Here is a 57671-nt window from a genome sequence, read left to right on the forward strand (position 1 = left end):
TAACGTTCAATATGCTCCAGCCCGTGGCCGCTTCAAAGTGTACTTAATTGATGAAGTGCATATGCTGTCGCGCCACAGTTTCAATGCGCTACTAAAAACACTTGAAGAGCCGCCAGCCCATGTGAAATTCTTGCTGGCGACTACGGACCCTCAGAAACTGCCGGTGACCATCCTTTCCCGCTGTTTGCAATTCCATCTCAAAGTGATTGATGTTGAGGTTATCCGTGGGCAGCTTGAAAAAATATTACTGGCAGAGCAAATCAGTAGTGATGCGCGTGCATTACAATTATTGGCACGGGCGGCCGATGGCAGTATGCGAGATGCGCTTAGTCTGACAGATCAGGCCGTTGCGATGGGCGATGGGCATGTGACGACAGCTACAGTCAGTCAAATGCTGGGAACGCTGGATGACGAGCAACCCTTGGCGATTATCGAGGCGCTGGTCAGTGCCGATGGTGCGCGGGTGATGGCTCAGGTAGAACAAGCGGCATCACGTGGTGTCGATTGGGAAAACTTATTGGTCGAAACCCTAAGTTTGCTGCACCGCATTGCGATGGTGCAACTGCTGCCATCAATGTTGGATAATCACTATGCGACGGTTGAGCCTCGGTTACGCGAACTGGCCCGCACATTGCCACCTGCTGATATTCAGTTATATTATCAAATTCTGTTAGTGGGCCGCAAAGAGCTGGCTTATGCGCCGGATCGCCGCATGGGGGTTGAAATGACCTTATTGCGAGCGTTAGCTTTTCATCCTAAAGCGATAATTGCCGAACCGCAGAGTGTATCTGTCAGTGCGCCAGCAGCGATTGGGGGTAACAATGCACCGCAGCACTCCCCAAATACGCAACAGCCCGCATCTACTCACTCAGGGCCACCGCTAGGGCTTGCCGCTGAAGTGAGTACTCAGCTCCCAGATTCTACTGCGCAGCTCCTTCAGGCACGGACCCAGTTGTTGCGACAATCCGGGACAACCACACCAAAAAAGAATGAGCCGGCAGCGCCAGGAAAAGCGCGGCCGGCAACCTCGGCACTGGAGCGTCTAGCTTCGGTGACTGAGCGCAGCCAGCAGCGTCTGGCCGCTAAATCAACCGAAGAAAAGAAACCGGCGAAGAAAGAAGCTTATCGTTGGACCGCGCAGAATCAGTCTGAGGTCGTAGCTGAGCCAGTTACCACGCCTAAGGCGTTGCGCTCTGCGTTAGAGCATGAAAAAACACCGGAGCTTTCTGCCAAATTGGCTGAAGACGCCATGGTGCGGGATCCTTGGGCGGCAGAGATAGATAAGCTACATGTTCCGAAATTGGTACAGCAGCTTGCGTTGAATGCATTTAAAGAAGAAATAGAACCGGGTAATATTTGTCTTCACCTGCGTTCTAGCCAGCGGCATTTAAATTCGCCCACGGCACAAAAGGCGCTGGCTGATGCATTGAGTGAATTACACGGTAATGCTGTCACACTTAGCGTTATCGAAGATGACAACCCGGCGGAGCGTACTCCGCTGGAATGGCGGCAGGCCATTTATGAAGAAAAGCTGGCACAAGCACGCCAGTCGATTATTGCGGATAATAATATTCAGACACTGCGTCGTTTCTTCGATGCAGAATTGGATGAAGAGAGTATCCGGCCGGTTTAACCGCTGCGGTAAGTGCATGGTGTACTGACGCGGCCCCTTGCTATGAGAGATGACTATGTTTGGTAAAGGCGGTATTGGCAATTTAATGAAACAAGCCCAGCAGATGCAGGAAAAAATGCAGCAGATGCAGGAAGAAGTCGCCAAATTGGAAGTTACCGGTGAATCTGGCGCGGGCTTGGTAAAAGTAACCATCAATGGGGCGCATAACTGCCGCCGGGTTGAAATTGACCCAAGCCTATTGGTTGAAGAAGATAAAGAAATGCTGGAAGATTTGATTGCTGCGGCATTGAACGATGCAGCGCGTCGTATCGATGAAACGCAAAAAGAGAAAATGGCTTCGGTCTCCAGTGGTATGCAATTACCACCAGGCTTTAAGATGCCGTTCTGATGCAAACCAGTCCACTCCTTGAGTCATTAATGGAGGCGTTGCGCTGCCTGCCGGGCGTTGGCCCGAAATCAGCGCAACGTATGGCATTCCAACTGCTACAGCGTGATCGTAGTGGTGGAATGCGGCTGGCGCAGTCATTGACCCGTGCGATGTCCGAAATCGGTCACTGTGCTGATTGCCGGACATTTACCGAGCAAGACCGTTGCACTATCTGCTCCAACCCACGCCGGCAGCAGAATGGCCAACTCTGTGTGGTCGAAAGCCCGGCAGATATCCATGCTATTGAACAAACCGGCCAGTTTGGTGGGCGTTACTTTGTGTTGATGGGGCATTTATCTCCCATGGATGGCATTGGCCCTGGCGATATTGGTTTGGATTTGCTGGAAAAACGGCTTGAAACTGAAACTATCACTGAAGTCATTTTGGCAACTAATCCGACCGTAGAAGGGGATGCCACTGCCAACTATATCGGCCAGATGTGTGGTCAGTATGGCGTATTAGCCAGCCGTATCGCTCATGGCGTACCAGTAGGCGGCGAACTGGAAATGGTTGATGGTACGACATTATCGCACTCACTGGCTGGGCGTAATCCTATTAAGTATTGATCCCATTATTTATTGTGGGCGATAGTCTTGTTATTGATTATCTTACGAATAAATTCGTTAGGGATAATAAGTCAATCGCCCTCGATTCTCTATTTTTTTCTATCCTCATACTTGAAACTTTCACCTATTGGCCCCATCTGATACTCATTGTTCGATTTTATGTACCTGTCGGTAATTTGGATTGAGGTAATTAATGAGTATGAAAGGTCAAGAAACCCGTGGATTCCAGTCTGAAGTAAAACAACTCCTCCATTTGATGATTCACTCGCTTTATTCCAATAAAGAAATTTTCTTGCGCGAGTTGATCTCTAATGCCTCTGATGCGGCAGACAAACTGCGTTTCCGCGCGCTGTCTAATCCTGAATTATTTGAGGGCGACGGTGAGCTGAGAGTGCGTTTATCTTTTGATAAAGAAAAGCGTACTTTGACTCTAAGTGATAACGGCATCGGTATGAGCCGTGACGAAGTTATTGATAATCTTGGTACCATCGCGAAGTCAGGGACCAAAGCATTCCTTGAGTCTATTGGTTCAGATCAAGCCAAAGATAGCCAATTAATCGGCCAGTTTGGTGTCGGTTTCTACTCCGCATTTATTGTGGCAGATAAAGTCACCGTCCGTACCCGTGCAGCCGGTGCGCCTGCTGATGCTGGCGTATTCTGGGAATCGGCAGGCGAGGGTGACTACACCATCGCGGATATCACCAAAGAAGAGCGTGGTACAGAGATAACCCTGCATCTGCGTGAAGGTGAAGACGAGTATTTGGATGATTGGCGCTTGCGCTCAGTCATCAGTAAATATTCAGACCATATTGCTTTGCCAGTTGAAATTCAAAGCAAAAATGAAGAAGACGGCACGGTCACCTGGGAGAAAATCAATAAAGCTCAGGCATTATGGACGCGCGGCAAAGCAGAGATTACTGACGACGAATATAAAGCATTCTATAAACATATCGCGCATGATTTCACCGACCCGATGAGTTGGAGCCATAACCGCGTCGAAGGTAAGCAGGAGTATACCAGCTTGCTGTATATCCCAGCTCAGGCCCCGTGGGATATGTGGAATCGCGACCATAAGCATGGTTTGAAACTTTACGTGCAGCGCGTGTTCATTATGGATGATGCTGAGCAGTTCATGCCGAATTACCTGCGTTTTGTTCGTGGTTTAATAGATTCTAATGATCTACCGCTGAACGTCTCGCGTGAGATTCTGCAAGACAGCCGCATTACTCAGAATCTACGTAGTGCGCTGACTAAACGTGTGCTGCAAATGCTGGAAAAACTGGCTAAAGATGATGCTGAGAAATATCAGCAGTTCTGGCAGCAGTTCGGTATGGCGCTTAAGGAAGGCCCAGCGGAAGACGGTAGCAATAAAGAAACTATTGCCAAGTTACTACGCTTTGCTTCAACCCATACCGACAGCTCAGCGCAGACAGTGTCTTTGGAAGATTATGTCAGCCGTATGACTGAAGGGCAGGAGAAGATTTATTACATCACTGCTGACAGCTATGCTGCGGCGAAGAACAGCCCTCATCTGGAACTGTTCCGCAAAAAAGGCATTGAAGTCTTGCTGTTATCTGATCGCATCGATGAATGGATGATGAGCTACCTGACCGAGTTTGACGGTAAAGTTTTCCAGTCAGTCAGCAAAGCAGATGACTCACTGAATAAGCTGGCAGATGAAGAGCGTCCAGATCAGCAAGAGGCCGACAAAGCGCTGGAGCCATTCGTTGAGCGGGTTAAAACCCTGCTGGGCGAACGCGTGAAAGATGTCCGCCTGACGCATCGTTTGACGGATACGCCAGCGATAGTGACGACTGATGCCGATGAAATGAGTACGCAGATGGCGAAATTGTTTGCTGCTGCGGGCCAACAGGCACCAGAAGTGAAGTATATCTTTGAATTAAATCCTGAACATAGCTTGGTTAAACGCGCTGCTGATGTGACTGACGATGCTCAGTTTGCTGAATGGGTAGAGTTATTACTGGATCAATCGCTGTTAGCTGAACGGGGAACATTAGATGATCCTAACCAGTTTATCCGCAGAATGAATCAGTTATTAACGGCTTAATTGAGTAATAGAACGCCTCAGATAGATGTGTTATCTGAGGCGTTTTTTTATTTATTTTCAATGGGTTGTTTTTTTATTTCTCCTGGATGTCATTGATTCTCTCCTGCTAACCGGCCTCGCGCGCCTTGAGCCAACCCCCCTGAAAATGGTATGGTTGCTTGTTTTCCGCAATTTCGATTTTTTTAAGAGCTTATCCCCGTTGGCGTCATTGTTGCAGCCAGTTTTAACATGGACAGCGCGGAAGAGCCGGAGCGTACACATCGTACGTGAGGATCCTGAGCACTGCCTTGGTTCAAAATGGCAAATAAAATAGCCCTAATGGGATAGGCTCTAAGTAAAAACACATAGAAAAACTACATAGCAAGGGGATTTACGCAATGCGTATCATTCTGCTGGGCGCTCCGGGCGCTGGTAAGGGTACTCAGGCTCAATTCATCATGGAGAAATACGGTATTCCGCAAATCTCTACTGGTGATATGTTGCGCGCCGCTGTAAAAGCAGGTTCTGAGTTAGGTCTGAAAGCGAAAGAAATAATGGATGCCGGCAAACTGGTTACTGATGAGCTGGTTATCGCATTGGTTAAAGAGCGTATCACCCAGGACGATTGCCGTGATGGTTTCCTGTTAGACGGGTTCCCACGTACTATTCCTCAGGCTGATGCCATGAAAGAAGCCGGTATCAAGGTTGATTATGTGCTGGAGTTTGCTGTACCAGACGAGTTGATTGTTGAACGCATCGTCGGGCGTCGAGTACATGCTGCTTCAGGCCGTGTTTACCACATTAAATTCAACCCACCTAAAGTTGAAGATAAAGATGATGTGACAGGTGATGAACTTACTATTCGTAAAGACGATCAGGAAGCCACTGTTCGCAAACGTCTGATCGAATATCATCAACAAACCGCACCACTCGTTTCTTACTATCGTAAAGAAGCTGATGCAGGCAATACGCAATATTTTAAGCTGGACGGAACCCGTAAAGTAGCAGAAGTCAGTGCAGAACTGGCGACTATTCTCGGTTAATTCTGGATGGTAAGATAGCTAAGGCGGCCTAAGGTCGCCTTTCTCGTTTTACGGATCTCGTTGAAGACTTATTCGTAAGCTCGAATAATAAGCGTAATATCCCCCACAAGGATTTTGCATCATGCAAAGTAAGCTCGGCGTATTAATGGTCAACTTGGGGACACCGGACGCCCCAACACCGCAAGCAGTAAAACGCTATCTGACTGAGTTCCTGAGTGACCGCCGGGTGGTTGATACTTCCCCGTGGCTGTGGTGGCCTCTGTTACGCGGTGTCATTTTGCCTATTCGATCTCCCCGCGTGGCTAAATTATACCAATCAGTCTGGATGGACGAAGGGTCACCGTTATTGGTCTATAGTCGGCGGCAACAGAAAGCATTGGCGGCACGTATGCCAGAGATCCCGGTTGAGTTAGGTATGAGTTATGGCTCACCAAATCTGCCAGATGCTATCGATAAGTTATTAGCCCAAGGTGTGACTAAGCTGGTGGTTTTGCCGCTTTATCCGCAATATTCCTGTTCGACCAGTGCCGCTGTGTGGGACGCTGTTGCCCGTATTCTGAAAGGATATCGTCGGTTACCATCGGTTTCTTTTATCCGTGATTATGCCGAACATCCCACCTATATTTCGGCATTACAGCAAAGTGTTGAACGTGCTTTTGCGCAGCATGGCAAACCTGACAGACTAATACTTTCCTTCCATGGTATTCCTAAGCGCTATGCTCAACTGGGGGATGATTATCCACAACGTTGTGAAGATACTAGCCGCGCGTTACGTGGCAAATTGGTGTTGCCAGCCGAAAATATCATGATGACATATCAGTCTCGCTTTGGTCGTGAACCTTGGTTGACGCCTTATACCGACGAGACATTAAAAAGTCTCCCCGCCCAAGGTATTAAGCATATTCAGCTGATCTGCCCTGGTTTCTCTGCTGATTGTCTTGAAACACTGGAGGAGATCAAGGAGCAGAACCGGGAGATTTTCATGCACGCCGGTGGCGAGAAATTTGAATATATTCCTGCGTTGAACGACGATGAGGGGCATATAGACCTTTTAGAACAGTTGATAAAACAAGAAATTGCTCAACTATCTCTTAATTCGTAATTTTTATGTATCGATTGGTATATTAATGATATGTGATTACATATTTACCTACTCCTTTCTCTTGTAATGCCTGTTTAGATGTATGAGAATTAGGCTTTTATAAACAACAGGTATGTAAGTATGTGACTTAACTGTTTGTTTTTATTTGATTTTTAAGTTAAGCAAAAGACTGAAGTTTTAGAGTAGTGCATTGGTAGCTGTTAAGCCAAGGGCGGTAGCGTGATTTTATTTTTCACGATTTGAATTTATATATTTTTGAGAGATATACTCTGTATTATGAGAGATAAAAATAATTGAGTATCTTTAGCAATCATGAACAATATAGTCTAATCCAATAACTGGAAATGAAAATGTCAGTTTTACGAAGAAATATATTTTCTTTACTTCTATTACAAGGCAGTAACTATATTATTCCACTCCTTACATTGCCATATTTAACTCGAGTTTTGGGCGTGGAAGGTTTCGGTATCTATAGCCTTACTCTTTCTTTAGCACAGTATTTTGTTATTTTAATAGATTTTGGATTTAATTTATCGGCCTCGAAGAAAATTGCTGAACATCAAGATAATCCAGAATATATATCTAAAGTTTTTTTTGAAACACTTTATTCCAAATCAATATTATGCGTCATTTCAATTCTTATAATTATTTTACTTACGATTACAAGTACGCATGCTGTTATCCAAAGTGAGTTGATTTATACTGTATTAATGTTAATTGGTACCACGTTAATGCCTGCGTGGTTTTTCCAAGGCATAGAAAAACTATCTGTTGTGACAAATTTAATGATAGTAGCAAAGCTATCAATGCTACCTTTATTTTTTATTTTTGTTCACAGTGATGCGGATATAAAATATGCAGTAATAATTCAATCGTCAATGAATTTATTGGCTGGTATCATAGCAATAATATATATATATCGGAAAAAACTTGTAAGAGTAGTTAACTTCTCTAGTCTAAAGATAGCGCATACATTAAAAGATTCTTTCCCGATATTTTTTGCAACATTATCTATTAGTCTTTATACCATGAGTACGACAATTATAATTGGTATATTCAGTAATGTTTATGAAGTCAGTATATTTACGGCAGCTGATAGAGTTAAAGGGGCTATTTTAGGTGTATTTTTAGTTCTAGGAAATGCATTTTACCCCAGAATAAATTCGTTATTGGTTAATAAAAAAGAAGAGGCCTACTCTTTAATCAGAAAGATTTTCTATTGGCAGGGTGGCTTGTGCATTGCTATAACAATTTGTGTCATAGTTTTCTCTAAATTGATTACTAAAATAATGTTTGGCTCTGAATATTCGGAGGTATCAACACTTTTAATTTTATTTTCTCCTGTTTATATTCTGGTTATACAATCGACTGTACTAGCTAACTACATTTTATTACCTCATGGGTATAAGAAATCTTATACGATTTTACCAATGATTTCGGCAGTAATTCATATCCCTCTTTGTGCATATCTTGCCTCTAAATATGGAGCTTGGGGCGGTATTATTTCAATTATTACTATTGAGGCTTTATCATTTATATGTTTGATTATTATTCTTAAGAGAAAAAATCTCTTATTTGAAATACTTTCGAGAAACAAACATGGATAATAAAAAAATACTTTCGTTGATTATACCTGTCTATAATGCTGGTAAGTATCTTGAGTCATGCCTAATTTCTGTATTTTCACAATGGGATAACATGCTTGAAGTTATCATTATCAATGATGGTTCAACTGATAACTCTGCTGATATAATCAGTAAATATAGTAAAATATATGACTTTAAATATTTGTCACAAGATAATTCAGGTGTATCCGTAGTGCGAAATAAAGGTGTAGAGATCGCCACAGGAGATTATATAGTCTTTGTCGATGCTGATGATATCTGGTGCGATAAAATATATTCTAGTATCAAAAAAATAATTATAAAAAATGCACCTGATTGTATATTATTTAACTACATTGAATTAACTGAAGGTAAAGAAAATAAATTCGATTTAATAAATAAGAATGAATTCACTAAAAGTAATCTAGAATCAGTTAAGATTGGTATAGCCAATAGTGAAATGTTTTATCTCTGGCGGTGTGTTTTTAATAAAAATATCTTTGACAATATAATTTTTGATGTTGGACGTAGATTTGAAGATCAATTGATTTTTCCTATTTTAATTAGTAAATGTGAATCCATCTATGAAAGTAAGGATTACATTGTTAAATATAGACAAAATCCAGATAGTATTACTAAAAACCTGAATGTTTCAGATCTTGATGATAGCGAGGTCGGGCTGTTAAGATTTAAAGATCAGTATATAAAATATCATAGTAGATATTGGACTGCGATTATCGCAAGTGTATTTGTATCTCATATATCTAAATGTGCCAGAATATACCATATTGATAAAAAAACAGCACTGAGGAGTTATAGGAAATCTTTCGAAATAATATCATTAAGGCCAATTATTTCTTCAGGTAACATAAAGTCTATTTTATATTATATATTTAGCGATATAATGTTTTATCGATTGGTTTCGGCTGTTAAAAATGAGGTGAAAAAATAGTATGGTTACTGTTACTATATTTACTCCTACTTTTAATAGAGCTAAAGTGCTAAAGCGCTGCTATCTTTCCATATTAGAGCAAAATAGAAATGATATTGAGTGGTTAATAATTGATGATGGTTCGATAGATAACACAATTGATGTTGTAAATAATTTTCAAAATGAAAATAGAATAAAAATAAGGTATATCTATCAAGATAATAGTGGGAAGCAAGCTGCTTGGAATAAGGCGGTAGAGAATGCGAGTGGTGAGTATTTTATCGGGTTGGATTCCGATGATGCTCTTATTAGTGGTTCAATAAGCAAATTACTTTCAATAACAAAAGTACTGGATGATAAAGACATTATTGGTATAAGAGCTTTGTCTGTTAGCTCAGAAACAATGAAACCTAATAATTATTACTTATCCAATGAAGATAAGAAAAGCTCATGGTTAGATGAGTTTCGTTCAGGTATCCGTGGTGAGAGAATTGATTTGTTTAAAACAGAGTACTTACAAAAATATTATTATCCAGTTAAGCCAGGAATTAATTTTATTCCTGAAATTTGGTTTTATAGTACGATATCTAAAGAGTATTCATTTTTTTATAGTTCAATTCCAGTTCGCATCTTTTTTGATGATGAGAAAACGAACCGGCTCAGTCAGTCCTCAATAAAAAAGCATGCAATAGGCCATTATATCTCGCGTAAGGCATTACTGGGTAATACTCCAAAGGTTGTATGGTTATATAGGCCATTGGATTTTATAAAAACTATCATACGTATTAATCAGGCTATCGCTATGATGGATGAGAAGTATGTAATTGAAGAAAAAAATTCACTCTTACTTAAAATTGTTACACTGCCTGGTGTAATAATTCGTAAAATTAAGTCACAACAAGGGATTTCATGAAAGTAATTGCTTTCTTTGGTGGCGATATTAGTCTCACCGGTGGTACTGAGAGAGTCAGTTTAGCTCTTGCTAACTATCTGGTTAAAGATGGCTATCGGGTTATTATTATCAGTTTAAGTGGTAATGCTTCGCCTTTTTTTCATGCAGATGAAAGAATAAAAATCGTATCACTTTTTGATAAAAAAAAACGCTTCTCACTTGCTTATTTGTCTGTCGTTTTTAGATTACGCCGTATCTTAATAGATGAATCAATCGATGTTTTGATTGATGTTGATACAATGTTAGCATTATTTAGTACTACAGCTTTATTAGGAACCAAAAAAAAACATATCTCGTGGGAACATTTTAATTATAAAAATGATCTAAATATAAAGTCACGAAAACTAGCCAGGAAAGTAGCAGCCAAATATGCTGACGCAGTAGTCACGTTAACAGAAAAAGATCGCCAGTATTGGCTAGAAGAAAATAAATATCCAGAAAGAATAATATCGATACCTAATCCATTACCCTTTGATGTAAAAGATAAACTAATTAAAAAAAACTCAAAAAATGTTTTGGCTCTAGGACGATTTACTTACCAGAAGGGTTTTGATCTCTTAATCGATATTTGGGCTAAAGTACAAGAGGAAAATCGTGACTGGAAACTTATAATCGCAGGTGATGGTGAGGATAAGCAATTTTTATTAGATAAAATAAAGAGATTAAATCTTAAGAATATAGAGTTACTACCCACCACTCCTTATGTGAGAGAGTTATATAATCAGTCTAATATCTATGTAATGACTTCTCGGTTCGAAGGATTCCCTATGGTTTTGCTTGAAGCTAAAGCAAGTGGACTACCGATAATAGCTTATGATTGCGATACTGGCCCTTCAGAACTCATCACTGACTATGAGGATGGATTTATTATACCCTTTGATGATAGTGATAAATTCGTAAAACAACTTCTTATACTGATTAATAATGAAGAATTAAGAGAAACCATGTCAATTAAATCATTAGAGAATGCAGAACAGTATAGAATAGAGTCTACGATCGGAAATAAATGGAAAAACCTGATCGAAACGTTAATGAGTGAAAATAGAGTTTAGAATTTAACTCCAATTGGATAAGAAGATACCAGTGAATTTATTATACATTATTACAGGGTTAGGTATGGGGGGGGCTGAAAAACAGACGCTCTTGCTCGCGAATAAGATGCTTTCGGCTGGACATAATGTCATGATCATATCGCTGACAGGTGAGACGGTAGTAAGGCCTGAACAGGGTATCCACCTGAGAGAGTTAAATTTAGATAAGAGCATTTTTAATCTATGTAATGGATTCTTCAAAGCTAGACAAATAATAAAGAAATTTAAACCTGATGTCATTCATAGTCATATGTTTCATGCCAACATATTCTCCCGGATACTTCGACTATTCACCAAAATTCCAGTTTTAATATGTACTGCGCATAATACTAATGAAGGTAGTACGCTGAGAATGTTAGCGTATAGATATACTGACCGTCTCGCTTCGCTATCCACTAATGTTAGCCAGGATGCTGTTGATTCTTTTGTTAGCAAACGGGCTTCTACTGCCAATAGAATGATTGTGGTAACAAATGGAATTGATACCTCTCAATTTGATTTTTCGGTAAGTGATAGACAAACGAAAAGAGCTGAGTTAGCTATATCAGATGAGACACCAATGCTATTGAGTGTTGGAAGGTTAATGGAAGCAAAAGATTATCCAAACTTACTGAATGCATACTCTTTACTTCTCAAAAATTATAGCTATAAAATTATTCCACGACTATTCATTGTGGGAACGGGTCATCTTGATAGTTATCTTAAAAACATGGCCAGTGAACTTGCTATTGAGCAGTACGTTACCTTTCTTGGACGCAGGGATGACATCCAGCAACTAATGTGTGCTACCGATATTTTCGTGTTGTCTTCCGAATGGGAAGGGTTTCCGCTGGTTATTACTGAAGCGATGGCATGTAAAAAGTTAATTGTTGCTACAGACTCTGGTGGTATTAAGGAGGCTTTAGGTGAATGTGGCGCTGTTGTCCCAGTTAAAGATCCTGACGCTTTGTCTAATGCTATATATAAAATGATAAATTTATCTGATGACGATAAAGTATCGTTAGGCGAAAAAGTTAGAGCGCGTATCGTAAAAACAAATTCTATTGATAAAATAGTTGACCACTGGATATCTATATATACTTCTTGCAGAAAATAAGAGTTTAATTTATTTTTTTTGTAAGGAAACTAAAAAATATCAGTGTTTATTGTTTTAATTATCACGTCTATGCGGTTTTTCTGGGGGGTATATGCCAACTGTAATGTTATTACTACTTTTTTTTCTGATTGTGTCATTTGTACTAACGTATTTATTACGAATTTACGCCTTTAAAAATAATATTATTGATACTCCTAACTCACGTAGTTCACATGTAATTCCAACGCCAAGAGGTGGTGGTGTTGCTATTGTTATAAGTTTTTTAATCGGCTTAGCGATTTTTTATTTTCAAGGTTATTTAACGACTCTTACGACAGTCGGGTTAATTGCCTCTGGTGGGGTAATTGCTATAGTCGGATTTTGGGATGACCACGGGCATATTGCTGCTCGTTGGCGTCTCATGGCACATTTTTCTTCAGCAGCATTTTTATTGTTTTGTCTAGGCGGTTTCCCGCCATTAACTATTTTTGGGACAATAATCTATTTGGGTATTGTCGGTAACATTTTGGGCCTGCTATTTTTGGTATGGATGCTTAATCTCTATAATTTCATGGATGGTATTGATGGTTTGGCGAGTGCTCAAGCCGTAATGGTCAGTCTCGGTGCGATCGTGATCTATATAATTAGTGGTGATAAAGTTGGCTTAGATAACTATCTGGTTCTTTGGTTGCTGGCGGTGACTGTCTTAGGGTTTTTATTATGGAATTTCCCTCCTGCAAAGATATTTATGGGAGACGCAGGTAGTGGTTTTCTGGGATTAATCATAGGCTCTCTAGCGATAAGTGCCGGTTGGATAGAATCAAAATTTTTCTTCTGTTGGTTGATCCTATTGGGTCTATTTATTGTCGATGCAACATGGACTCTCATTCGTAGAATTTTGGGTGGTTTTAAAGTTTATGAAGCTCATCGAAGTCATGGTTACCAGATTGCATCCAGAAGATTTAAAAGACATTTACCAGTTACATTATCTGCTATCGTTATAAATATTGTTTGGTTATTCCCTATTGCATTGCTCGTCGGACTAAATACCATTAATCCAATGGTTGCTTTGATTATTGCCTATGCTCCAATTATATATTTGGATTATAAGCTTGATGCGGGTGTGAAAAACAATTAAGTCAGTTGCGTTTTATTTTAATTCTGACTAAATTTTCTTAAATAGTCATTAGTTTGAATTGCGTTTTCTGGCTTGGGATTAGGTATTATATGTTTCTCGTATTTCTATTATCTTTACCAAGAACTGTTAAAAGAATTATTATGTTGTTATTAGATGCTACTCTCATCGGGTTAGCATATTGGGGCGCTTTTTGGGTTCGCCTGGATGTTGATAGTCCATTTAGCAGCACTGAACAATGGGCTGCATTGGCCGTAATTATACCGCCAACGCTTTTAGTCTTTATCCGACTCGGGTTGTACCGTACTGTACTTCGCTATGTCAGTGCGAAAATTGTCACTACCGTGTTCGTCGGTGTAATACTTTCTACGGGTTTACTTGTTTTTGGTTCCTACTTCTTAGGTGTCTACTTGCCAAGAACAGTATCAGTCATGTTCTTTGTATTCTCGTTAGTCCTTATTTGTGGTTCTCGGTTGTTCTTCCGCATGTTACTGAACTATGGTGTTAGAGGACAAATTCCTGTTGTTATTTATGGCGCAGGTGCTTCTGGTCGACAATTGTTGCCTGCTTTAATGCAAGCTAGCGAATATTTTCCTATTGCGTTTGTTGATGATAATCCTAAGTTACACAAAGCAGTTATTCATGGATTTACTGTTTATCCTTCAGAGAAACTTGAGTATTTGATAGGTCGTTACGGTATTAAAAAAGTCTTACTTGCAATGCCAAGTGTTAGCCAAAGCCAGCGTAAAGCTGTGGTTGGTAAGCTAGAAAATCTTTCTTGTGAAGTCTTATCTATCCCTGGTATGTCGGACTTAGTTGAAGGCCGAGCACAAATCAGCAGTTTAAAGAAAGTCTCAATTGAGGAATTATTGGGGCGTGATCCAGTTGTACCTGATGAAAAGTTATTAGCCAAAAATATCACTGGCAAGGTCGTTATGGTAACCGGTGCTGGCGGTTCAATTGGCTCTGAATTGTGTCGCCAAATAATTATTGAAAAACCACAATTATTGGTTCTTTTTGATGTCTCTGAATTCTCTCTTTATTCTATTGAAAATGATATAGCGGCAATATGCAGGAGCCATAAAATTGATTCGGAATTTGTCGCATTACTCGGTTCAGTTCAAAATGAAAGTAGACTAGTGCAAGTAATGACTAACTTTCAAGTGAATACTGTCTACCATGCTGCCGCTTATAAGCATGTTCCACTGGTTGAGAATAATGTTATTGAAGGTGTGAGAAATAACATATTTGGCACTCTATTTTGTGCAAAGGCAGCCATTAAGTCGGGAGTCGAAAAGTTTGTTTTGATATCGACTGATAAAGCGGTGCGGCCAACCAATACCATGGGGGCCACCAAGAGAATGGCTGAACTTGTATTGCAGGCATTATCTAATGAGCAATGTCATACAAAATTCTGCATGGTACGTTTTGGCAATGTTCTAGGTTCCTCAGGTTCTGTTGTTCCGCTATTTAAGAAACAAATCGCTGAAGGGGGGCCAATCACGCTCACCCATAAAGATATTATCCGCTACTTTATGACTATCCCCGAAGCGGCACAACTGGTTATTCAAGCTGGGGCAATGGGGCAAGGAGGCGATGTGTTTGTATTAGATATGGGAGATCCTGTTAAGATTATCGACTTGGCTAAGCGCATGGTCAACCTTTCTGGGCTTTCAGTTAAGAGTGATGAAAACCCTGATGGTGATATTGCGATAGAAATTTCAGGTTTGCGCCCAGGTGAAAAATTATACGAAGAGCTATTGATTGGAGAGTCGGTACAAAATACCTATCATCCCCGAATTATGACTGCTACTGAGGTGATGCTTGAATGGGATAAACTAAATGTATTGCTCAGTACAATTGAAAGTGCTTGTAATGACTTTGATTATGAATATATTCGCTCTTTATTATTAGAGGCTCCTGTTGGTTTTCAACCAACAGATGGTATTTGTGATTTGGCTTGGCAAAATAGCCATCACGAAAAAAATATGTCTATTAATATTAATTGATGGGTTAGGGTTTTTTATAAATAGATTGGTATTTTATAGTTTATGGAAACAATATGAAAAACATTGCATTCGTAATCACTAAATCAATAATTGGTGGTGCGCAAGGTTGGGTTTTAGAACAAGTCAAATTGCTTAAGGATGATTGTAATATAATATTGATAACCTCTGAATCAGGCTGGTTAACAGAAACTATAGTTTGCGATAAAATTATTATCATCCCTGAGATTAGAAAAATGGCCAGTATTAAAGCTATTTATTGTTTATATAAGGTGCTCAAGGATAATAAAATTGATGTAGTGGTTTCAAGTTCAGCTAATGCAGGTCTTTACAGTCGTCTGGCTCGTTTATTTTTACGTTTTCGCGGCGTGTATGTTTCACATGGCTGGTCATGTATATACAATGGCAATGTGTTAAAGTTTATATTTTGTTATGTTGAAAAACTGCTTTCAAATATTACTGATGTGATTTGGTGTGTGTCTCAAAGTGATGCTGATAAGGCGGTTAATATTATTGGTATTAAACCTGAAAAGATTACGGTCCAGCTTAATGCTATAACACCATTGATTGAACGTTCTGATCGACCGTGTAAAAATAAAATAATTTATGTATGTCGACTTGCTTATCCTAAACGACCTGACTTGATGTTGAAAGTTGCTGCCGTTAATCCTCATTTTAATCTCGATATGGTTGGAGATGGTGAGTATTATAAAGAACTTGAGAAAGAATATAGCAGTTATAAAAACATTCATTTCTATGGGGAAATTAAAGGATTTAACAGGTTTAATGACTATGATGTGTTTGTGCTAACATCTGAAAGTGAAGGTTTGCCAATGGCTGCGATTGAGGCGGTCAGTGCTAGTCTACCTATCATCATAAGTAATGTGGGGGGTTGTGCTGAAATAGTCGACCAAAATGGTATTCTGATAAATAACACGACAGAAAACCTAGAAAGTGCTCTCAATACCATATTTTCAAATTATGACTTCTTTTACAAATCTGCACAGATGCAAAAGAGTAAATTCGATATAAAGAATGTTAAAGATAAGTGCAGAGAGATAATATTTGGGCCGTAATATGAAACTCTAAATCATTACATTTTAAAGGTAGATTATGACTGTTTTAGTTACTGGTGGTGCAGGTTATATTGGCTCGCATACGGTATTAGTATTATTGGAGCAAGGGGAAGATATTGTTGTATTAGACAATTTATCTAACGCTTCTGCTGAGTCATTATTACGTGTTTCCGAAATTGCTGGCTGCTCGGCTACATTTTACCAAGGTGATGTATTAGACAAAAGTTGCCTAAGAAAAATATTCTTAGAGCACAGTATTGATTCTGTTATTCACTTTGCTGGCCTAAAGTCGGTAGGTGAGTCAGTGATTAAACCTATAGAATATTATCAAAATAACGTTACAGGTTCTATCACCCTACTTGAAGAAATGTTAATTGCAGGTGTAACGAAGCTGATATTCAGCTCATCAGCCACAGTATACGGTGATCCTGAGTTTATCCCACTGACCGAGGATGCGCGTATTGGAGGCACGACCAATCCATATGGTTCATCGAAAGTCATGGTTGAACAGATATTGAAGGATTTCTCTTTTGCTCACCCCGAGTTTGCGATAAGAGCATTGCGTTATTTTAATCCTGTTGGCGCCCATCCTTCAGGTTTGATTGGCGAGGATCCAAATGGAAAGCCAAACAATCTGTTGCCGTTTATTACTCAAGTTGCGGGTGGTAAACTGCCAAAATTAGCCGTATATGGTAATGACTATCCGACTAACGATGGGTCAGGCGTACGTGATTATATTCATGTTATGGATCTTGCTGATGGGCATGTTTGTGCACTTAATCGGCTGACTGCTGGGTACAAAGTTTATAATCTGGGGTCAGGTGTAGGATATTCAGTACTTCAGATGGTGAGTGAATTTGAACGCATTTCGGGCAAAAAAATCCCCTATGAAATAACGGCGCGTCGGGCTGGTGATATCGCGGAGTGCTGGGCAAGTACTGAACTCGCGCTCAAAGAATTAGATTGGAAAGCTAAGAGGAACCTAACGGAAATGATAAAGGATGCATGGAACTGGCAACAATCAAATCCTAATGGTTATGCCCGCTAAATTCATGCTTACATATGCTAAAATTCCTTATCTTCCCATTTCAATTTGTAACTCAAAACAATGAAATTTCCTGGTAAACGCAAATCTAAGCACTACTTTCCGGTGAATGCCCGTGACCCTTTATTGCAACCGGCGCAGACTGAAAATGAAGTGAGTACCTCTTATATCGTTGGCATTGACCAGACGTTGGTTGATATTGAAGCCAAGGTTGATGAGAGCTTTATTGCCCGTTATGGTCTGAGCCAAGGGCACTCTTTAGTGATTGAAGATGATATCGCTGAAAACCTTTATCAGGAACTAACTGCTAATGGGTTGATTACTCATGAGTTTGCTGGCGGTACCATTGGTAATACCTTACACAACTATTCTGTCCTTGCTGATGATCGTTCCATCCTGTTGGGCACCATGTGTAGCAATATTAAGATCGGTAGTTATGCCTATCGCTATCTGTGTAATACCTCAAGTCGCACTGACCTGAATTATTTGCAGGCAGTTGATGGTGCTATTGGCCGCTGCTTTACTTTGATTAGTGATAATGGTGAGCGGACTTTTGCTATCAGTCCCGGGCAAATGAATCAGCTACGTCCTGAAAGTATTCCTGAAGATGTGATTGCAGGAGCTTCTGCTCTGGTGCTGACTGCTTATCTGGTGCGTTGTAAGCCGGATGAGCCGATGCCTGCTGCCACAATGCAAGCCATCAGCTATGCGAAGAAGCATGATGTTCCGGTCGTGATGACCCTGGGGACGAAATATGTTATTGCAGATAATCCGCAGTGGTGGCGTGATTTTCTCAACGAGCATGTTTCTATATTAGCGATGAATGAAGATGAGGCTTATGAACTGACGGGCCTGAATGATCCGTTGATGGCTTCTAACATGGCATTGAATTGGGTGGATTTAGTGCTTTGTACTGCCGGCCCGAATGGGCTTTATATGGCAGGATATACCGAAGAGGCGAATAAGCGCCAAACACAGCATCCATTATTACCTGGCGCTATCGCAGAATTTAACTTGTATGAATTTAGCCGGGCAATGCGCCAAGCGCATTGTGATCATCCATTACGTATCTATTCTCACATTGCCCCTTATATGGGCGGGCCTGAGAAAATAATGAATACCAACGGGGCAGGGGATGGTGCATTATCCGCTGTGCTGCATGATATTGCGGCGAATGGCTATCATCGTAATAATGTTCCGAACTCTAGCAAACATGTGCATAGTTACCTTAGCTACTCCTCCCTGGCACAAGTGTGTAAATACGCCAATCGGGTCAGTTATCAGGTATTAAACCAGCATTCGCCGCGTTTAACACGTGGCTTGCCTGAACGGGAAGATAGTTTAGAAGAGTCTTACTGGGAGCGGTAAGATACCCGTCATACTTTAAGTTGCAGGTGTGTTGGCTGCTCTCATTACTCAGCCCATCCTTGGGCCTCGCAAGGCGAGGCCGCTGCAAGCAGCGTTCAAATCTGCTCCCGGCAGATTTGTCACCCCAGTCACTTACTCGTGTAAGCTTCTGGGGATTTGCTTAGTTGCTGCCTTCCCGCAACTCGAATTATTTAGGGTATAGAACTTCAATTATAAACACAGATATAATTTTAAATTGGGCAAACTGGCATTTTATCTTCTTCAGTCAGCGTTTCTATTTTCAGCATATTAAGCATGCTGTTGGCGATTTCGCGCTCCCCCATAACAACCTGGTTAGCGCCACGGTCTGAGATATAAACCACTTCATCGTCATAATGGGCGCGGGCGATTATCTCAAGGTCTGGCCGCTTAATTCTGGCTGATGCGACTATTTCACCGGCTTCGTAGCCATTTGGTATGGTCAGCAATAACCAACGGGCGCAATCCAGACGCGCCAGTGACATAATATCTGCGCTTGCAGCATTACCTAATACCGCATTAATACCTTGTTCACGGAGTGCTTCCACTCGCGGGCGCGAATTTTCTACGACGACCAGCGGGATGCCTTCCGCATGAAGTTTTGCCCCTAATAAGCTGCCAACCCGGCCATATCCCACCAATAATGCATGATTGCATAAATCTACAGGTATCTGTTTTTCCTCTTCTACCGCCTCTTCCAGAATAAGATCTTCCATCGTCTCATTTTTGGCTAAATAGCGATCTAGCAAGGTGAAAAGTAACGGGTTGAGCATAATAGACAGAATCGCTCCCGCCAGTACCAGATTACGGCCATGTTCAGACATTAAACCAAGAGAAATACCCAGCCCCGCCAGAATAAAGGCGAACTCCCCAATTTGGGCCAGGCTAACGGAAATAGTGAGTGCTGTGCGTTTTGAGTGGCCAAACAGCCGCACCAGAATGAAAGCTGCCACCGATTTACCGAAGATAATGATGGTCAATGACGCTAACACTGCTAATGGTTCTCGTAGCAAAATCATCGGATCGAATAACATGCCGACTGAAACAAAGAACAGCACGGCAAAGGCATCACGCAGCGGCAAGGTATCTTGTGCGGCACGGTGGCTCAGCTCAGATTCGTTTAATACCATTCCTGCGAAGAATGCGCCGAGAGCAAATGATACGTCAAACAACCCTACAGCGCCGTAGGCTATCCCAAGCGCCAAGACTAAGACTGCTAGAGTAAAGAGTTCTCGCGAGCCAGTACTGGCTGTTTTAGCCAGTATCCAGGGCACCAGCCGACGACCGACGACAATCATTAAGGTTATGAAAGCGATCACTTTACCAATAGTAATCGCTAGCTCTGTAAACAGTTGGCTCAGGCTCGTGGTTTCGTTGCCCATGACTCCGGCAAATGCGGGTAATAACACTAATGTCAGTACCATTGCCAAATCTTCAACAATCAACCAGCCGATAGCAATCTGCCCTCGCTGACTATCAATCAGTTGCCGTTCTTCCAGTGCGCGCAGTAATACCACGGTACTGGCGGTTGACAGACATAACCCAAATACCAAGCCGGTGACTAAATCCCAGCCTAATAAATGAGACAAGCCCATACCTAGCAGAGTAGCAACGGCTATTTGTGTCACGGCTCCGGGGATGGCGATTGCTTTTACTGCGAGGAGGTCTTTAAGCGAGAAGTGAAGTCCGACACCAAACATCAACAAAATAACACCGATTTCAGCCAGTTCGGGAGCTAATGAAGTATCAGCAACAAAACCCGGCGTGAATGGCCCGGCAAGCACCCCTGCGGCAAGGTATCCCACCAGTGGTGAGATGCGTAGGCGGTGGGCCAGGGAACCCAAGAGGAAGGCGAGAACAAGGCCTCCGACGATCGTGGTGATTAAGGGTGTTGAGTGGTGCATCCAGACTCCTTCTCGTTATACCCGCCATCTTTCAAATTGCAGGTGTGTTGGCTACGTTTATTACTTGGCCCATCTCTGCGAGGCCGCTGCAAGGAGCGTTTAAATCCACTCCCAACAGATTTATCACGCGCTTGCTGCCTTTTGGATGAGTATTGGGATATGTGGAGCAGCAAGCATTTCACAGCAATAACATCAGTTTATTGTATTTATGCGATCAATGCGCGATAAAAATTCATTTTTTATCGATAAAAGTCTAGTTTGGCATGGAAATTGTTTGAAGTGGTTATTTGTGGGGGACTTGCTGTTTTTGTCACGATTACACAGGGGGCTCTCCCGACTGAAGTGCTAGTCTCAGTCGGGATTATAAGGTTATTACTATTACTTATCTTCTATATTGGGCAATAAGGCAGTAAATATCCCCAGTAATGGCAGGAATGCACATATTTGGTAAACCAGCTCAATACTGGTTAAATCAGCAACATACCCTAGTACAGCCGCACCTAACCCACCCATACCGAAAGCAAAACCGAAGAATAGACCGGATACCATCCCCACTTTCCCTGGGATCAACTCCTGGGCATACACCAGTATTGCAGAGAAGGCTGATGCGAGGATGACGCCAATGATTACGGTTAAAACCCCCATCCAATACAACGAAGCATAGGGTAAAATAAGGGTAAATGGCGCTACACCCAGTATTGACCCCCAAATAACATATTTTCGCCCTATCCGATCACCAAGAGGACCGCCAATTATGGTGCCAGCGGCGACTGCGAATAAGAACACAAATAAATGTATTTGGGCGTTTTGTACTGAAACACCGAACTTATGCATCAAATAAAAGGTGTAATAGCTGCTAATGCTGGTCAAGTAGAAGTATTTAGAGAATATCAGCACCATTAAAATAACTAACGTCTTAATAACCGTCTTTTTAGGCAGTAATTTTGCCGATGAGGTTTTTATCACTTTGCCATGTGTTGCTCTTTGCTGTTGCTGATACCACTTACTGACTTGCAATAGCACCACAATGGCCAGTAAGGCTGCGAGAGAGAACCAGCCGACATTGCCTTTACCATAAGGAGCGATAAGAATTGCAGCTAATAGTGGGCCGAGAGCGCTACCGAAGTTGCCCCCGACTTGAAAAACTGACTGAGCCAGGCCATGGCGACCACCGGATGCCATGCGCGCGACCCGTGATGACTCAGGATGGAATACCGATGAGCCGGTGCCAACCAGCGCTGCTGCCAATAAAACCACAGGGAAAGTGGTTGCCACCGCCAGCAGCAATATGCCTGATAAGGTAAAACCCATACCAATAGGCAAAGAGTAAGGTTGGGGGTGCTTATCGGTATACAGCCCTATCAGGGGTTGCAGTAGTGATGCAGTAAGCTGGTAAGTGAGCGTGATTAGCCCTATCTGAGTAAAACTCAGTGAAAACTCGGCTTGTAATAAAGGATAAATCGCTAGAATCAACGATTGGATCATATCGTTGAGTAGATGAGATACGCTGATAGCCCCCAGAATAGAGAAGGATGTGCGTTTTACAGCGGCATTAACGGAGGGCTGGAATCCAGTCTCAGAACGATCGGTCATAGTGAGTATTCGCCTAATAATTTCACTGTTAATAATATGTTGGTAACGAATACATATTATGCAGATCGAATGATTTTTACTACATCTGACATAATTTGATATATATTCCAAAGTTATGAAATTCATGCATACATCATCACATTACAATGCCTACGGCGTCACGGTATGGTGTTGATTTATCGTGCTATTGATATGCATTACACTCTTTTCACTCATTAAACCGGGATTTATCAGGCCGGTTTTTAACGACTACATGGAGATTTGCCATGCGTTTTTCATTACCGACCACAGCATGTGCCTTGGCTGTGTCGCTGGCGTTTGCACCGGGATGGGCTGCTGCCTGGGAAAAAGATAAAACTTACGATATCACTATATTGCACACTAATGATCACCATGGGCATTTCTGGCAAAACGATCACGGCGAATATGGTTTAGCGGCACAGAAAACTGTCGTTGATAGTATTCGCAAACAAGTTGCAGCCGAGGGCGGAAGTCTACTACTGCTGTCAGGTGGGGACATCAACACCGGCGTGCCTGAGTCTGATTTGCAAGATGCGGAGCCTGATTTTCGTGGTATGAACCTAGTCGGTTACGACGCGATGGCCATCGGCAATCACGAATTTGATAATCCATTGAGTGTGCTGCGACAACAAGAGAAGTGGGCAACTTTCCCGTTGTTATCGGCCAATATCTACCAGAAAAGTACGCAACAACGCTTATTTAAGCCTTATGCCTTGTTTGATAAGCAAGGGGTGAAAATTGCGGTAATTGGTTTAACGACTGATGATACTGCCAAGATCGGGAATCCCGAGTATTTCACCGATATTGAATTCCATGTCCCGGCCGTTGAAGCAAAACAAGTCGTCGATCAACTGCGAAAGACCGATAAGCCTGACATTATCATCGCCGCTACCCATATGGGGCATTACGATGATGGCAAGCATGGTTCGAATGCTCCAGGTGATGTAGAGATGGCTCGCAGCCTCCCCGCAGGCTATTTAGATATGATAGTGGGTGGTCACTCGCAAGATCCGGTTTGTATGGCCAGTGAGAACCATAAGCAGGCTGATTATGTTCCCGGTACACCTTGTGCGCCTGATCGTCAGAACGGAACCTGGATTGTTCAAGCTCATGAGTGGGGTAAATATGTTGGTCGTGCTGATTTTAAATTCCGCAATGGTGAGTTGAAACTGGTGAGTTATCAGTTAATTCCAATCAATTTAAAGAAAAAAGTTGAGAAGGCTGATGGTACCAGTGAGCGGGTCTTTTATACCCAGGAGATTGCGCAAGATCCATCGATGCTGAAGCTACTTACGCCTTTTGAAGAGCAAGGTAAGGCGCAGTTGGATATTAAAGTTGGCAGTGTCAATGGCAAGCTAGAAGGTGATCGTAGCAAGGTTCGTTTCGAACAAACCAACCTGGCGCGGATGTTATTGGCTGCGCAAATGGAACGAGCGGGTGCAGACTTCGCGGTGATGAGTGGTGGTGGGGTGCGTGATTCTATCGATGCCGGTGATATCACGTATAAAGATGTGCTTAAGGTCCAGCCATTTGGTAATACATTGGTTTACGCCGATATGAAAGGCAGCGAGGTCGAGAAGTATCTGGCTGTGGTGGCGAATAAAAAAGTCGATTCAGGTGCTTATGCACAATTTGCCAATGTCAGCTTGATCGCTGATGGTAATGGCGTCAGTAACGTAAAAATACAGGGTAAGCCATTAGACCCGAATAAAATGTATCGTCTGGTCACCCTGAATTTTAATGCATTAGGCGGCGATGGCTACCCGAAAATCGATACCTTACCGGGCTATGTGAACACCGGTTTTATCGATGCTGAAGTGTTAAAACAGTATATTGAAAAGCACTCTCCGCTGGATGCCAGTCAGTATCAGCCGAAAGGTGAGATTGTTTATAAGTAAGGCGTGAAGCCAGAAGCCTCCATTTGGCAGTGGAGGCTTCTGGTGAATTGCATGAGATATAGGCAGCGCGGTGCGGGTTTGTAATGCAATAAATTAATTAATCGCGCTTAGCAATATCGGCAAAGCTGCCTTGTAGCAACTGGCATAAATCTGTTGCAGCCAATTCAATATCTAACCCCCGCTTTCCGCCAGAAACGAATATAGTGGCATACGCCTGTGCCAAGCTATCGATAACCGTCGGTAAGCGCTTTTTCTGCCCTAATGGACTGATACCACCGACTAAATAACCGGTGGTGCGCTGCGCCAATTGTGGGTCAGCCATCTCCGCCTTTTTGGCACCCAAAGCACGCGCAACTTTTTTCAGATCAAGCTGGGTGGCGACAGGGGTAACGGCAACCGCCAAATTTTTGGCATCACCATTCAAGGCGACCAGCAAGGTTTTATAAACCTGATCAGCATTAAGCCCCAACTTTTTAACGGCTTCATCGCCAAAGTTGGTTTCTGCTGCGTCATGGTGATAAGGATGTAATGTGAACGGAACTTTTTGTTTTTCCAGCAAAACGACTGCAGGTGTCATAATAAACGTCCAATTAAAAATGAAAATTTATTCCAGTGGATTATCCTACACCCAATCATTGCGATAGAGTTAAAAATTAACCTAATAAAATCAATGGCATCATGATGGATTGCCGGAGTTATGATGAATGTAAGTTGCTAATCTAATCGTCAGGTTGCTACCCTGTACCTGCAGCTCATATTATCCGCAAGGAGTGTGGGCGCTTAATAACTAAAATAATGAAAATTCCTCTTTGACTGGCCGATAGCGATATCGGCCATTTTTTTACTTTTATTGGTGATTACTGCTCGCTGAGTTGCAACAAATCAGGAAGATTACCCTCGCCATACAGATGCAGTGCACCGACCGCGACCACATAACGCCCGGCTGGCAGATGTTCTAGTTGCTGCTGCCAGCGTTTATTCCGTTGAATCATCAGCACATCGTATAGATTTTGGCTAAAAGTTGGCGCCAGTGTGGTTAGGTCATTGGTGGGGGGATGTTCCAGCCACCAGCCAATCATGGTTTGCAGCAGGCGTGCGTTGGTGTGCCAATGGGTCAGAGTATCAAGCAGTAAAGACATGCCGTTATCAGGTAATGTCTCCAGTAAATCGAGTTGCATTTGTGTTCCTTCCAACTCTATAACACTTTTTTCTTGTGCTGCTGCCGCTTTCAATAATTGATAATCGATGCCGTATTCCCCACGCAATCCCAGACGTTGAGCCTGGCGAGCCTGAAGCATTAAGGCGACCTGCCATGCCGGTAGAAAGGCCATCGAGTGCGGATCAGTGCTCAGCTCTTCGCAGCGCTGTAACAGTTGCTGATATTGCTCCTCAGGTAATCTATCGATTAATGCTTCGCTGAGGGTATCGGTACCAAAAGGTGAGGAGGTGTCGGTGATATCAGCTTCGACAATAAGTGCATCAGCCTGATTCAATTTATTCAGTAATTCGTGGGGGAGGGGGAACATGTTCTCGGTTCCCATATGAATACTGCCGACCATATGGAAGTGGCGTTCACGGGGTAAGGTGATATCCAACGCCGGATAGGGGTAGGTCGCCGGTGTTAGGATACCGAGAAATCGTGCGATGTGGCGTAATAATTGGCCCATATCCATGTGGTTCCCTTTTTAGCATTTCTTAACATGCTAAACGCTAAATGGCGCACATGAAAGTGTTGTGCGCCATTAGGCTATACCCTTTGTACTTGAAGCCGCAGGGGGTTAGCTGCTCTTGTTACTCGGCCCATCCCTGAGCCTACCTGCAACGCCAATGACTTTGGGGATATCAGGAGCGCTTACTGCTTAGGTTTAAAACGCAGTAAACGGTTAGCGTTGCTGACTACGGTAATGGATGACAGCGCCATGGCCGCCCCTGCCACCACCGGGCTAAGTAATGTTCCGGTGAACGGGAACAGAATTCCCGCAGCAATCGGAATACCCAGTGCGTTGTAGAAAAACGCACCCAATAGGTTTTGCTTCATATTGCGCAATGTTGCTTTGGCAAGCTCCACGGCATCCGCAACCCCATGCAGACTGTGGCGCATTAGCGTGATAGCCGCAGTTTCAATCGCGATATCACTACCACCACCCATGGCAATCCCAACATCCGCTTGTGCCAGTGCAGGGGCATCATTGATACCATCACCAATCATCGCCACTTTATGTCCGGCGGCTTGCAGTTGCTTGATAGCCTCAGCTTTACCCTCCGGCAATACACCCGCGATCACCTGATCAATACCGGCTTCTTTGGCAATGGCATTGGCGGTAATTGGGTTATCACCGGTTAACATCACCAGACTGTATCCCAGTTGATGCAACCGTTGCAGAGCGCTGACACTGTCGCTGCGCAGTGGGTCGCGGATCGACAGCAGTGCCGCGGGTTTACCCATCGCGCTGAGGATAACCGGGGTAGCACCACTTTCAGCTTGCTGCTGCATGAGTGATTGCAACTCACGGGTATCAATGCTCTGTTCCTCCAGCAGGCGGTTGTTCCCTAGCAACAAAGGAATGCCGTCAACTTCACCACTGACACCCAAGCCACGTAAGGTGCGGAACTGACTGACGGTAGCCAGCGTCAGCCCTTCGGCACGTTGCAAAATAGCGCGAGCCAATGGGTGATTAGAACCGGTTTCTAGTGCTGCGGCCCATCCCAGCGCTTGTTGTTCGCTGACACCGTTAAAGGTATGAATTGCCACCACTTGCGGGTGACCTTCCGTTAGTGTGCCGGTTTTGTCGAACACCAACGTATCGAGATTACTGGCTTGCTGCAATGCATCGGCATCACGTACCAAAACACCAAACTCGGCCGCCCGCCCGACGCCAGAGATGATAGACATCGGCGTCGCCAGTCCAAGCGCGCAGGGACAAGCGATAATGAGCACTGTGGTAGCAACCACCAGGGTGTACACCAACTGAGGCTGTGGACCGAGGAAATACCAAATCAGCCCGGCGATAACAGCAATTGCCACCACGGTTGGCACAAATACCGCCGAGATTCGGTCCGCCAATTTGCCGATTTCTGGTTTACTGCTTTGCGCCTGACGAACCAGTTTGATGATGCGAGCCAGTGTGGTTTGGCTACCAATGGCATTGGCGCGGAACAGTACTGACCCATCCTGTACTTGGGTACCTGCATGTACCACATCACCTGCTGATTTTTGTTGTGGGATAGGTTCGCCGGTCAGCATGGCTTCGTCCATCCACACTTCACCCTGCACAATTTCACCATCAACCGGTACTCGGTCACCGGTAGTCAGACGCAAGGTCATGCCCAATTGGACCTCAGCCAGAGGGATCACTTGCTCGCCGTCGTCAGATACCCGCCGTGCTGTCGGTGGTGCCAGGTCCAGCAGTCGCTCCAACGCATTAGATGAGCGCTGTCTGGCGCGTTGTTCCATCGCATGACCAAGGTTAATCAAACCGATTATCATGGCGCTGGCTTCATAATAGAGGTGGCGCGCCTCCATCGGGAAAACATCCGGCCAGATATTCACCGTAATGGAATAGAGCCACGCCGCTCCGGTACCTAGTGCCACTAAGGTATCCATGGTGGCACTGCCATTTTTCAGGCTGATCCAGGCGTTGCGATAGAAATGGCCACCCGCAAATATCATCACCAGCAGAGTAATCACCCCGACAATAAGCCACGGCGTCTGGGTTTCTGGCGTTAGCGTCATACTGCCGCCGAATAACCCCCATCCCATCAGTGGGATACCCAACAGCAGGCCCAGCGCTGCTTGCCATTGGAAGCGCTTCATACTGGCTTGGGACATCTGTTGCTGACGTGCGCGGCGCTCGCCTTCGTCTTCAATAATTTCTGCACCATAACCGGCATTTTTGACGGCAGCGATTAAGGCTTCATTGCTTGGGTTACCGGTGACTAACGCGCTACGTTCCGCCAAATTGACGCGCGCAACCTCAACCCCATCAACCCCTTCCAGAGCATGTTGTACTTTGGATACGCAACTGGCACAGCTCATTCCGGTTAGTAATAACTGGACGCTATCGATATCTACCGCTGTGGTTGGGTTAGCGGTCTCTGTTTTATTAATCTCAGGTGTTACTGCCGGAATAGTTGAAGAGGCCGCTGCCTGATATTCCGGCTGAGATGGGGCTGAGTGAGTCAGCGGCTCAGTTTTTGGGGACGGGGCACCTGGCAATGCAGCGTGGTAACCCGCCTGTTCCACGGCATTAATCAGCACCTGAGGATCAGCTTTACCATACACTTTAGCGCTATCCACACTCACCACGGCTGCAATTACACCGGGAATGGCTTCCAGAGCTTGGCGTGTGGCTTCAGTACAATGGCCGCAGCTTAAGCCTGAGAGCTGTAATTGTGTATCGGGTGTTTGGGCTGCTTCTGCCTGATAACCGGCTTGTTTGACAGTATCAATCAGCGTGTTGATATCGGCTTCACCGGTCACTTTGGCATAGTTAACGTCGACTTCAGCATGATGAATATCTTCACGACTTTCTAAGGCGGTTTTCACTCGCTTGGCACAATTCATACAGGAAAGACCATGCAAGGCCAGCACTGTGGTTTGCAACATAATTAACTCCTTATCGAGTAACCACTTATCCGTTCATTTCGTCGGGATAAGTTTAGTCGGTAATCCCAGTCACATCGCTTATTGTCGCTGATAATGGATTTATCCATAACCTTAAGCTGTACAGGTTTTATTCCGCTTGACTGACATCGTTATTTTCACTAATTATGGAGGTTAAACCTTCCAGCAAGGGGAAGGTCAAGGGGGAAGTATGAACATAAGCGATGTGGCAAAAAAAACCGGTTTAACTAGCAAAGCCATACGTTTCTACGAAGAAAAAAAACTGCTGACACCGCCTATCCGCACTGATAACGGCTATCGCAGCTACAGTGCCAAACACATTGAAGAGTTAACACTGCTACGTCAGGCACGGCAGGTTGGCTTTACACTGGATGAATGTCGCGAGTTACTGGCATTATTTCATAACCCGGCCCGCCACAGCGCGGATGTGAAAGCGGCGACGCTACTAAAGGTTGCGGAAATCGAGCAACATATTGATGATCTTAACCAGATGCGCTTGCGCTTGTTAGCGTTGGCAGATGAGTGCCCAGGGGATGATGGCGCTGATTGCCCGATTATCAATAATTTGTCGGGATGTTGTCATTCGGCAGCTAAGCAGGCTGGCGATGATAAGGAGAAAGTTGTTAACAAACAGACGGTTGTGGGGGATAAAACAGTTGTTAGTTAACTGACAGGCCGCTCAACTGACGGCCTGCTGGTCAATATGCTACTGACGATAATATAGGTATTACTGAGGGATGGCGCGGACATGCAAGGTATTGCCTTCCACGAATATCACTTCAACTTCGGTACCAACACCCAGTTCGGTCGCGCAATAAATACGCCAGCTACTGTCACCAACCCGCATGCGACCAAAACCATCAATAGTCGGTTCGGTCAATGTGGCTCGCGTACCCAATAGCTGATGGGTACGTTGATTCAGCATGGCAGGTTGTGGTTTGATGCGTTTACTCAGCCAATACCACCACAGGAATGCAGCAACCACCGTCAGGACGGAAAATAGCACGCCTTGCATCTCCCAGCTAAAGGGAAATAGCCAGACTAACGCGCCCACGACTACGGCGGCAACGCCGCTCCACAGCATATAACCACTGGCACCTAGCATCTCGGCGGCCAGAAGCAGCCCGCCGAGGGATAGCCAAAACCAACTTGGATTCGCGGCAATTTCCTCCAGCATGGTTATTTACCTCGGCTGTTTTTACTCTCGCCAATCAGTTCTGCAATCCCACCGATAGCACCCATCAGGCTGCTGGCTTCTAGCGGCATCATAATGACTTTGCTGTTATTGGCGGATCCGATGTGTTGCAGTGCGTCGGTATATTTCTGTGCCACAAAGTAGTTAATGGCTTGAATGTCACCGGCAGCAATAGCCTCAGAAACCATTCTGGTAGCTTGAGCTTCAGCTTCAGCACCACGCTCACGGGCTTCTGCTTGCAAGAATGCGGATTGACGTTCACCTTCAGCTTTCAGAATCTGTGATTGCTTCTCACCTTCAGCACGCAAAATTGCGGCCTGACGAACCCCTTCGGCTTCCAGAATATCAGCACGTTTAGTACGTTCCGCTTTCATCTGAGCATTCATCGCAGAAATCAATTCAGCCGGTGGGCGCACATCACGGACTTCAATACGAGTCACTTTAATGCCCCACGGGTTGGTGGCTTCATCAACAATATGCAACAGGCGGCCGTTGATGTTGTCACGTTGGGACAACATTTCATCCAGCTCCATAGAACCTAAAACAGTACGGAAGTTGGTCATGGTCAAATTGATGATGGCCGATTCCAAATTGCTGACTTCATAAGCTGCTTTTACTGGGTCAATAACCTGGATAAAGCAGACTGCATCAATTGCTACGTTGGCGTTATCGCGGGAAATGATCTCCTGGGATGGGATATCCAAGACTTGTTCCATCATATTGATTTTGCGACCAACACGATCCATAAATGGCACAACGATGTTCAAGCCTGGCATCAGGGTTTTGGTATAACGACCAAAACGCTCGACAGTCCACTGAAAACCTTGTGGAACAATTTTGATTGAGGAAAACACCACAATCAGGGCTACAACGATAAGAACAGGGATGACCGTAAACATATTTAACTTCCTGTCAGCAATGATATTTGTTTCTTAATATTACGTGACCGGTGGTTAAATGCCTAACTAAAGGCAGGTAAAAGCGTGTAAATGAGAAAAAACTTGGCTGGGGCAGAATAAAACCGCGCGGGATGCCCCCGCGCAGTAGCAAATAAGGGATCGCCAAAAAGGTTATGGCGATTAACTTTCGCTGTCAGTACAGTAATGAGTAAAGTTGACGACGATATTTGGCGGCCAGTGCATCGCCGGTGCCTAGTGCAGCTAAAATATCCATTAATGTCTTACGTGCAGTACCGTTCGCGGCAGCCAGATCTTTCTTCAAATGGCTCAGCAACAGCTCTAAAGCCTCTTCATTGCGGCCAACCTGATGCAGTTGTAGCGCCAATTGCACCGCGAGTTCGACGTTATCAGGCTGCTCAGTCAATTGCTGTTGTAACTGTTGGATCTCTGGCGTGTCGGCAGCTTGTTTGAGCAACTCAATCTGAGCAATCAGCCCTTGATAACGGGTATCACGGTCTTGCAGTGGAATGGTTGCCAGCACCGTTTCAGCATCTTCACTGCGGTTCAACTGAATTTGCACTTCAGCCAGTTGCAGGCCAATTTCACTGTTTTGCCCACTCAGCGCCCAGGCATCTTTCAGCAGTGGCAGTGCTTCTTGCACTTTGCCTTCGCTTAACAATTGTGCGGCTTCGGCAACTTTCAATTCTTCAGGTTTCGGCAATACCCGTTGTAATAGCTCGCGGATAACCTCTTCCGGCTGTGGTCCTTGGAAGCCATCCACCGGTTGACCGTCTTTAAACAGATAAACCGCCGGAATTGAGCGTAAACCAAACTGTGACGCCACCATCTGCTCTGCATCGCAGTCGACACGAGCCAGAATGAATTGACCGGCATACTCTGCGGCCAGTTTATCCAGCACTGGCGTCAGTTGCAGACAATGCTGGCTGCGTTCGGACCAAAAGTAGAACAGTACCGGCACGGCCATGGATTGTTCTAAGGCCTGGTGTAGGTTTGCTTCAGTAATATCAATCGTAGTAGGTGCTAGCATGAATTATTTCTCTCATCCGTTTTAACACTAGATGGGGGCAGATTATGTTGCTTCAACCCCAACTATTTTTGGATAGTCAGTTAGGCATTACCGCGCAGGACTTTATCTAACATTCGCCCCGGTAGGATGCGGCGCAATAGGGTCAATGCATGGGCCACTAATGTGACAGGATAGCGCAATTGTGGGCGCGGGCTTTCCAGTGCATGGCGTAATTTCGGTAATATAGCCTGCGGGGGCAGGGTAAATCGCTTTGCGATACCGGGATTATTGACCGGTTTATCGGCCTCGGCCTGATTGACGTTTTGTGTAAAATGGGTACTGATAGGGCCGGGTTCAATCAGACAAACATGTACACCACTGTCGTGCAGTTCCATACGTAGTGCATCAGACCACGCTTCCAACGCATATTTGCTGGCCGCATAAGCGCCGCGACCCGCGGTAGAAACCAACCCCATCACCGAACTGGTTTGAATTATACGCCCTTCGCCGTGAGGCAACATTGCTGGCAACAGCAATTGCGTGAGCTGGTGGGTGCCGAATAGATTGGTGGAAAACTGCTTTTCCAACTGCTGGCGTGAAATGGTGTGCAATGGGCCATACAGGCCGAAACCACCATTGTTAAACAGGCCGTATAGGCGCCCGCCAGTCAGTTCGATAACCTGCGCAGCAGCACGTTCCACACTGGCACTGTCATCCAAATCCAGTTCAATACCTTCCAGACCCAATTGCGTCATCTTTGCCACATCATCAGGTTTACGGCAGGCGGCCAGTACGCGATAGCCCCTGTTTTTCAAATCCTGTGCCGCAACCAGCCCGATACCGCTGGAACAACCGGTAATTAATACAGTTTTTTGCATAACTTTACCTGGTGAGTGATTCTATTTGTTTGAACAAGTGTTATTACTGCTTATTGGTCACTAATGGTTTAAGTTGTTGCGCCATCCAATCCGCGATGAAGGGTTGGGCCGCGGCGTTAGGGTGTAAGCCATCATCCTGCATCCACTGCGGTTTCACAGCAACAGCTTCCATAAAGAAAGGGACCAATGGAATGTTAAATTGCTGTGCCAGTTGTGGATACATCGCGGTGAAAGCATCAGTATAACGGCGACCATAGTTAGGCGGAATGCGGATTTGCATCAATAAAGGTTGTGCTTTTGCTTCCAATATCTGATTGATAATTTGTGTCAGATCCCGTTGAGTATCTTGTGTTGGAAAACCACGCAGACCGTCATTTGCTCCCAGTTCTATCAGCACCCAGCGCGGCTGGTGTTGTTTGAGTAGGGACGGTAGGCGGGCCAAACCTTGAGCGGCGGTGTCACCACTGATACTGGCATTGACTACCTTCGGCAGTGACGGTGTTCCCTGCCATGTTTTATCCAGCCGTGAAGGCCATGCTTCGGCAATCGGCAGGCGGTAACCGGCGCTTAAGCTATCGCCAAGAATTAACAGTGTATCGGTTGCGGCGGCACGCAAACTGAATAATCCCAACAGTAAAAGGAAGGGAAGATGCCAGCGGAAAACGTTCTTGAAGTTCATCATCTTAATAAATACGTCGGCCAGGGTGAGCAACAGCTCTCCATCCTTACCGGAGTTGAGCTGGTTGTCAAACCCGCCCAGACAATTGCGCTGATTGGTGAGTCGGGTTCCGGTAAGTCAACTTTGCTGGGGATACTGGCAGGGCTTGATGATGGCAGCAGTGGTGAGGTGAGTTTACTCGGCCAGTCTTTGACCGCCATGGATGAAGAAGGGCGCGCGCAATTACGTGCAAAAAACGTCGGCTTCGTGTTTCAGTCATTTATGTTGGTACCCACACTCAATACGTTAGAGAACGTTCAGCTTCCTGCATTGTTGCGTGGAGAGAGCGAACGCAATAGTAAGGCCCATGCGGTGGAGTTATTAGAGCAACTCGGATTGGGCAAACGGCTACATCATCTGCCCGCTCAGCTTTCTGGCGGTGAGCAGCAGCGGGTAGCACTGGCCCGAGCCTTCAGTGGGCGGCCTAAAGTGTTATTTGCCGATGAACCGACCGGTAATCTTGACCGCCATACCGGTGACAGAATTGCTGATCTGCTGTTTTCATTGAATCGGGATTATGACACCACACTGATTCTGGTTACCCATGATGTACAACTGGCGGGGCGTTGTCAGCGCCGCTTGCGGCTGCGGGACGGCAAATTGTGGGAGGAAGCATGATTTGGCGCTGGTTTTGGCGTGAGTGGCGCTCACCCTCACTGTTAATTGTCTGGCTGGCATTAACACTGGCGGTGGCTTGTGTGCTGGCGCTGGGTACCATCAGTGACCGGATGGAAAAAGGGCTGAGTCAGCAAAGCCGCGATTTTTTAGCCGGCGATCGGGTGCTGAGCGCGGCGCATCCGGTTCCTGAAGCGTGGTTGCTGGAAGCTAAACGGCAAGGGTTGACCGTCAGTCGCCAGTTATCGTTTATGACCATGACTTTCGCGGGCGATCGCCCACAACTGGCTGATGTAAAAGCCACAGATTTAGCCTATCCGTTGTATGGCAAATTAGATACGTTGCCTGTTGGCGCGGTGCTGGAACCGGGTACGGTGTTGGTGGCACCAAGGCTGTTGTCGCTGCTTGGGGTTAAGGTCGGCGATATGCTGGATGTCGGTGATACTTCACTGAAAATTGTCGGTGAAGTGATTCAGGAGCCTGATTCTGGCTTTAATCCATTCCAAACCGCGCCGCGTATTTTGATCAATCTGGCTGACGTGGAAAAGACCGGCGCGATTCAGCCGGGTAGCCGTCTGACCTATCGTTATATGTTCGCCGGCCAGCCTGATGGCGTCACCCAATTTAGTGACTGGCTTACGCCACAATTGAAACCAGAGCAGCGGTTGTATGGTTTACAAGAATCAGGTGGCGCGCTGGGGAAATCGCTGCAACGGGCGCAGCAGTTCTTGCTGTTATCGGCGCTATTGACGTTACTACTTTCGATTGCTGCCGTTGCGGTGGCGATGGGCCACTATTGCCGTAGCCGCTATGATTTAGTTGCGGTACTGAAAACATTAGGTGCAGGACACCGTGCACTGCGGCGGTTGATTATCGGTCAGTGGCTGTCGGTGCTGGTGTTGGCAGGCCTGTGTGGCAGCGTGATTGGCCTCTTATTCGAGAAGGTTTTAGTTCGTTTATTGTCACCGGTATTACCGGCCGCATTGCCAGCAGCCGGTTTATGGCCATGGGTATGGTCAATGGGTTCGCTGGTATTGATTTCGCTGCTGGTGGGTGTTCGCCCCTATCGGCAACTGCTCGCGACCCAGCCGCTACGGGTTTTGCGCCGTGATGTTTCCGCGAATGTTTGGCCGCTGCGTTACTTTATTCCTGCAATGCTGGTTATCGTGATTGGCTTATTGGCATTGCTGATGGGGGGGAACGCGTTATTGTGGGCCATTATGGCTGGCATGGTGGTATTGGCGTTATTACTGGGCGTGATTGGCTGGGGCAGTCTGGTACTGTTGCGCCGCCTGACTGTTACCCGTCTATCATTGCGTCTGGCAATCAACCGTTTGCTACGTCAACCGTGGATGACATTAACGCAACTGGCGGCATTTTCATTATCCTTCATGCTGTTAGCATTGTTATTGGTACTGCGTGGGGACCTATTGGATCGTTGGCAGCAACAATTGCCGCCGGACAGCCCGAATTACTTCTTGCTGAATATGACACCGCAACAGGTGCCACAGGTAACTGAGTTTCTGACGCAACATCAGATAACGCCATCAACGTTCTATCCAATCGTGCGGGTACGGCTGTCTGAAATTAACCAGCAACTGGCCACCGAGCGGGTGCGCGAAGATGAACCCGGTGGCGAGGCGGTTAACCGTGAATTGAATCTGACCTGGCAGCAAGATTTACCGGCGCACAATATTTTGACCGCCGGTCAATGGCCACCTAAAGCCGATGAAGTGTCGATGGAACAAGGAATTGCTGACAGACTGGGGATTAAAATTGGCGATAAACTGACATTTAGCGGCGATACGCAGTCATTCGAAGCCAAAGTTAGCAGTATTCGTCAGGTGGATTGGGAAAGCCTGCGGCCAAACTTCTACTTTATCTTCCCGCCGGGTGCATTGGACAAACAGCCACAAACCTGGCTGACCAGTTTCCGCTATCAAGGAGACGGGGAGGTGCTGACACAACTGAATCGGCAATTCCCAACACTCAGTTTGCTGGATATTGGCGCGATGCTTAAACAGGTCGGGCAGGTGTTGCAGCAGGTGAGTCGTGCACTGGAAGTGATGGTGATACTGGTTATCATCTGCGGCACTTTATTGCTGCTGGCGCAGGTTCAAGTCGGGATGCGTCAGCGCCGTCAGGAGCTGGTGGTTTACCGGACACTTGGCGCAAGTAAACGCTTACTGCGAGGTACCTTGTGGTGGGAGTTTGCCTTACTGGGGTTGGTTGCCGGGCTGGCTGCTGCCATCGGAGCTGAGGCGGCACTGTGGGCATTACAGCGCTTAGTGTTTGATTTCCCGTGGCAGCCTAATTGGGTGATGTGGTGGCTGTTGCCGTTGGCTGGCGCGCTATTGTTGTCATTGTGTGGCGGTTGGTTAGGTGCGCGTTTGTTACAGGGAAGGGCGCTGTTCCGCAATTATGACAGTTAGCCTATTTGGGTAACCTGGCGTTGCAGTGTGGCTGCAACGCCAATGATTTGTGGGGCAGGCCAGATGAGTTACAGCTTATCCTGCGCCCAGATCAGCGCGTTCTGGTATTCCGCTGGTAACAACGGCGCGAGTGCGGCCAGAGCTGCACGTAATTGTGCGCCATCGGGATGGTTCAAATTCATATGACCTACTTTACGGCCTGCGCGCACTTCTTTTTCATACCAGTGCAGATGCACCAACGGCAGAGATAGCCATTCGATGTTCACTGGCGTGCCAATCAGGTTGACCATCGCTGACGGGGTGTTAACCACCGGCGTCGGTAAGGGCAGGTCCAAAATGGCGCGCAGGTGCAGTTCAAACTGGCTTATTGACGCACCATTTTGCGTCCAGTGACCGCTATTATGCACCCGTGGTGCCAGCTCATTGATCAACAGATTGTCGCCAACGATAAAGCACTCCATGGCCATTACGCCAACATAATTCAGCTCATCCATAATGGCTGACAGCATTTTTTCAGCTTGTTGCTGTAATCTGCTATCGGGCTGTGGCAAAGCCACGCTCATACGCAGGATGCCATCTTCATGCAGATTGTGGGTTAACGGGTAAAACACCGATTTGCCTTGGCTGCTGCGTGCGCCGACCAGCGAAACTTCACCGCTGAAGTTAATCCCTTGCTCAACGATGCATTCACCGTAAGCATCAGTTGGCAAGGTATCTTGATCACCTGCCCGCAACCGCCACTGACCACGTCCGTCATAGCCTCCGACCCGACGTTTGACAATGGCTAGCTCACCTAATGTTGCAAAGACCTGCGGCCATTCGCTGCTACTTGCTAATAGCTGCCAGGGTGCGGTTGGCAGATTCAGGCTATCGAGCAATTGCTTTTGTGTCAGGCGATCTGCCAGACGCGGGAAGATATCACGGTTAACAAAAGCCGTGTGTGTGGCGAGTTCGCGGGTTAACGCTGTTTCTGGCCAGCGCTCAATCTCGGCGGTAATCACACTGTGCTGATAAGGCACGGCTTCAGGTTCTGCATCCAAGCCCACCGGATAAACTGCAATACCCAGGGGTTCGCCAGCCTGACGCAGCATGCGTCCTAGCTGACCATTACCTAATACGCAAACTGGTTTCATGCCTTCACCTGTAAGTCTGGCACCCGAGGATCTGGATTATCCAGCACTTCGTCAGTTTGGCTTTTGCGCCAATCAGCCAGACGAGCGGCTAATTCAGCATCGTGCAATGCCAATATTTGTGCGGCCAGCAAGGCGGCATTGGCAGCACCGGCTTTACCGATAGCCAAGGTTCCCACCGGGATACCGCGCGGCATTTGTACAATCGAATACAGGCTGTCGACGCCACTCAGCGCAGCACTTTGTACCGGAACACCTAAAACAGGTACCAGCGTTTTTGCCGCAATCATACCCGGCAGATGTGCAGCACCACCGGCACCGGCAACTATCACCTGTAGGCCATTGGCTTGGGCTGACTCGGCAAAACTGAACAGCTTATCGGGGGTGCGGTGTGCGGAGACAACTTCCACATGAAATGGAACATTGAGCGTGGTGAGCACGTCAGCGGCGAACTGCATGGTGGCCCAGTCACTCTTGGACCCCATTACGATAGCGATTTTAACCCCGGCTGCATAAGCCGAATCGAGGTTAGCTCCCATGAGTGTAAAGCTCCTGTGATTGCGCAAGCGTCGGCCAGAATGATTTTACTTAAATCGTGACTGGCGAAGAGGGCGTAGAGCATATCATGAGCCAAAGGCGAGGAAAACGGTTGCGTCGCGGCTTTTAGTGGGATTTATCGGTTTTTTATACCCACTCGCCAGATAAACCTGAAGGTCAAAATGGGAATTTAATCAACTCAACACTGTCTGCCGTGACTTTGACCATCGAACCCTCAACATGCCAGGCACCGAGAACCACACGATGGGCGGTTGTGGCGGGGAGTGCTACGGGGTGAATCGCTGGGCGATGCGTATGCCCGTGGATCATCCAACTGACGCCATTACGTTGGAAGCTATCAATCACTGCTTGTTGATTTACATCCATGATAAGTTCAGATTTGCCGCTATTGTTCTGCTGACTTTGGTTACGCATATAAGCCGCAATGCGTAAACGAAAACGCAGAGGTAGCCACAGGAACAGTTTTTGAATCAGTGGATTATGTACTCTACGACGAAAATGCTGATATTCGGTGTCATCGGTGCACAGTGTATCACCATGTAAAATAACAATTTTACGGTCATACAGTTCGACGACTATCTCTTCCGGCAGCAGGGTCATACCACTTTCTTGAGCAAAGCGTTTACCGAGCAAAAAGTCACGATTACCGTGGATAAAGTAGCAAGGTATACCCCGTTGTTGGAGTGATTTCAGCGCAGCGGCAACTTGCCGGTACAGTGGTTCGGGGTCATCATCGCCAATCCAGGACTCGAACAGATCACCCAGGATATATAACGCATCAGCATGAATGGCTTCACGCTGTATAAAATGCAGGAAACCGGCAGTGATTGCCGGTTCCTGAACGCTAAGATGCAAATCTGCAATAAAAAGCGTGCTCATTAAGCTGTCATTATTCGCTGATAGTGACGCTTTTGATGATCACATCTTCTTTTGGTACATCCTGATGCATACCGCTACGGCCAGTAGCAACGTTTTTGATTTTATCAACAACGTCCAAACCTTCAGTAACTTCAGCAAATACGCAGTAACCCCAACCATCTGGGCGCTCTGAACGGAAGTTCAGGAAGTCGTTGTCGGCAACGTTAATGAAGAACTGTGCAGTGGCAGAGTGCGGATCGTTGGTACGCGCCATTGCCAGGGTGCCACGGGTGTTTTTCAGGCCGTTGTTAGCTTCGTTTTTGATAGTTGCATCCGTGGTTTTCTGGTTCATGCCCGGCTCAAAACCACCGCCTTGAATCATGAAACCGTCGATAACACGGTGGAAGATAGTGTTATCATAGAAGCCTTTACGGCAGTAGTTCAGGAAGTTTTCAACGGTAACCGGCGCTTTATCCGCGAAGGTATTGACGACGATATCGCCGTGATTAGTATGAAACGTGACCATAATAATGTTCCTGCTAGTGTAATAGTGTATTCACAAATGAGTCGTAACTCTTTAGACGGCTCTTATATCATAACTCTGAGATTGAGTCAGCACTCGAAACGCCAGCAAGAAGTGTGAAAAAGTGCTGAATCAGTGGCTGATTTACCGCATAATCTGGTGATATCCTTTTATCTCCCTCGCCCTTGACGTTGTTTGCGCTCTACCGGCAACGCCAATGAGTTTGGGTATAAACCATGCTTACCGCAAAACAAAAACCACGGAATGTCCCGATGCTAAAGATTTTTAATACACTGAGTCGCCAAAAAGAGGAATTCAAGCCTATTCATGCCGGTAAAATTGGTATGTACGTATGCGGGATCACCATTTATGACCTGTGTCACATTGGGCATGGGCGTACTTTTGTCGCTTTCGACGTCGTGGCGCGTTATTTGCGTTATTTAGGTTACTCTCTGACGTATGTGCGTAATGTTACCGATGTTGACGATAAAATTATCAAGCGCGCATTGGAAAACAATGAAAGCTGTGAGCAACTGACGACACGTATGCTGGCAGAAATGCATAAAGATTTCGATGCACTGAATCTTGAACGCCCTGATTTAGAGCCGCGTGCGACTCACCATATTCCTGAAATTATTGCGCTGACTGAGCGTTTGATTGCCCGTGATCACGCTTATGTCGCGTCAAATGGCGATGTGATGTTTGCTGTGGACAGTGACCCTGATTACGGTTTGCTGTCCCGTCAGGATTTGGATCAATTGCAGGCCGGTGCCCGGGTTGAAGTGGCTGATGTTAAACGCAATCCGATGGATTTTGTCTTGTGGAAAATGTCTAAACCGGGTGAACCAAGTTGGGCATCACCTTGGGGCCCGGGCCGCCCTGGCTGGCATATCGAGTGCTCGGCGATGAATGGCAAACAGTTGGGCGCACATTTTGATATTCACGGCGGTGGTTCTGATTTGATGTTCCCGCACCACGAAAATGAAATTGCGCAATCTACCTGTGCCCATGATGGTCCCTATGTGAACTACTGGATGCACTCCGGTATGGTGATGATTGACAAAGAAAAAATGTCTAAATCACTGAATAACTTCTTCACTATTCGTGATGTGCTGGCCTATTACGATGCTGAAACCGTACGTTACTTCCTGATGTCTGGCCACTATCGCAGTCAGCTTAACTACAGCGAAGAGAACCTGAAACAGGCACGTGCCTCACTAGAACGCCTGTATACCGCTCTGCGTGGTACTGATGCGAGTGCGATGCCTGCGGGTGGTGCAGAGTTTGAAGCGCGTTTCCGTGCCGCAATGGATGATGATTTCAATACTCCAGAAGCCTATTCGGTACTGTTTGATATTGCCCGTGAAGTAAACCGCCTAAAAACTGAAGATATTATGGCGGCGAATGGCTTAGCGGCAGAATTGCGTAAACTGGCCCATGTGCTGGGATTATTAGAGCAGGATCCAGAGCTGTTTTTACAAAGTGGCGCGCAGACTAATGACGACGAAGTAGCAAAAATAGAAGCGTTAATTAAGCAACGTAACGATGCCCGTAGCAGTAAAGATTGGGCGCTGGCCGATTCGGCCCGTGATCAGTTGAATGAGCTGGGTATTGTGCTGGAAGATGGCCCACAAGGGACGATATGGCGCCGTAAATAGCATGGTATTGGGTGGATAGGTGCAATTTAGCTATCTGCATCTAAAAAAATTGCGGTTCTGGTGCTGACCAGTAACCGCATTTTTTAGCCCTTATCTCGCCATGGCAGTCTTTCGCAATAACCAGCTAGAACTCGCCTTTGCTGAGGTGATTAGGCTTTAACCTGCACTTTCATGCCTTGAAACTCAACAATCTGGTCAGCCAGGATTTTACAGCGCTTACGTGTTTCTACATTCCCGTCGACTTTCACCTGTCCATCTGCGATGGCGGCTTTCGCTGAGGCACCGCTGTCGTTCCAGCCCTGTAACTTTAATAAGTCACACAGCTCAACGTGTGGGTGTTTTTCCAAATGAAAAATGTCCATTCCTGTCCTTACAATCAATTTTCGTTGATGTCGTGATATTCCTCGCAGGCTTGCAAGGTATTTTGTATCAGTGTTGCAACGGTCATCGGCCCGACGCCACCGGGAACCGGTGTAATCCAACCCGCACGCTCAACGGCGACATCAAATTCTACATCGCCGACTACTTTACCACTTTCCAGACGGTTAATGCCTACATCAATCACGATAGCACCAGGTTTAATCCATTCACCGGGAATAAAACCGGGTTTACCCACGGCAACCACCAGCAAGTCAGCATTTTCCACATGTTGGCGCAGATTTTTGGTAAAACGATGCGTGACGGTGGTAGTGCAACCTGCTAGCAGCAGTTCAAGGCTCATCGGGCGGCCTACAATATTGGATGCACCGACCACAACTGCATTGAGGCCGTATGTCGAGATATTATAACGCTCCAGCAAAGTAACGATGCCGCGTGGGGTGCAAGGGCGCAATTTCGGTGCGCGTTGACACAGGCGGCCCACGTTATACGGGTGGAAGCCATCTACGTCTTTATCTGGGTGGATACGTTCCAGCACTTTGACATTATCAATGCCTGCAGGCAGTGGCAGTTGCACCAGAATCCCATCAATTTCACCATCGTCATTCAGTGAATCAATCAATGCCAGCAACTCTGCTTCAGTGGTGGTCACTGGCAGATCATAAGAACGCGAAACAAAACCGACCTCTTCGCACGCCTTACGCTTACTGGCGACATAAATTTGTGAGGCTGGGTTGACACCAACTAATACTACAGCAAGGCCGGGAGCACGCTTACCGGCAGCCAAACGTTTCTGTACCAACGCAGCAACTTCATTTCTTACCTGCTGCGCAATCGTTTTACCATCAATAATTTTTGCTGACATCAGTGGAGGGATCCATCAATTAAAAAAAGCGGGAATGTGCCTATTTTGTCAGAAGCGGGGCGTGCTGTCAGGCGTATAATAACGATTAATTAACGATTAAATAGCCAGATGATAAACCGTAAGGCGAAAACCCATTGACTCGAAAGAGACTGCCCGTATAATCCAACCCGCAACTGACTACCGGCAGTGTTCTGTGCTGCGGTAAATATCAAATGCGCCCTTAGCTCAGTTGGATAGAGCAACGGCCTTCTAAGCCGTAGGTCACAGGTTCGAGCCCTGTAGGGCGTACCATAAAAATCAATGAGTTACCCTCTATTTACCCCCTAATTATCAGCAACATTTTTTAAAAGTGCCAGATTAGTGACATTAATCCCCATAATCTCATCGATTTTTCGCGCATGTTCAGTTAAGTGGTTTGGCGACAAGTGAGCATATCGACGCACCATTTCGATGCTTTCCCATCCTCCCATTTCCTGTAATGCCGATAGTGGGACTCCGGCCTGTACTAGCCAACTTGCCCACGTATGCCGCAAATCGTGGAAACGGAAGTCAGTGATCCCTGATCGCTTCAATCCGGTTCGCCATGCTGTATTATCATCAACGCGCATTTTCCTCACTTCTGCCGTTTTTGTTCCATCTGACCTGTGCCAGGCTGACGTGTGAACAAAGACAAATCGAGAGTGACGGCCAATTTGTTCCCGCAATACTTTGCATGACATATCATTCAGAGCGACGCCAATTGCCTTGCCCGCTTTAGCGTTCTCTGGGTGAATCCATGCAACCTTCCTTTGCATATCGATTTGCGACCATTCCAGATCCAGAATGTTTGATCTTCTAAGCCCGGTAGCTAGAGCGAATACCACTACAGGCCGGAAGTTCTCAGGCATACAATTGATTAAGGTTACAGCCTCGTCTTTTGTAAGCCATCGTATCCGTTTACTCTGAGGCTTTCTGGTCTTGATAACTGGTGCTTTAGCTAACCATTTCCATTCGTCCGTTGCTGCTCGTAACAGACTGCGGATAAAAGAAAGGTGTTGGCTTCTGGTTGCCGCTGAAACCTGCTTCTCAATATATTCAGGTATAGGTTTTTTCTTCCTTAATGCCGCATCCCTTTTCGACTCCCATATTTGCCGGTGCTTCCTATTTGGCATCTTAGCAACCGCCTTCATCACTTTATCTTCAGTAATGCTGGATATCGGCATCTTGGAAAAATGGCCGAGGAAAAACTCAATCTTAGTTCGGTCATCATCCAGTGATCGCTTATGTTCCTTTTCAGTCAGCCAGCGGAGGCAAGTTTCATCAAAAGTGTGCTCAGCAATTTCACCTAGCTTATCTACTCTCCACGCCTCCGCTTTTAGCTGATCGAAGAGTTCCTGCGCTTGTTTCTTGTCTGCCGTACCAAGGCAGCGCCTAACTCTTTCCCCGTTCGGGCGAACGAAATCACAGTACCACTTACCGTATCTTTGTTTGAGCGCCATACAGATTCCTTCTCTGCTTGGCCGTTTTCTGCATTCACGGCCTGATTGTGTTGGTTGCTGTGGATATATTCAAGACATGCTGATTTCAGAATTTCAAAACTTCCGCCGCCATTAGCTCCGCTCTTTCCCGCTTTTAGTCGCTTATTTTTTATTAGTAAGCGGACGGTTCGCGGGGATTTTCGCAGGTAGGCGGCGGCCTGTGATAAGTCGAATAACTCATCATCAAGCCGAATATCATTCATAGCTGGCCTCTTATCTCTTTATCAATCCCATCACCGATCCCACTTAAACTGACCATTCAGCACGCCGATGGCGAAAAGAAGCCAAGCCAGCTTGTAGCCAAGTGGCTTTAGCTTTTCGTAGTGGCGCAGGATGATAGGAGGGCGTTTTGCTTCTCTTCTGGAGTCACTTATCACCCCTTCAGTCTTTAGTATCAACGGGAACCAGTCTCCGCTCCGCAACCGTATCGACACACTCATCAAAGTCAGATGTGTACGCATCGAGTAGTTGCTCTTTGTCTTGATATTTCTGCATGCCATCCCACCATAATTTCTGACCGGTGCCGCGAACTACTGCCAGCCGCTTAGCCCAATGTGGAGCACCGATGAAATCACCGACGGAGCCGGATAAAATTGTCCAATGCATCATCATTCACTCCTTGGGTTTCCGGTAACCGGCATCGTAAATAGCAGCAGCAACATCTTCTGGTTGATAGCTATCAGGCAATGCGGATTGAATGCTAACGATGTCAGTTATTGCCTCGTTCTTGCGTGCCAACTCCTCGCCATCCAGAATCTCATTGCACAAGCTGACGCACTCATTGCAGATATTCACCTCAGGTCCGGTAATTATGCGAACCTCGCTTTCGGGCTTCTTGCAGAATGAACAGGTGATTTCTGGCGGCAAGTCCTCTACTTTGAATTTAACGAACTCAAGCGAAGCCATGTAATTTATAGCCATCAGTGAACTCCCCTTCACAGCATCACCCACCACATAGACAACCAGGCAGATAATAAATAGTGCAAGCATATGCCTATCAATATTTCCGTTACTTTTGGTTGGTTCATGCTGCCTCCGAACTGCCAGGTATTAATTTGATTGATTGCCCGCACTCATTGCCCCAGGTATCCCACCCATCTAAATCCTTCCTTGAAAACAACTCGATGCGCTTTACATCCCCGTATAGCAATTCAAGCCGGTGACGCACTTCCCACGGCTTCTCGCTATGTTCGCCAAGCGGTGAGTAAACAACTTGCTTGATGCTGGCATTGAGTCGTTCTAGGCCATTACCGCGCACTGCTATTAACACATCTTCCGTATTTGCCCGCGTGTAGTTGCCGCCGTTCATCCGTGATTGGGTATTGAGTAGGGCAAGAAAGTCATAGAAGTCGTTAACCTCACCAGCCGCCAGCGCTTTATTTATGTGGTCCTCTGCCAACTGGTTTAGCTTCACCCAAGTAAATCCCTTCATTGTGCGCACCTGAAATCCCCACGCTTCAGCAAGCTGCTTTGCTTCATCGTTGAAGTTACCGGTGTACCACATGGCGAGAACTGCATCGGGAGCCGCGAGGGACCAAACAGGGAGGCGTTTTAAATCAGTGAGTGACATTGTGCTGTAGTGATTAATTGCTGCACCGTTACTGGCTTTGTTTCCATACGTCCAGGGTGGGTCACAGTAGATGAGCTGATATCCACTCATGCCACAGCCTCCATGTATGACTCTATGAACGTTTTTGCCGCTTCAGCATTGATAGCGTTTCCGTAGGCGCGCAGTCGTCCCACTCGCGAGGTAGCCCCATGAGCCAGCGGGAATGTGCCGGGTTCAACTGGCCGCCACTTTCCATCCCTGCACAGGAGCCAATCAGCATCTCGCCAGAAGCCATTAGTCGGTGTGGCGATCGAGGCAGTCCCTGCTCTGTCGCATAGTCCAGCCAGTCGAACATCCTGTTCTTGCCGTCCGATCTCATTGTCGTCGGCCCAGACCCTTTGTAATCGCTGGTTGTTGGTGTTGACCAACCCGCCAGCCTCACTGCTCCACCCAAAGTTGTCCCTCTCTGTGAATGATTCGCTGCTGCCGCTACCCCCCTGACCTGGTTGTTGTCGATGGTGGTTACCGTTGGCCACCCCGCTAATTGAGCTGCCGTCTGAAGATTCATCCCCCCATTGCGACCAGACGTTCCCACTCCCGTTGAGCAATTCGCTGTCACTGTTGGCCACCCGCTGTGCTCCGAACCAGAGTCGCTGTCTGATATGCGGTGCGCCGACGCTACAAGCTGGCAATACTGCCGCCCCGCAGGCGTAACTTTGGTTTTCCAGTTCATTGGATAAATCGTCGAGCCAGTGTTTTCCAATTGCAGCCGCAACCTGTTCTCCAAAGAGGTTTGTAGGTTTTCGCTCTCTAATGAGATTGAGCCATACAGGGGCGAGGTGTCGCTCGTCTGCTGTTCCAAGTTGATTGCCGGCAGCACTGAAAGGCTGGCAAGGGCATGAGCCTGTCCATACTGGCTTGTCGTCGGGCCATCCTGCGCTACGCAAGGCATATGACCAGACGCCAATTCCGGCGAAGAAGTGACACTGGGTAAATCCGGTAAGGTCTTCTGGCTTAACATCAACAATGCTCCGTTCGTCAACATAGCCTGGTGCGATATGACCGGCTTTGATAAGGTTTCTCAGCCATTGGGCCGCGTATGGATCAATCTCGTTGTACCAAGCAAAAGGTTTGCTCATGCCGCCCTCCCTTTCCTTCGCTCATCGATTTCGAAGTCATCACGACATCCTTCGTCACAGAACAGGCCGCGAGTGATTGGCTGGCGACACTCTGAGAAGTGGCACAGGCCGGTGAATGCCATCGCTGGCTTGCGGTTCGCGATACCGATTTCAATGTTGAGTTGTTCAAGTCTTTGGGCTTGGTCTATTTCGTCGAACATTAAGCCACCTCGTCATTTACCGGTTCGGATGTGAAATCTTTCAGCGCCTTTTCACATGCAAGGCTGACGCGAGTAATATGCTGCTGCATGGCTTGCAGGGATTCGATGCCTGATTTCATAACGCCGCGCATAATCAATGCGGTAATAACTTGGCTAAGTTTTGGGTAATAGCCGACAGCCTTTTCATATGTCTGCCCGGCATATTTACTATCTTTGCCAAACACATTTTTCTGACTGAGGGTGAACTGATATTCATCACTCGTAATGACGTAGTTTTCTATTTCTATACGCATAGGGAATCTCCAGATAGCGAAATCCGTTTCCGTTAATCCTGGGTTATTTACTGCCGGTAGACTTCAGAGCAAATCAGCACAGCATTAGGCCGCCGCTCATGTATCAGCGTTGATATTTGTTGGCATTCGGATTGGGTAGGGTAGATATCTTCGGTTACTGGTAGGGCATTGCAGGTAGAACATGAGGTGACTAGCATAACGAAACCAATTAGGGTCACTACTCACCCCCTTCAACCGGATAGCCAGCGGCTTTGATATTTTGATCACAGCGCCACACGCCGAAGTTATAACCAGTATCAAAGTCATTTCGCCAATTATTGGGCCACATGTTTATGCAGTCCTCCAAGCCATCATCAGGCAACTTAACAGGTACAAGTATCCGCGCCTCTGCTGCCTGCAACTTCGTGGCGCTGACTCGCATTGCCTTGATGTGAACTCGGCCTCCGATGTAGTGCCAATCAACCGCGACGCCAGAGGCTGCTGATATACCTCTGCAAATAGCCTCAGCCTTTTCTTTAGGTATATCCACAAGACATGCGCTAACCCCATTTGCGTACACGTCCGGTGAGCATTGTTCACTTGTCCCTTCAGTTACTGGCTTACCCTGCCACCCACGGATTTCCGCAATCTCTTTCTCTGCCGCTTCCAGCTTAGCTAGCAGTGAATCAACGTACTCATGTGAATAGACCGGGGTCTCACCAAAACCCGCGTTGGGCGAGATAACCCCAAGGCACCCATCTGCAAGTGAACTAAAAACTTTAAGTCCGACGAAGCCCACCGGCTTGCTCAAGTCTTCTATATGCTTATCCATCATGCCTCCTTAAGAAACGCTATCCAGTGAGTGTTAGACCGCTTTCCGCTCTGGTGGCCAAAGGCCGGTTTATGGTCGGTTAGCTTTAAAATCTCACTTGTCTTAATCTGAATTTCGTTCCATTTAAAAATTAGAGTGCCGCCCGGCTTTAGGACTCGAAACGCCTCGCTAAACCCCGCTGATAAATCTTCACGCCAAGTTTCTTTGTTTAAAGCGCCGTATTTCTTACGAATCCAGCCGTTGATCCCAGCATGCTCCAAGTGGGGGGGATCGAAAACTACGAGATTGAATGTATTGTTATCAAATGGCAGTGCACGGAAATCCAGCAAGACGTCAGGTTTAATTTCAAGAGTGCGACCGTCACATAAAGTGTGGGATTCGTCGCGAATATCACCGTAAATAGCGCGCGGGTCGGCTTTGTTGAACCAGAACATGCGGCCGCCGCAGCACATGTCGAGGATGGTTTTATCCATCACTCACCTCCCCGCAGACTGGCGGCGAACTCTCGAAGATTGCGCTCAGCTATTAATGCTGATCCGGTTGGACATGTGGTATCGATAATGCCCGGCTTCAGGTCGTTTAAAGTCTTATTAGAAAGGTTAAAAATTGCGTATGCGATGCTGTTTGCAGCGTCTATAGCGACTTCTCTTGTATCACTTCTAAGAGTTTTACCCTCAGCAACCAACCGCCGCACTCTTGCAATAGTGTCACCCGCGATAGCGCCCTTGATACCCAACGCCTCAGCAATCAGCGAACATGTATTGAGTGCTGAATCACGCTCAGATTTTAACGTTTCATAATCAGTATTTACAGACATAGAAAGTCCTCAGCAGACTAGCTGCCGGTTAAATGGGGTGAGGGGATTAGGCTGCCGAAAGCAGTCGCAGGAATTCTTGACGTCGCGCCAACAACTCTTCCTGAGTCGAGCAGAACGGAGTGGGGCTGGCCGGCATCAACTCTGGCTTGAGTCGGTATATAATCCCTTTAGCTGAAATCTCTTTAGCCTCCCAGCGCTCTTCCGTGAGCAAGTGGCGCATGTTAAGCACATACGTCAGGGGAATGTGTACCGATACCGTTTCGAATCCCTCACCCAATCCCTTGTAGAATGAGTCCTTATAATTCAACGTGCACCCGCCAGTTGCACCACCAGACAAGCGACCACGCCCCACACTGCCAATTGACCGGTGGAATGAGGTTATATAAGCATCTGGATGGGCGCGGAGGCAGGCCAGTATTTGTTCTGGCTGCATGGCGATTACCTGCTGGGAGGTGTGTAGTGGCATAGTGAATTTGGCCACCTGACCAGAGGTGTTATTCTTGCCTCAATAACTTTACAGGTGATCCATGACCAAATATTTCACGGCTGAATTCAAACTCGAAGCGGCAAAGCTGGTTGTTGACCAGAAATACTCTCATTCGGAGGCCGCTAAAGCCATGAATGTCAGTCTTTCCGCCCTTAGCCGATGGGTGGGTAAGCTCAGATTGGAACGTCAGGGTAAAACCCCCGTTGGGCTTCCACTGACGCCTGAACAAATAGAACTTCGGGAAATGAAGAAAAGGATTCAACGTCTTGAAATGGAGAACGAAATTCTAAAAAAGGCCACCGCTCTCTTGATGTCGGACTCGTTGAACAGTTCGCGATAGTCGATAAATTGAGAGCGCTTTATTCGGTAAAAGCACTGTGTAAGGCTTTTGATGTTCAGCGTAGCAGCTATCGGTACTGGCATAACAGAGAACGCGTCCCAGATGTCGAGCGCACCATTAAACGCAGCCTGGTTAACGAAGTCTGGCATGCTAGCGGCGGGTCAGCCGGTGCCCGAAATATCGCCATAATGGTGACGAATAAGGGCGTAAAACTGGGGCGTTGGCTTGCCGGAAAATTGATGGCAGAGCTGAACATGACAAGTTGCCAGCGTCCCACACACAAATATAAACGGGGTGGGCAGGAGCATGTTGATATATCGAATCTATTGGAGCGGCAGTTTGCAGTAACCCAACCGAATGAGGTTTGGTGTGGCGATGTGACCTATATCTGGACAGGTAAGCGCTGGGCTTATCTGGCTGTGGTGTTGGATCTGTTTGCCCGCAAGCCCATAGGCTGGGCGATGTCGTTTTCACCTGACTCAGCGCTAACGGGTAAAGCGTTACAGATGGCATGGGAACTCAGGGGACGCCCAGGCGGAGTGATGTTCCACAGCGATCAGGGCAGTCATTACACCAGTAAAAAATACCGTCAGTTGCTGTGGCGTTACCGGATAAAACAGAGCCTAAGCCGGCGTGGGAACTGTTGGGACAACGCGCCAATGGAGCGATTTTTCAGAAGTCTGAAATCCGAATGGGTACCGACGACAGGTTACCAGAGCTTCGGGGAGGGCAGAAATGCAATCACCCGATATATAACGGGTTACTACAGCGAACTTCGCCCGCACTGGTACAACGGAGGCTTAACGCCCAATGAATCCGAACGGCTGTTCTATGAACAGTCTACTACCGTGGCCAATTTTAGTTGACCACTACAGGTTTTATAGGCGGAAGTGCTGGTTAGCAGCTTGTCATACATCGCTCGCTCTTCCGGTGTCGCGTCCTGGCCTGGTGCCTTGATGCCTTTCGCTTCCAGCTCCGCTTTACCGGCGTTTGTCGCCAGGATCTTACCTTGCGTTGCCGCAATGTCTATCGCCTGACTACCAATATCACCAATCAACTGCGCTTCCCGCAGCCGGTTTTGCTCTTTCTCTTTATCAAAGATAGGGGAGAGGGCGTTGTTGGCGTGTTCAGCATCGCGGCTCAGGTCATCAACATTTTGCTGTTGCTTATCCGTGTCACGCACCGTGATAGTGCCATCGGAGACTGCGGCATGGGTGGTGCTGTCGGCGTGGCCTTCATTGTTAGCCCCGACCAGCAAGCCGTTGGCCATATTCCCGGCAAACTGACCGCCGATGCTACCGCCGGTACTGATGCCGACACTTTGATGCTCTACCTTGAAGTCCGCTTTATTACCGATATCACTGAACCCCAGCGTGCCGGTATCCAGACTGTTTTTGCTCTTGTCCGCGGTGCTGGCAATCACTGCGCCATCGAGCTGAGTGTGTTCACCCACGGTGATATCAAAGCCGCCAGAGCCTGCAAAAATACCGGTCTGCTCCTGTACCGAGTCATAATTGCTGTGCAGCTTATCTTTACTGATGCTCAGGTTGGCAGAGCCACCGCCGCCGACCACCGCCATGCTGACACCGCCGCTGGTACTGGTCTGCTTCGAATCATAGTTATCGCTGTCTTGCTGGCTTTGCAGCAGCAAGTCGCGGCCGACATCGACCTTGACGGTTTCGCCGCTGGCTTGCGCACCTATCAGCGAAGTGTCACGCCCGCTGCTGAGCGACAGTGTGCCGCCTGTGTCAATCTGGGTTTCAGTCCAGAAGGTGCCGTCACCGTGCTCATTGCCCTGACCCTTGTTGGCATTGGCAAAGATGCTCAGACCACCGCCAGCGCTACCGAACCCCAGACTGACACCCACGCTTCCGCCGCTGCTGCTGTTGCTGCCGTCGGTTTTCTGCGTGTTGGCGGCACCGAGCAACAGCACATCACGCGCCGCATCCAGGGTGGTGTCGCCGCCGGCTTTGAGCTGGCTGCCTTGCACCACAATATCGCCGCTGTTCGCCGGGTTCCCCTCACCGGTGGCCGTCACGCTCAGGTTGTTGCCCGCCGTCAGGGTCGAGCCTGTCACACTGGTCTGTTCCTGATGTTGCTGCGAGGCCGATTTTTGTGAGCCTAATGAGGCGCTGATGCCGAACATGCTGGCAGTATCGCCCCCTTGCGCCTGCACCAACTGACCTGCTTGTACCGCCTGCGCACCACTGAGTGCCGCTTTAACCCCTTGCAGCGCAGACAGTCGGCCATTGCTCTCTTCTCGGGCATCTTTGGCGGTGGTGACCGCGGTATTGAGGGCGCTGCCAACCGCGCCAGACAGTGCCAGTGTCAGGCCGCTACTTTTTTGCTCAACGGTATGGGTCTGGCTGCTTTGATTCTCCGCCGCCAAAATAGCGACGTTTTTGCCGGTCAGATTGATGTCTTTCCCGGCCAACACATCAGAGCCTTGCACCGTCAGGTCTTCACCGGCAGTCATGCTGACATTGCCCAGTACGCTGCCCACCGTGCTGCCGACAGTAGAAATCGATTGACCGGTATCGATCATTTTGGTGCTGTTGCTGCCCACGGTGACACCAATCCCGCCAGTACTCATCAGGCCGGATTTTTTCTGCTCGAACAGGTGAGATTCACTCTTGCTTTTCCCCGCAGTACCGCATGAACATCACCTTTACCCCCGAACCGATCCCTGAACTGACACTGGCAGTCGGCACGTTGGCCGCATTGGGATTTACCACTGGTACCCCGTTGCAACTGACACGCCAGCATCACACGCTCTGGATCACTGTCGTCACTGCCGAAGCCACCTAGGAAGTGCTGTGCGAAGCCAGCCAAGACCGGCAGGATTTAGGGGCGGATTGGGTGTTGGATAACGGCGAGCTGATTATCGGCGGCGACTGGCTGACCGAGTCCGGCATTGCCAGCGCTGAACAGCTGGAAATCACCGCCGCACCCGGAATGATCCAGTTACGACGGCGGGAAGATGGGGGATTTAGGGCTTAGCAGTAATACCTTCGGTCAGTTGAACTGCACCCATAAAGTTGGCCGGGGGTCTGTATTACTCACAAGAAGATAAATTATCTATTTTCTTTATGTCTAACAGTAACTGCTGATCAAGAGTAGTTTTATCTACTTGATTTAAAATATGACTTATCCTTTTTAAAGAAGATAAAACACCTTTTGCTTCCTTGTGACTTAAAGATGCGATTGATGATATTAATTGCCCATCGTAATCATCTCCGGCTAGAGGATCTCCTTGCAAGATCGATTCTGCTCTTGGTAATACATGAACTAAAAACAGATCCTGTCTTATAGCTCGAGCAATATCCCCAACATCCAACTCATCAAGCGGCGCATCTACGATACTGCTAAACCACTCATCAAGAGATGACCTAGTGTTAGGCTCATAATTACCGCCTTCTGCTATTAATAGATCCCTAAACGTTGTCATATGCCGTACCCTTTGATCGCCGATTCTATTTTGTTAATCGCTTCTGTTGCTCTTCCGTAAGCTGCCTGAGCTTCCGGATTATTAATATTTTTTAGCGTGTTTGCATGATTCCTTAAACCATTAAGGGTATCTTGCATCTCTTTCATATGGTTCCAGTTTTCCCCACTTCCATTAGGTTTAGGAATAGGGTTGTTGTCCATATCTTTAAGAGAACCTGTAATATCATGATCTTTCAGAGAGTTTTTAATGAGGTTGTCGATTTTTCTCATGGCACTTTCTTGCTTCTGATTCAGCTTATCGACTTTTTTCTCTTCCGATTTGTTCGGATCGTTTTCTGGCGGTGGTGGTGTTCCCGTTCCAGACCCCGAACCACCCAGCTCTTTCTTCTGCTCATCCGTCAGATCCTTGCCGATATTAGGATTAGAACCAGACTCATCTTGGCCTATCATGCCCTGCATCGCTAATATCACTAGCTGTGCGGCAACTGGACAATCACCACCGGAAAGGCATTTCGTCACAACATCTTTACCAAACTCTTTCACCGCCGCATCCAACTTCTGGGCGATTGCAGCGTTGGCTTCAGTTTGAGGCGTTGTCTGTCCTGCTACTGGCGGAGGAGGTGCAAGCAGGGAAAGCAAGAAGTTATTCTCCACCGCATTCTTCCCAGCCTGCGCTCCGGCAACCGCGTCAGCGGTGCTGTCACCGGTTAAGCCACCGGCCAATCCTGCTGCCAGTGTACCCAATGCGCTGATGGTTTGTCGTTGCTCTTCTGTCAAGTCTTCACGTTTGATACCAGGATACATCTGCTGGGCGATATACTCACCCATCGCTGCACCCGAAGCGCCCGCCAGCGCACTGTTGCCGTTGATCTGCGCCACGACTGCACCCAGCACCGCATGGGCCATCAGGTTAGCCGCCTGATTATCTCCCGTGCTTTTCTTAATCACTTCCGCCAGATACGGGGCTGAGGCGCCTGCCAGCGCTTTCGCCATATCGCCACCCGCCAGGCCCTGTATGGCCGCTGTTGCGGCCTGAAGACCTTGTTGCAGTGCACTGCCGGTGCCGTATTTCTGCATTTCGGCTTTGTATTCTTTTGTCTCACGCAAGGCTTCCGCATCGCCTTTCAACGTCGGATTGGCCTTCAGCGCTGCTTCCAGACCGATGATATCCCCTTGCGTCCGCGCAATATCCATTGCCTGACCGCCAATCTCGCCAATCAGCTGTGCTTCTTTCAGGCGATTCTGCTCTTTCTCTTTATCAAAGATCGGATTGATGCTGCCATTGGCATTGTCGGTGTCGCGGCTCAGGTCATCGACATTCTGCTGTTGTTTATCGGTGTCACGAATAGTGATGGTACCCTCAGATACCGCTGCATGCGTAGCGGCGGGGAGAGGGAGTTTTTAGGGCTTAAAGACAGTGACCCCGGTTACTATTGGTCGGGGTTGTATGTCAGATAAGAGCCAAACTACTACAGACTGCTTTAGCTGTAGACATATAAGTCAATGGAGCTTTCCGCGCCTATATCACCCAGAAATTTATTCGTTTCTGCCGACCAATAAATGGATGGTTTTTCGCCATTTTCTATCTCTATTAAGAGAGAGAAAATGAACGTAACAGCATATTTTTGTTTTATTTTCTCTAGGATTTCAGTTTTATCTTTGAATAAAAAAAGCAACTTTTTGGTCTGTTCATTAACATCATAAGACTCTTCCTTTTCTGTACATACTGACCAACTAGTCTCTGTACTAGGTCTTTTCCTTGTGCCACTGATAACACCTTTGATATAAATTTCAGATGGTTCTATTTGTAGCATGGCTGTTATTTCTTCTGGGTCAAAAACATCTCCACAAATAGAAAACTCAGCTTTAACTGTTGTTTTTTCCATGTAACTATCCTATTTTTTGATAAATTCGCCAGTTGGAATGCCTTCACCTGTACCGCCCTTTCTAAAAATCCATAGCTGCCCACTGTCTTTATCAACGTAAATATCATAAAGCTTGATTTCCGCTTTAGAACCTAGGAAGTCTTTTTTGATTTGATGAGCATCTATTTCATTATTTTTTAGAAATTTATCATCGGCAACTTTTATGTTGGAGGGTTTTTCAGCTCCATTGTCCTGTCCATCACTTACCATATGGTTAGGTAGGTCAGGTACAGCTTCAGTATTCCCCGTGTTGTTTGGTGATGGGTCTACAGTTTGGTTTCCACCTGTATTATTTGGCCCTGTATCAGTCTGACCATTATTGTTACCTGTATGAGTCACACCCTGTTCTGATAATTGGTTTCCACCCGTATTGGCTGGGCCCGAACCGGCGATCTGATCACCACCAGTATTAGAAGGGCCATTTTCTCCTTGCCCCATCATTGCCTGGATAGCCAATATTGCAACTTGCGCAGCCATTGGGCAATCCCCGCCAGAGAGGCATTTTGTCACAACATCTTTGCCAAACTCTTTCACCGCTGTATCCAGCTTTTGCGCTATCGGCGATAAGTTTAGTAATATATTCTCCACGTAGGTGAGTGACAGGTAAAAAAATCCCAGCTGTTAAGAGCTGGGATTCATCATTTAGAAGCCACTTAAAACCACTTCACCATGATCATATTTATTTGTGTCATACCCATTATTTTTAAAGATGCATCGATTAAAGTTTTTAATTAACAGATTGCATCCCTCATCCTCGATCTTTGTGTTTCCAATAAAGTGAAGCATCAGGTTATCCGAAAGGAATATTTTAAAACCATCTGAAGTTTCTTCTATTCTTTCAACCAAATACTGGTTATCAAAAGGTCTTCCATAGGGACCATCTGGCAGAAAGAAGTAAAATGAACTTCTCTTACTTACCCATTGTTCAACTATTTCATACGGCTTCATTTTTTTATGATCCAGTCATTTTGCGGAGTAGGTAAAAATATTTGAGTACCACCGCCATGTAGTGTTGGATTTGTCCCTTGAGTACCCGTTTGGGCTGTTGCTGCACCTTCGTAGTACGTCGTACCTTTAGGTATTTTTATAACGGCTTGATTTTGGAACGTATTTCCCCACTCAGGGAGAACCGCGCTGTCTAGTTGAGATTGTAATGGTCCTTTGGATGGTTCTGGTGTCCAATAACGACCATCAACTTTTGCTGAACCACCATAATCCCGGTATAGATAAATATCTGTTTCTGCAACTTTCTCAGTATATGAACCACTTCTGAATGTCGAAGCTGGCGCACGTTGATCATTTGGGTTTCCTAACGGACCAGATTCATGCGGCCCATAAGACTTTATTATTTGTGCTGATTGAGATGCTTCAGCCGACACAATTTTATTAGTCAAAGAACTTAGTTTATTTGCTGCTGCGGTTCCCAAAATAGGTGTTACTGACGCTGCAACGATCTTCATCCCATCGTAGGTTTCGATGTACGCCGTAGCAGTGGCTTTATCAACCCCAAGTTGCGCCATTGCATAATTCACCATAGCATCTTTCACCTGCTGCTGATTCTGTGCATCAACGCTGGTGATATTCAGCAGGTTTACTATCTGGCCGTAAGCATCCGGGTACATCTGACTGACTTTGTTGTTGTACTGCCCGGTTTCATACTCACCTTTGGCCACAATAACGTCTAATCTTGCACTCGCACAGGCGGCGCTACCCGCGGCACCATTCCCGCAAGCCTCTATTACCTTCTTGTCACGACTGATATCTAACTCAATCAGTTCGTTTATTTTTTGCTGCGCCTGCTCACGCTCTGCGGGGTCTTTGCTGTTCTGGAGTTTTTGTTTCTGTATGTTCAGCTCTGATTTCTCAGATACATTCAGATAGTTATTCTCCAGAGCATTCTTCCCAGCCTGCGCCCCGGCAACGGCGTCAGCGGTGCTGTCACCGGTCAAACCACCGGCCAATCCTGCCGCCAGTGTACCCAAGGCGCTGATGGTCTGTCGCTGCTCTTCAGTCAGGTCTTCACGATTAATCCCCGGATACATCTGCTGGGCGATATACTCACCCATCACTGCACCCGAAGCGCCCGCCAGTGCACTGTTGCCGTTTACCTGCGCCACTACCGCACCCAATACCGCATGAGCCATCAGATTGGCTTCAGTGTTTACCTTACCCGTAACCGGGTCGGTAGTCATATTGTGAATGACTTCAGCCAGATAAGGTGCAGAGGCTCCCGCCAGCGCTTTCGCCATATCT

At 46.5% G+C, this 57671-nt stretch carries 53 protein-coding genes, 1 tRNA gene, 4 pseudogenes and 1 other annotated feature (2 of these 59 cut by a window edge); of the genes and pseudogenes, 24 read left to right on the forward strand and 34 right to left on the reverse strand.

Going from position 1 to position 57671, the window contains the following annotated elements; translation table 11 throughout:
* The 16 genes from dnaX to ACWJJO_RS06065 form a co-directional block, all read left to right on the forward strand.
* A protein-coding gene (gene dnaX, locus ACWJJO_RS05990) for a DNA polymerase III subunit gamma/tau (RefSeq protein ID WP_481090775.1) crosses the window boundary here: on the forward strand, positions 1-1633 show its 3' portion. It extends 326 nt beyond the left edge of the window; only the last 1633 of its 1959 coding nucleotides appear in the window; the start codon falls outside the window, past its left edge; it ends in the stop codon at positions 1631-1633.
* Positions 964-1027: a sequence feature (DnaX frameshifting element), on the forward strand. (Overlaps the previous gene by 64 nt.)
* Before the next feature lie 55 nt (positions 1634-1688).
* The gene (locus ACWJJO_RS05995; protein WP_019081276.1) at positions 1689-2021 is read left to right on the forward strand and encodes a YbaB/EbfC family nucleoid-associated protein; all 333 of its coding nucleotides are present in this window, start codon (positions 1689-1691) and stop codon (positions 2019-2021) included.
* Positions 2021-2626 carry a recombination mediator RecR gene (recR, locus tag ACWJJO_RS06000; protein ID WP_083159961.1) on the forward strand — a complete coding sequence of 202 codons (606 nt, stop codon included), beginning with the start codon at positions 2021-2023 and terminating at the stop codon, positions 2624-2626. Before ACWJJO_RS05995 ends, recR begins: the two co-directional genes overlap by 1 nt.
* Positions 2627-2825: 199 nt before the next feature.
* A complete protein-coding gene (gene htpG / locus ACWJJO_RS06005) occupies positions 2826-4694 on the forward strand; it encodes a molecular chaperone HtpG (protein WP_372559842.1) in 1869 nt (622 codons plus the stop codon).
* Between the two features lie 377 nt (positions 4695-5071).
* Positions 5072-5716, forward strand: coding sequence for an adenylate kinase (adk, locus tag ACWJJO_RS06010; protein ID WP_083159957.1), 645 nt, complete (start codon positions 5072-5074; stop codon positions 5714-5716).
* A gap of 118 nt (positions 5717-5834) precedes the next feature.
* Complete coding sequence (hemH, locus tag ACWJJO_RS06015) at positions 5835-6818, forward strand: ferrochelatase (RefSeq protein WP_442848352.1); 984 nt, start codon at positions 5835-5837, stop codon at positions 6816-6818.
* A gap of 350 nt (positions 6819-7168) precedes the next feature.
* Entirely contained in the window at positions 7169-8425 is a 1257-nt protein-coding gene (locus ACWJJO_RS06020) for a flippase (protein ID WP_083159953.1), read from the forward strand.
* Complete coding sequence (locus tag ACWJJO_RS06025) at positions 8418-9374, forward strand: glycosyltransferase (protein ID WP_372568776.1); 957 nt, start codon at positions 8418-8420, stop codon at positions 9372-9374. Before ACWJJO_RS06020 ends, ACWJJO_RS06025 begins: the two co-directional genes overlap by 8 nt.
* 1 nt (position 9375) lies before the next feature.
* Positions 9376-10266 (forward strand): glycosyltransferase family A protein, encoded by an 891-nt coding sequence (locus ACWJJO_RS06030; RefSeq protein WP_083159949.1) that lies wholly within the window; start codon positions 9376-9378, stop codon positions 10264-10266.
* Positions 10263-11357, forward strand: a complete 1095-nt coding sequence (locus tag ACWJJO_RS06035) for a glycosyltransferase family 4 protein (protein WP_481090776.1) — start codon at positions 10263-10265, stop codon at positions 11355-11357. The genes ACWJJO_RS06030 and ACWJJO_RS06035 overlap by 4 nt, the downstream gene beginning before the upstream one ends.
* A 31-nt stretch (positions 11358-11388) precedes the next feature.
* The gene (locus ACWJJO_RS06040; RefSeq protein WP_372568778.1) at positions 11389-12492 is read left to right on the forward strand and encodes a glycosyltransferase; all 1104 of its coding nucleotides are present in this window, start codon (positions 11389-11391) and stop codon (positions 12490-12492) included.
* Between the two features lie 91 nt (positions 12493-12583).
* Entirely contained in the window at positions 12584-13609 is a 1026-nt protein-coding gene (locus tag ACWJJO_RS06045; RefSeq protein WP_372568779.1) for an MraY family glycosyltransferase, read from the forward strand.
* A gap of 140 nt (positions 13610-13749) precedes the next feature.
* Positions 13750-15615 carry a polysaccharide biosynthesis protein gene (locus tag ACWJJO_RS06050; protein ID WP_372568780.1) on the forward strand — a complete coding sequence of 622 codons (1866 nt, stop codon included), beginning with the start codon at positions 13750-13752 and terminating at the stop codon, positions 15613-15615.
* A 53-nt stretch (positions 15616-15668) separates the two neighbouring features.
* Entirely contained in the window at positions 15669-16688 is a 1020-nt protein-coding gene (locus ACWJJO_RS06055; protein WP_372568781.1) for a glycosyltransferase, read from the forward strand.
* Positions 16689-16725: 37 nt separating this feature from the next.
* Positions 16726-17736: a UDP-glucose 4-epimerase GalE gene (gene galE, locus ACWJJO_RS06060; protein WP_481090777.1), complete on the forward strand. Its 1011-nt coding sequence runs from the start codon at positions 16726-16728 to the stop codon at positions 17734-17736.
* Positions 17737-17796: 60 nt separating this feature from the next.
* Complete coding sequence (locus ACWJJO_RS06065; protein WP_420072931.1) at positions 17797-19101, forward strand: inosine/guanosine kinase; 1305 nt, start codon at positions 17797-17799, stop codon at positions 19099-19101.
* Between the two features lie 230 nt (positions 19102-19331).
* Here the strand turns inward: ACWJJO_RS06065 and ybaL are convergent, their stop codons facing one another.
* Both ybaL and rosA read right to left on the reverse strand, forming a co-directional pair.
* A complete protein-coding gene (gene ybaL / locus ACWJJO_RS06070) occupies positions 19332-21023 on the reverse strand; it encodes a YbaL family putative K(+) efflux transporter (RefSeq protein ID WP_083159933.1) in 1692 nt (563 codons plus the stop codon).
* A 378-nt stretch (positions 21024-21401) separates the two neighbouring features.
* Entirely contained in the window at positions 21402-22616 is a 1215-nt protein-coding gene (gene rosA / locus ACWJJO_RS06075) for an MFS transporter RosA (protein ID WP_083159931.1), read from the reverse strand.
* Between the two features lie 266 nt (positions 22617-22882).
* Between rosA and ushA the strand changes: the two genes are divergently transcribed.
* Positions 22883-24535 carry a bifunctional UDP-sugar hydrolase/5'-nucleotidase UshA gene (gene ushA, locus ACWJJO_RS06080; protein WP_481090778.1) on the forward strand — a complete coding sequence of 551 codons (1653 nt, stop codon included), beginning with the start codon at positions 22883-22885 and terminating at the stop codon, positions 24533-24535.
* A 97-nt stretch (positions 24536-24632) separates the two neighbouring features.
* On the opposite strand, the gene ybaK is transcribed toward ushA, so the two are convergent.
* The 3 genes from ybaK to copA form a co-directional block, all read right to left on the reverse strand.
* Positions 24633-25112, reverse strand: coding sequence for a Cys-tRNA(Pro)/Cys-tRNA(Cys) deacylase YbaK (ybaK, locus tag ACWJJO_RS06085; RefSeq protein WP_083159927.1), 480 nt, complete (start codon positions 25110-25112; stop codon positions 24633-24635).
* A 280-nt stretch (positions 25113-25392) separates the two neighbouring features.
* Positions 25393-26202, reverse strand: a complete 810-nt coding sequence (locus tag ACWJJO_RS06090) for a TraB/GumN family protein (RefSeq protein ID WP_420072950.1) — start codon at positions 26200-26202, stop codon at positions 25393-25395.
* Positions 26203-26387: 185 nt separating this feature from the next.
* A complete protein-coding gene (gene copA / locus ACWJJO_RS06095) occupies positions 26388-29141 on the reverse strand; it encodes a copper-exporting P-type ATPase CopA (RefSeq protein WP_481090779.1) in 2754 nt (917 codons plus the stop codon).
* Positions 29142-29349: 208 nt separating this feature from the next.
* Between copA and cueR the strand changes: the two genes are divergently transcribed.
* Positions 29350-29826 carry a Cu(I)-responsive transcriptional regulator gene (gene cueR / locus ACWJJO_RS06100; protein WP_481090780.1) on the forward strand — a complete coding sequence of 159 codons (477 nt, stop codon included), beginning with the start codon at positions 29350-29352 and terminating at the stop codon, positions 29824-29826.
* Positions 29827-29886: 60 nt separating this feature from the next.
* Here the strand turns inward: cueR and ACWJJO_RS06105 are convergent, their stop codons facing one another.
* From ACWJJO_RS06105 to tesA, 5 genes are all read right to left on the reverse strand, one after another.
* Positions 29887-30336, reverse strand: coding sequence for an NfeD family protein (locus ACWJJO_RS06105; RefSeq protein WP_083159921.1), 450 nt, complete (start codon positions 30334-30336; stop codon positions 29887-29889).
* 2 nt (positions 30337-30338) lie between these two features.
* On the reverse strand, positions 30339-31253 hold the full coding sequence (locus tag ACWJJO_RS06110) for an SPFH domain-containing protein (RefSeq protein WP_004704953.1): 915 nt from the start codon (positions 31251-31253) through the stop codon (positions 30339-30341).
* Between the two features lie 193 nt (positions 31254-31446).
* The gene (locus ACWJJO_RS06115) at positions 31447-32301 is read right to left on the reverse strand and encodes a co-chaperone YbbN (RefSeq protein WP_083159919.1); all 855 of its coding nucleotides are present in this window, start codon (positions 32299-32301) and stop codon (positions 31447-31449) included.
* Between the two features lie 80 nt (positions 32302-32381).
* Positions 32382-33158 carry an SDR family oxidoreductase gene (locus ACWJJO_RS06120; protein ID WP_372558231.1) on the reverse strand — a complete coding sequence of 259 codons (777 nt, stop codon included), beginning with the start codon at positions 33156-33158 and terminating at the stop codon, positions 32382-32384.
* Between the two features lie 43 nt (positions 33159-33201).
* Positions 33202-33837 carry a multifunctional acyl-CoA thioesterase I/protease I/lysophospholipase L1 gene (tesA, locus tag ACWJJO_RS06125; RefSeq protein WP_193784833.1) on the reverse strand — a complete coding sequence of 212 codons (636 nt, stop codon included), beginning with the start codon at positions 33835-33837 and terminating at the stop codon, positions 33202-33204.
* Between tesA and ybbA the strand changes: the two genes are divergently transcribed.
* Both ybbA and ybbP read left to right on the forward strand, forming a co-directional pair.
* Complete coding sequence (gene ybbA, locus ACWJJO_RS06130; protein WP_372558232.1) at positions 33808-34494, forward strand: putative ABC transporter ATP-binding protein YbbA; 687 nt, start codon at positions 33808-33810, stop codon at positions 34492-34494. The genes tesA and ybbA overlap by 30 nt on opposite strands.
* Entirely contained in the window at positions 34491-36923 is a 2433-nt protein-coding gene (gene ybbP / locus ACWJJO_RS06135) for a putative ABC transporter permease subunit YbbP (protein WP_083159913.1), read from the forward strand. Before ybbA ends, ybbP begins: the two co-directional genes overlap by 4 nt.
* A gap of 68 nt (positions 36924-36991) precedes the next feature.
* Here ybbP and purK read toward each other — a convergent pair whose 3' ends face one another.
* The 4 genes from purK to ppiB all read right to left on the reverse strand — a co-directional run bounded on the left by purK (position 36992) and on the right by ppiB (position 39995).
* Positions 36992-38056, reverse strand: a complete 1065-nt coding sequence (purK, locus tag ACWJJO_RS06140; protein ID WP_372568787.1) for a 5-(carboxyamino)imidazole ribonucleotide synthase — start codon at positions 38054-38056, stop codon at positions 36992-36994.
* Positions 38053-38592: a 5-(carboxyamino)imidazole ribonucleotide mutase gene (purE, locus tag ACWJJO_RS06145; protein ID WP_083159909.1), complete on the reverse strand. Its 540-nt coding sequence runs from the start codon at positions 38590-38592 to the stop codon at positions 38053-38055. Before purE ends, purK begins: the two co-directional genes overlap by 4 nt.
* Positions 38593-38767: 175 nt before the next feature.
* A complete protein-coding gene (locus ACWJJO_RS06150; protein WP_481090781.1) occupies positions 38768-39490 on the reverse strand; it encodes a UDP-2,3-diacylglucosamine diphosphatase in 723 nt (240 codons plus the stop codon).
* 10 nt (positions 39491-39500) lie between these two features.
* Complete coding sequence (gene ppiB, locus ACWJJO_RS06155) at positions 39501-39995, reverse strand: peptidylprolyl isomerase B (protein WP_005182430.1); 495 nt, start codon at positions 39993-39995, stop codon at positions 39501-39503.
* 269 nt (positions 39996-40264) lie between these two features.
* Between ppiB and cysS the strand changes: the two genes are divergently transcribed.
* Positions 40265-41650 (forward strand): cysteine--tRNA ligase, encoded by a 1386-nt coding sequence (gene cysS / locus ACWJJO_RS06160; RefSeq protein WP_083159905.1) that lies wholly within the window; start codon positions 40265-40267, stop codon positions 41648-41650.
* Between the two features lie 149 nt (positions 41651-41799).
* Here cysS and ybcJ read toward each other — a convergent pair whose 3' ends face one another.
* Positions 41800-42012, reverse strand: a complete 213-nt coding sequence (gene ybcJ / locus ACWJJO_RS06165) for a ribosome-associated protein YbcJ (RefSeq protein ID WP_004390634.1) — start codon at positions 42010-42012, stop codon at positions 41800-41802.
* Between the two features lie 14 nt (positions 42013-42026).
* Positions 42027-42893, reverse strand: coding sequence for a bifunctional methylenetetrahydrofolate dehydrogenase/methenyltetrahydrofolate cyclohydrolase FolD (gene folD / locus ACWJJO_RS06170; protein WP_083159903.1), 867 nt, complete (start codon positions 42891-42893; stop codon positions 42027-42029).
* Between the two features lie 214 nt (positions 42894-43107).
* Here folD and ACWJJO_RS06175 point away from each other — a divergent pair.
* A tRNA-Arg gene (locus tag ACWJJO_RS06175) sits at positions 43108-43184 on the forward strand.
* A 32-nt stretch (positions 43185-43216) separates the two neighbouring features.
* Here the strand turns inward: ACWJJO_RS06175 and ACWJJO_RS06180 are convergent.
* The 11 genes from ACWJJO_RS06180 to ACWJJO_RS06230 all read right to left on the reverse strand — a co-directional run bounded on the left by ACWJJO_RS06180 (position 43217) and on the right by ACWJJO_RS06230 (position 49685).
* On the reverse strand, positions 43217-44371 hold the full coding sequence (locus ACWJJO_RS06180; protein ID WP_481090782.1) for a tyrosine-type recombinase/integrase: 1155 nt from the start codon (positions 44369-44371) through the stop codon (positions 43217-43219).
* A gap of 420 nt (positions 44372-44791) precedes the next feature.
* Positions 44792-45019, reverse strand: coding sequence for a hypothetical protein (locus tag ACWJJO_RS06185; RefSeq protein ID WP_481090783.1), 228 nt, complete (start codon positions 45017-45019; stop codon positions 44792-44794).
* A gap of 3 nt (positions 45020-45022) precedes the next feature.
* Positions 45023-45400, reverse strand: a complete 378-nt coding sequence (locus ACWJJO_RS06190; protein WP_481090784.1) for a ClpX C4-type zinc finger protein — start codon at positions 45398-45400, stop codon at positions 45023-45025.
* Positions 45401-45434: 34 nt separating this feature from the next.
* Entirely contained in the window at positions 45435-46070 is a 636-nt protein-coding gene (locus ACWJJO_RS06195; RefSeq protein WP_481090785.1) for an MT-A70 family methyltransferase, read from the reverse strand.
* A complete protein-coding gene (locus ACWJJO_RS06200; RefSeq protein WP_481090786.1) occupies positions 46067-47098 on the reverse strand; it encodes a DNA cytosine methyltransferase in 1032 nt (343 codons plus the stop codon). The genes ACWJJO_RS06195 and ACWJJO_RS06200 overlap by 4 nt, the downstream gene beginning before the upstream one ends.
* Positions 47095-47298: a hypothetical protein gene (locus ACWJJO_RS06205; RefSeq protein ID WP_481090714.1), complete on the reverse strand. Its 204-nt coding sequence runs from the start codon at positions 47296-47298 to the stop codon at positions 47095-47097. The genes ACWJJO_RS06200 and ACWJJO_RS06205 overlap by 4 nt, the downstream gene beginning before the upstream one ends.
* Positions 47298-47591, reverse strand: a complete 294-nt coding sequence (locus ACWJJO_RS06210) for a DUF5405 family protein (protein WP_481090787.1) — start codon at positions 47589-47591, stop codon at positions 47298-47300. The genes ACWJJO_RS06205 and ACWJJO_RS06210 overlap by 1 nt, the downstream gene beginning before the upstream one ends.
* 217 nt (positions 47592-47808) lie before the next feature.
* On the reverse strand, positions 47809-48402 hold the full coding sequence (locus ACWJJO_RS06215; RefSeq protein ID WP_481090788.1) for a hypothetical protein: 594 nt from the start codon (positions 48400-48402) through the stop codon (positions 47809-47811).
* A complete protein-coding gene (locus tag ACWJJO_RS06220) occupies positions 48402-48878 on the reverse strand; it encodes a class I SAM-dependent methyltransferase (RefSeq protein ID WP_481090789.1) in 477 nt (158 codons plus the stop codon). The genes ACWJJO_RS06215 and ACWJJO_RS06220 overlap by 1 nt, the downstream gene beginning before the upstream one ends.
* Positions 48875-49219, reverse strand: a complete 345-nt coding sequence (locus ACWJJO_RS06225; protein WP_481090790.1) for a hypothetical protein — start codon at positions 49217-49219, stop codon at positions 48875-48877. Before ACWJJO_RS06225 ends, ACWJJO_RS06220 begins: the two co-directional genes overlap by 4 nt.
* A 46-nt stretch (positions 49220-49265) precedes the next feature.
* Positions 49266-49685 (reverse strand): hypothetical protein, encoded by a 420-nt coding sequence (locus tag ACWJJO_RS06230; RefSeq protein WP_481090791.1) that lies wholly within the window; start codon positions 49683-49685, stop codon positions 49266-49268.
* Positions 49686-49746: 61 nt separating this feature from the next.
* Here ACWJJO_RS06230 and ACWJJO_RS06235 point away from each other — a divergent pair.
* Positions 49747-50912, forward strand: a protein-coding gene (locus ACWJJO_RS06235; protein ID WP_481090614.1) for an IS3 family transposase whose coding sequence is annotated in 2 segments (ribosomal slippage) — positions 49747-50002 and positions 50002-50912 — 1167 coding nt in all. Because the reading frame shifts where the segments join, the coding sequence is not laid out codon by codon here.
* 101 nt (positions 50913-51013) lie between these two features.
* On the opposite strand, the pseudogene ACWJJO_RS06240 reads toward ACWJJO_RS06235, so the two are convergent.
* A pseudogene (locus ACWJJO_RS06240) lies at positions 51014-52699 on the reverse strand (hemagglutinin repeat-containing protein); the annotation flags it as partial.
* A 2-nt stretch (positions 52700-52701) separates the two neighbouring features.
* On the opposite strand from ACWJJO_RS06240, the pseudogene ACWJJO_RS06245 reads away from it, so the two are divergent.
* A pseudogene (locus tag ACWJJO_RS06245) lies at positions 52702-53046 on the forward strand (SymE family type I addiction module toxin).
* Positions 53047-53101: 55 nt separating this feature from the next.
* Here the strand turns inward: ACWJJO_RS06245 and ACWJJO_RS06250 are convergent.
* The 6 genes and pseudogenes from ACWJJO_RS06250 to ACWJJO_RS06275 form a co-directional block, all read right to left on the reverse strand.
* The gene (locus ACWJJO_RS06250) at positions 53102-53494 is read right to left on the reverse strand and encodes a contact-dependent growth inhibition system immunity protein (protein WP_442821136.1); all 393 of its coding nucleotides are present in this window, start codon (positions 53492-53494) and stop codon (positions 53102-53104) included.
* Positions 53491-54873: pseudogene (locus tag ACWJJO_RS06255) on the reverse strand (VENN motif pre-toxin domain-containing protein); the annotation flags it as partial. The gene ACWJJO_RS06250 and the pseudogene ACWJJO_RS06255, both read right to left, overlap by 4 nt.
* A 101-nt stretch (positions 54874-54974) precedes the next feature.
* Entirely contained in the window at positions 54975-55379 is a 405-nt protein-coding gene (locus ACWJJO_RS06260) for a DUF4279 domain-containing protein (RefSeq protein WP_442821135.1), read from the reverse strand.
* Positions 55380-55388: 9 nt separating this feature from the next.
* Entirely contained in the window at positions 55389-55952 is a 564-nt protein-coding gene (locus tag ACWJJO_RS06265) for a polymorphic toxin type 33 domain-containing protein (RefSeq protein ID WP_481090792.1), read from the reverse strand.
* A gap of 108 nt (positions 55953-56060) precedes the next feature.
* Positions 56061-56366 (reverse strand): hypothetical protein, encoded by a 306-nt coding sequence (locus tag ACWJJO_RS06270; RefSeq protein WP_442821133.1) that lies wholly within the window; start codon positions 56364-56366, stop codon positions 56061-56063.
* A pseudogene (locus ACWJJO_RS06275) lies at positions 56363-57671 on the reverse strand (VENN motif pre-toxin domain-containing protein) (its annotated part continues 308 nt past the right edge of the window); the annotation flags it as partial. The gene ACWJJO_RS06270 and the pseudogene ACWJJO_RS06275, both read right to left, overlap by 4 nt.

It is taken from the genome of Yersinia antarctica (assembly GCF_056636475.1).

Excerpts from the sequence above, each read along its gene's own strand:
- ACWJJO_RS05995 (WP_019081276.1), top strand. The coding sequence starts at position 1,689 with ATGTTTGGTAAAGGCGGTATTGGCAATTTAATGAAACAAGCCCAGCAG.
- recR (WP_083159961.1), top strand. The coding sequence starts at position 2,021 with ATGCAAACCAGTCCACTCCTTGAGTCATTAATGGAGGCGTTGCGCTGC.
- htpG (WP_372559842.1), top strand. The coding sequence starts at position 2,826 with ATGAAAGGTCAAGAAACCCGTGGATTCCAGTCTGAAGTAAAACAACTC.
- adk (WP_083159957.1), top strand. The coding sequence starts at position 5,072 with ATGCGTATCATTCTGCTGGGCGCTCCGGGCGCTGGTAAGGGTACTCAG.
- ACWJJO_RS06020 (WP_083159953.1), top strand. The coding sequence starts at position 7,169 with ATGTCAGTTTTACGAAGAAATATATTTTCTTTACTTCTATTACAAGGC.
- ACWJJO_RS06025 (WP_372568776.1), top strand. The coding sequence starts at position 8,418 with ATGGATAATAAAAAAATACTTTCGTTGATTATACCTGTCTATAATGCT.
- ACWJJO_RS06030 (WP_083159949.1), top strand. The coding sequence starts at position 9,376 with ATGGTTACTGTTACTATATTTACTCCTACTTTTAATAGAGCTAAAGTG.
- ACWJJO_RS06035 (WP_481090776.1), top strand. The coding sequence starts at position 10,263 with ATGAAAGTAATTGCTTTCTTTGGTGGCGATATTAGTCTCACCGGTGGT.
- ACWJJO_RS06045 (WP_372568779.1), top strand. The coding sequence starts at position 12,584 with ATGCCAACTGTAATGTTATTACTACTTTTTTTTCTGATTGTGTCATTT.
- ACWJJO_RS06050 (WP_372568780.1), top strand. The coding sequence starts at position 13,750 with ATGTTGTTATTAGATGCTACTCTCATCGGGTTAGCATATTGGGGCGCT.
- ACWJJO_RS06055 (WP_372568781.1), top strand. The coding sequence starts at position 15,669 with ATGAAAAACATTGCATTCGTAATCACTAAATCAATAATTGGTGGTGCG.
- galE (WP_481090777.1), top strand. The coding sequence starts at position 16,726 with ATGACTGTTTTAGTTACTGGTGGTGCAGGTTATATTGGCTCGCATACG.
- ACWJJO_RS06065 (WP_420072931.1), top strand. The coding sequence starts at position 17,797 with ATGAAATTTCCTGGTAAACGCAAATCTAAGCACTACTTTCCGGTGAAT.
- ybaL (WP_083159933.1), bottom strand. The coding sequence starts at position 21,023 with ATGCACCACTCAACACCCTTAATCACCACGATCGTCGGAGGCCTTGTT.
- rosA (WP_083159931.1), bottom strand. The coding sequence starts at position 22,616 with ATGACCGATCGTTCTGAGACTGGATTCCAGCCCTCCGTTAATGCCGCT.
- ushA (WP_481090778.1), top strand. The coding sequence starts at position 22,883 with ATGCGTTTTTCATTACCGACCACAGCATGTGCCTTGGCTGTGTCGCTG.
- ybaK (WP_083159927.1), bottom strand. The coding sequence starts at position 25,112 with ATGACACCTGCAGTCGTTTTGCTGGAAAAACAAAAAGTTCCGTTCACA.
- ACWJJO_RS06090 (WP_420072950.1), bottom strand. The coding sequence starts at position 26,202 with ATGGGCCAATTATTACGCCACATCGCACGATTTCTCGGTATCCTAACA.
- copA (WP_481090779.1), bottom strand. The coding sequence starts at position 29,141 with ATGTTGCAAACCACAGTGCTGGCCTTGCATGGTCTTTCCTGTATGAAT.
- cueR (WP_481090780.1), top strand. The coding sequence starts at position 29,350 with ATGAACATAAGCGATGTGGCAAAAAAAACCGGTTTAACTAGCAAAGCC.
- ACWJJO_RS06105 (WP_083159921.1), bottom strand. The coding sequence starts at position 30,336 with ATGCTGGAGGAAATTGCCGCGAATCCAAGTTGGTTTTGGCTATCCCTC.
- ACWJJO_RS06110 (WP_004704953.1), bottom strand. The coding sequence starts at position 31,253 with ATGTTTACGGTCATCCCTGTTCTTATCGTTGTAGCCCTGATTGTGGTG.
- ACWJJO_RS06115 (WP_083159919.1), bottom strand. The coding sequence starts at position 32,301 with ATGCTAGCACCTACTACGATTGATATTACTGAAGCAAACCTACACCAG.
- ACWJJO_RS06120 (WP_372558231.1), bottom strand. The coding sequence starts at position 33,158 with ATGCAAAAAACTGTATTAATTACCGGTTGTTCCAGCGGTATCGGGCTG.
- ybbA (WP_372558232.1), top strand. The coding sequence starts at position 33,808 with ATGCCAGCGGAAAACGTTCTTGAAGTTCATCATCTTAATAAATACGTC.
- tesA (WP_193784833.1), bottom strand. The coding sequence starts at position 33,837 with ATGAACTTCAAGAACGTTTTCCGCTGGCATCTTCCCTTCCTTTTACTG.
- ybbP (WP_083159913.1), top strand. The coding sequence starts at position 34,491 with ATGATTTGGCGCTGGTTTTGGCGTGAGTGGCGCTCACCCTCACTGTTA.
- purK (WP_372568787.1), bottom strand. The coding sequence starts at position 38,056 with ATGAAACCAGTTTGCGTATTAGGTAATGGTCAGCTAGGACGCATGCTG.
- purE (WP_083159909.1), bottom strand. The coding sequence starts at position 38,592 with ATGGGAGCTAACCTCGATTCGGCTTATGCAGCCGGGGTTAAAATCGCT.
- ACWJJO_RS06150 (WP_481090781.1), bottom strand. The coding sequence starts at position 39,490 with ATGAGCACGCTTTTTATTGCAGATTTGCATCTTAGCGTTCAGGAACCG.
- ppiB (WP_005182430.1), bottom strand. The coding sequence starts at position 39,995 with ATGGTCACGTTTCATACTAATCACGGCGATATCGTCGTCAATACCTTC.
- cysS (WP_083159905.1), top strand. The coding sequence starts at position 40,265 with ATGCTAAAGATTTTTAATACACTGAGTCGCCAAAAAGAGGAATTCAAG.
- ybcJ (WP_004390634.1), bottom strand. The coding sequence starts at position 42,012 with ATGGACATTTTTCATTTGGAAAAACACCCACACGTTGAGCTGTGTGAC.
- folD (WP_083159903.1), bottom strand. The coding sequence starts at position 42,893 with ATGTCAGCAAAAATTATTGATGGTAAAACGATTGCGCAGCAGGTAAGA.
- ACWJJO_RS06180 (WP_481090782.1), bottom strand. The coding sequence starts at position 44,371 with ATGGCGCTCAAACAAAGATACGGTAAGTGGTACTGTGATTTCGTTCGC.
- ACWJJO_RS06185 (WP_481090783.1), bottom strand. The coding sequence starts at position 45,019 with ATGATGCATTGGACAATTTTATCCGGCTCCGTCGGTGATTTCATCGGT.
- ACWJJO_RS06190 (WP_481090784.1), bottom strand. The coding sequence starts at position 45,400 with ATGCTTGCACTATTTATTATCTGCCTGGTTGTCTATGTGGTGGGTGAT.
- ACWJJO_RS06195 (WP_481090785.1), bottom strand. The coding sequence starts at position 46,070 with ATGAGTGGATATCAGCTCATCTACTGTGACCCACCCTGGACGTATGGA.
- ACWJJO_RS06200 (WP_481090786.1), bottom strand. The coding sequence starts at position 47,098 with ATGAGCAAACCTTTTGCTTGGTACAACGAGATTGATCCATACGCGGCC.
- ACWJJO_RS06205 (WP_481090714.1), bottom strand. The coding sequence starts at position 47,298 with ATGTTCGACGAAATAGACCAAGCCCAAAGACTTGAACAACTCAACATT.
- ACWJJO_RS06210 (WP_481090787.1), bottom strand. The coding sequence starts at position 47,591 with ATGCGTATAGAAATAGAAAACTACGTCATTACGAGTGATGAATATCAG.
- ACWJJO_RS06215 (WP_481090788.1), bottom strand. The coding sequence starts at position 48,402 with ATGGATAAGCATATAGAAGACTTGAGCAAGCCGGTGGGCTTCGTCGGA.
- ACWJJO_RS06225 (WP_481090790.1), bottom strand. The coding sequence starts at position 49,219 with ATGTCTGTAAATACTGATTATGAAACGTTAAAATCTGAGCGTGATTCA.
- ACWJJO_RS06230 (WP_481090791.1), bottom strand. The coding sequence starts at position 49,685 with ATGCCACTACACACCTCCCAGCAGGTAATCGCCATGCAGCCAGAACAA.
- ACWJJO_RS06250 (WP_442821136.1), bottom strand. The coding sequence starts at position 53,494 with ATGACAACGTTTAGGGATCTATTAATAGCAGAAGGCGGTAATTATGAG.
- ACWJJO_RS06260 (WP_442821135.1), bottom strand. The coding sequence starts at position 55,379 with ATGGAAAAAACAACAGTTAAAGCTGAGTTTTCTATTTGTGGAGATGTT.
- ACWJJO_RS06270 (WP_442821133.1), bottom strand. The coding sequence starts at position 56,366 with ATGAAGCCGTATGAAATAGTTGAACAATGGGTAAGTAAGAGAAGTTCA.